The organism is Pseudomonas sp. ArH3a (genome assembly GCF_022648765.1).
GTDB lineage: Bacteria > Pseudomonadota > Gammaproteobacteria > Pseudomonadales > Pseudomonadaceae > Aquipseudomonas.
In genome coordinates this window covers 2092343-2149330 of record NZ_CP080330.1, presented here as the reverse complement: position 1 = coordinate 2149330, position 56988 = coordinate 2092343, and the positions used below count along the sequence as shown (strand labels likewise).

At 58.9% G+C, this 56988-nt stretch carries 57 protein-coding genes (2 of these 57 only partly in view); 35 read left to right on the top strand and 22 right to left on the bottom strand.

Going from position 1 to position 56988, the window contains the following annotated elements; translation table 11 throughout:
- The 11 genes from K0P33_RS09725 to K0P33_RS09675 all read left to right on the top strand — a co-directional run.
- Nucleotides 1-51, top strand: partial view of a baseplate J/gp47 family protein gene (locus K0P33_RS09725; protein WP_242155011.1) — the final stretch only. 861 nt of this gene lie to the left of the window's left edge; the window shows 51 of its 912 coding nt (coding positions 862-912); the start codon falls outside the window, past its left edge; its stop codon occupies nt 49-51.
- A complete protein-coding gene (locus K0P33_RS09720; RefSeq protein ID WP_242155010.1) occupies nt 51-668 on the top strand; it encodes a phage tail protein I in 618 nt (205 codons plus the stop codon). The genes K0P33_RS09725 and K0P33_RS09720 overlap by 1 nt, the downstream gene beginning before the upstream one ends.
- Nucleotides 665-2788, top strand: a complete 2124-nt coding sequence (locus K0P33_RS09715) for a phage tail protein (protein WP_242155009.1) — start codon at nt 665-667, stop codon at nt 2786-2788. The genes K0P33_RS09720 and K0P33_RS09715 overlap by 4 nt, the downstream gene beginning before the upstream one ends.
- Nucleotides 2789-2791: 3 nt before the next feature.
- The gene (locus K0P33_RS09710) at nt 2792-3463 is read left to right on the top strand and encodes a phage tail assembly chaperone (protein ID WP_242155008.1); all 672 of its coding nucleotides are present in this window, start codon (nt 2792-2794) and stop codon (nt 3461-3463) included.
- Between the two features lie 108 nt (nt 3464-3571).
- Nucleotides 3572-4741 carry a phage tail sheath protein gene (locus K0P33_RS09705; protein WP_242155007.1) on the top strand — a complete coding sequence of 390 codons (1170 nt, stop codon included), beginning with the start codon at nt 3572-3574 and terminating at the stop codon, nt 4739-4741.
- Nucleotides 4742-4798: 57 nt separating this feature from the next.
- On the top strand, nt 4799-5314 hold the full coding sequence (locus K0P33_RS09700; protein ID WP_242155006.1) for a phage major tail tube protein: 516 nt from the start codon (nt 4799-4801) through the stop codon (nt 5312-5314).
- 49 nt (nt 5315-5363) lie between these two features.
- Nucleotides 5364-5699 carry a phage tail assembly protein gene (locus K0P33_RS09695; protein WP_242155005.1) on the top strand — a complete coding sequence of 112 codons (336 nt, stop codon included), beginning with the start codon at nt 5364-5366 and terminating at the stop codon, nt 5697-5699.
- 8 nt (nt 5700-5707) lie between these two features.
- On the top strand, nt 5708-5827 hold the full coding sequence (locus K0P33_RS09690; RefSeq protein WP_017477242.1) for a GpE family phage tail protein: 120 nt from the start codon (nt 5708-5710) through the stop codon (nt 5825-5827).
- Entirely contained in the window at nt 5817-8798 is a 2982-nt protein-coding gene (locus tag K0P33_RS09685) for a phage tail tape measure protein (protein ID WP_242155004.1), read from the top strand. Before K0P33_RS09690 ends, K0P33_RS09685 begins: the two co-directional genes overlap by 11 nt.
- Before the next feature lie 5 nt (nt 8799-8803).
- Entirely contained in the window at nt 8804-9244 is a 441-nt protein-coding gene (locus tag K0P33_RS09680) for a phage tail protein (RefSeq protein WP_242155003.1), read from the top strand.
- A complete protein-coding gene (locus K0P33_RS09675) occupies nt 9241-10509 on the top strand; it encodes a phage late control D family protein (RefSeq protein ID WP_242155002.1) in 1269 nt (422 codons plus the stop codon). The genes K0P33_RS09680 and K0P33_RS09675 overlap by 4 nt, the downstream gene beginning before the upstream one ends.
- Before the next feature lie 50 nt (nt 10510-10559).
- Here the strand turns inward: K0P33_RS09675 and K0P33_RS09670 are convergent, their stop codons facing one another.
- The 3 genes from K0P33_RS09670 to K0P33_RS09660 form a co-directional block, all read right to left on the bottom strand.
- Nucleotides 10560-10721 (bottom strand): hypothetical protein, encoded by a 162-nt coding sequence (locus tag K0P33_RS09670; RefSeq protein ID WP_242155001.1) that lies wholly within the window; start codon nt 10719-10721, stop codon nt 10560-10562.
- Nucleotides 10722-10852: 131 nt separating this feature from the next.
- Nucleotides 10853-11200, bottom strand: coding sequence for a DUF2511 domain-containing protein (locus K0P33_RS09665; RefSeq protein ID WP_242155000.1), 348 nt, complete (start codon nt 11198-11200; stop codon nt 10853-10855).
- Nucleotides 11201-11213: 13 nt separating this feature from the next.
- Nucleotides 11214-11531 (bottom strand): helix-turn-helix transcriptional regulator, encoded by a 318-nt coding sequence (locus tag K0P33_RS09660; RefSeq protein WP_242154999.1) that lies wholly within the window; start codon nt 11529-11531, stop codon nt 11214-11216.
- Between the two features lie 86 nt (nt 11532-11617).
- Between K0P33_RS09660 and K0P33_RS09655 the strand changes: the two genes are divergently transcribed.
- The 10 genes from K0P33_RS09655 (at nt 11618) to K0P33_RS09610 (ending at nt 17242) form a co-directional block, all read left to right on the top strand.
- Nucleotides 11618-11830 (top strand): DNA-binding protein, encoded by a 213-nt coding sequence (locus tag K0P33_RS09655; protein WP_092231667.1) that lies wholly within the window; start codon nt 11618-11620, stop codon nt 11828-11830.
- A 29-nt stretch (nt 11831-11859) separates the two neighbouring features.
- Nucleotides 11860-12333 carry a YmfL family putative regulatory protein gene (locus K0P33_RS09650; RefSeq protein ID WP_201142774.1) on the top strand — a complete coding sequence of 158 codons (474 nt, stop codon included), beginning with the start codon at nt 11860-11862 and terminating at the stop codon, nt 12331-12333.
- Nucleotides 12330-12617, top strand: a complete 288-nt coding sequence (locus K0P33_RS09645) for an ogr/Delta-like zinc finger family protein (RefSeq protein ID WP_242154998.1) — start codon at nt 12330-12332, stop codon at nt 12615-12617. Before K0P33_RS09650 ends, K0P33_RS09645 begins: the two co-directional genes overlap by 4 nt.
- Complete coding sequence (locus K0P33_RS09640; protein WP_242154997.1) at nt 12617-12988, top strand: hypothetical protein; 372 nt, start codon at nt 12617-12619, stop codon at nt 12986-12988. Before K0P33_RS09645 ends, K0P33_RS09640 begins: the two co-directional genes overlap by 1 nt.
- A gap of 75 nt (nt 12989-13063) precedes the next feature.
- The gene (locus tag K0P33_RS09635; RefSeq protein WP_242154996.1) at nt 13064-13297 is read left to right on the top strand and encodes a hypothetical protein; all 234 of its coding nucleotides are present in this window, start codon (nt 13064-13066) and stop codon (nt 13295-13297) included.
- A 12-nt stretch (nt 13298-13309) separates the two neighbouring features.
- Nucleotides 13310-16027: a toprim domain-containing protein gene (locus tag K0P33_RS09630; protein ID WP_242156024.1), complete on the top strand. Its 2718-nt coding sequence runs from the start codon at nt 13310-13312 to the stop codon at nt 16025-16027.
- Nucleotides 16028-16070: 43 nt separating this feature from the next.
- Entirely contained in the window at nt 16071-16382 is a 312-nt protein-coding gene (locus K0P33_RS09625) for a hypothetical protein (RefSeq protein ID WP_242154995.1), read from the top strand.
- A 58-nt stretch (nt 16383-16440) separates the two neighbouring features.
- Nucleotides 16441-16701, top strand: a complete 261-nt coding sequence (locus K0P33_RS09620) for a hypothetical protein (RefSeq protein WP_242154994.1) — start codon at nt 16441-16443, stop codon at nt 16699-16701.
- A gap of 3 nt (nt 16702-16704) precedes the next feature.
- The gene (locus K0P33_RS09615) at nt 16705-16956 is read left to right on the top strand and encodes a hypothetical protein (protein WP_242154993.1); all 252 of its coding nucleotides are present in this window, start codon (nt 16705-16707) and stop codon (nt 16954-16956) included.
- Nucleotides 16957-16966: 10 nt separating this feature from the next.
- The gene (locus K0P33_RS09610; protein ID WP_242154992.1) at nt 16967-17242 is read left to right on the top strand and encodes a pyocin activator PrtN family protein; all 276 of its coding nucleotides are present in this window, start codon (nt 16967-16969) and stop codon (nt 17240-17242) included.
- Here the strand turns inward: K0P33_RS09610 and K0P33_RS09605 are convergent.
- Complete coding sequence (locus tag K0P33_RS09605) at nt 17217-18368, bottom strand: site-specific integrase (RefSeq protein ID WP_242154991.1); 1152 nt, start codon at nt 18366-18368, stop codon at nt 17217-17219. The genes K0P33_RS09610 and K0P33_RS09605 overlap by 26 nt on opposite strands.
- A gap of 103 nt (nt 18369-18471) precedes the next feature.
- Between K0P33_RS09605 and dusA the strand changes: the two genes are divergently transcribed.
- Both dusA and tal read left to right on the top strand, forming a co-directional pair.
- Nucleotides 18472-19482, top strand: coding sequence for a tRNA dihydrouridine(20/20a) synthase DusA (gene dusA / locus K0P33_RS09600; RefSeq protein WP_242154990.1), 1011 nt, complete (start codon nt 18472-18474; stop codon nt 19480-19482).
- Nucleotides 19483-19848: 366 nt separating this feature from the next.
- A complete protein-coding gene (gene tal / locus K0P33_RS09595; RefSeq protein WP_094953088.1) occupies nt 19849-20775 on the top strand; it encodes a transaldolase in 927 nt (308 codons plus the stop codon).
- 205 nt (nt 20776-20980) lie between these two features.
- Here tal and rssC read toward each other — a convergent pair whose 3' ends face one another.
- Both rssC and rssB read right to left on the bottom strand, forming a co-directional pair.
- Complete coding sequence (rssC, locus tag K0P33_RS09590) at nt 20981-21463, bottom strand: anti-sigma factor antagonist RssC (protein WP_003172602.1); 483 nt, start codon at nt 21461-21463, stop codon at nt 20981-20983.
- Nucleotides 21463-22644: a two-component system response regulator RssB gene (gene rssB, locus K0P33_RS09585; RefSeq protein WP_094953087.1), complete on the bottom strand. Its 1182-nt coding sequence runs from the start codon at nt 22642-22644 to the stop codon at nt 21463-21465. The genes rssC and rssB overlap by 1 nt, the downstream gene beginning before the upstream one ends.
- A 276-nt stretch (nt 22645-22920) precedes the next feature.
- Between rssB and K0P33_RS09580 the strand changes: the two genes are divergently transcribed.
- Nucleotides 22921-23217 carry a PilZ domain-containing protein gene (locus K0P33_RS09580; protein WP_094953085.1) on the top strand — a complete coding sequence of 99 codons (297 nt, stop codon included), beginning with the start codon at nt 22921-22923 and terminating at the stop codon, nt 23215-23217.
- Nucleotides 23218-23278: 61 nt separating this feature from the next.
- On the opposite strand, the gene K0P33_RS09575 is transcribed toward K0P33_RS09580, so the two are convergent.
- A complete protein-coding gene (locus K0P33_RS09575; protein WP_094953084.1) occupies nt 23279-23968 on the bottom strand; it encodes a VacJ family lipoprotein in 690 nt (229 codons plus the stop codon).
- Nucleotides 23969-24164: 196 nt separating this feature from the next.
- Here K0P33_RS09575 and K0P33_RS09570 point away from each other — a divergent pair, with 196 nt between their 5' ends.
- Both K0P33_RS09570 and K0P33_RS09565 read left to right on the top strand, forming a co-directional pair.
- A complete protein-coding gene (locus K0P33_RS09570) occupies nt 24165-24773 on the top strand; it encodes an HAD family phosphatase (RefSeq protein WP_242154989.1) in 609 nt (202 codons plus the stop codon).
- 110 nt (nt 24774-24883) lie between these two features.
- A complete protein-coding gene (locus K0P33_RS09565; protein ID WP_094953082.1) occupies nt 24884-25150 on the top strand; it encodes a DUF4404 family protein in 267 nt (88 codons plus the stop codon).
- 134 nt (nt 25151-25284) lie between these two features.
- Here K0P33_RS09565 and queF read toward each other — a convergent pair whose 3' ends face one another.
- From queF to K0P33_RS09540, 5 genes are all read right to left on the bottom strand, one after another.
- Complete coding sequence (gene queF, locus K0P33_RS09560) at nt 25285-26115, bottom strand: NADPH-dependent 7-cyano-7-deazaguanine reductase QueF (protein ID WP_242154988.1); 831 nt, start codon at nt 26113-26115, stop codon at nt 25285-25287.
- A 66-nt stretch (nt 26116-26181) separates the two neighbouring features.
- Nucleotides 26182-26718 (bottom strand): cupredoxin family protein, encoded by a 537-nt coding sequence (locus K0P33_RS09555; protein ID WP_094953080.1) that lies wholly within the window; start codon nt 26716-26718, stop codon nt 26182-26184.
- A gap of 121 nt (nt 26719-26839) precedes the next feature.
- A complete protein-coding gene (locus K0P33_RS09550; protein ID WP_242154987.1) occupies nt 26840-28084 on the bottom strand; it encodes a lipoprotein-releasing ABC transporter permease subunit in 1245 nt (414 codons plus the stop codon).
- Between the two features lie 60 nt (nt 28085-28144).
- Nucleotides 28145-28828: a lipoprotein-releasing ABC transporter ATP-binding protein LolD gene (lolD, locus tag K0P33_RS09545; protein ID WP_176462998.1), complete on the bottom strand. Its 684-nt coding sequence runs from the start codon at nt 28826-28828 to the stop codon at nt 28145-28147.
- Nucleotides 28829-28835: 7 nt separating this feature from the next.
- Entirely contained in the window at nt 28836-30086 is a 1251-nt protein-coding gene (locus K0P33_RS09540; RefSeq protein ID WP_094953077.1) for a lipoprotein-releasing ABC transporter permease subunit, read from the bottom strand.
- A gap of 94 nt (nt 30087-30180) precedes the next feature.
- Here K0P33_RS09540 and K0P33_RS09535 point away from each other — a divergent pair, with 94 nt between their 5' ends.
- Nucleotides 30181-30765 carry a PilZ domain-containing protein gene (locus tag K0P33_RS09535; protein WP_242154986.1) on the top strand — a complete coding sequence of 195 codons (585 nt, stop codon included), beginning with the start codon at nt 30181-30183 and terminating at the stop codon, nt 30763-30765.
- Nucleotides 30766-30809: 44 nt separating this feature from the next.
- Entirely contained in the window at nt 30810-31532 is a 723-nt protein-coding gene (locus K0P33_RS09530) for a glycerophosphodiester phosphodiesterase (protein ID WP_242154985.1), read from the top strand.
- Nucleotides 31533-31574: 42 nt separating this feature from the next.
- Here the strand turns inward: K0P33_RS09530 and sthA are convergent, their stop codons facing one another.
- Nucleotides 31575-32969 (bottom strand): Si-specific NAD(P)(+) transhydrogenase, encoded by a 1395-nt coding sequence (sthA, locus tag K0P33_RS09525; RefSeq protein WP_083359549.1) that lies wholly within the window; start codon nt 32967-32969, stop codon nt 31575-31577.
- 234 nt (nt 32970-33203) lie between these two features.
- On the opposite strand from sthA, the gene K0P33_RS09520 reads away from it, so the two are divergent.
- Together K0P33_RS09520 and K0P33_RS09515 are read left to right on the top strand one after the other, a co-directional pair.
- Nucleotides 33204-33746 (top strand): chalcone isomerase family protein, encoded by a 543-nt coding sequence (locus tag K0P33_RS09520; protein ID WP_242154984.1) that lies wholly within the window; start codon nt 33204-33206, stop codon nt 33744-33746.
- A 256-nt stretch (nt 33747-34002) separates the two neighbouring features.
- Entirely contained in the window at nt 34003-35301 is a 1299-nt protein-coding gene (locus tag K0P33_RS09515; protein WP_242154983.1) for an MFS transporter, read from the top strand.
- 1215 nt (nt 35302-36516) lie between these two features.
- On the opposite strand, the gene K0P33_RS09510 is transcribed toward K0P33_RS09515, so the two are convergent.
- The gene (locus tag K0P33_RS09510; RefSeq protein ID WP_017137429.1) at nt 36517-37980 is read right to left on the bottom strand and encodes a glyceraldehyde-3-phosphate dehydrogenase; all 1464 of its coding nucleotides are present in this window, start codon (nt 37978-37980) and stop codon (nt 36517-36519) included.
- 340 nt (nt 37981-38320) lie between these two features.
- On the opposite strand from K0P33_RS09510, the gene mfd reads away from it, so the two are divergent.
- From mfd to K0P33_RS09495, 3 genes are read left to right on the top strand one after another with little or no spacing between them, the layout of a single operon-like run.
- Nucleotides 38321-41770, top strand: a complete 3450-nt coding sequence (mfd, locus tag K0P33_RS09505) for a transcription-repair coupling factor (RefSeq protein ID WP_094951156.1) — start codon at nt 38321-38323, stop codon at nt 41768-41770.
- An 11-nt stretch (nt 41771-41781) separates the two neighbouring features.
- A complete protein-coding gene (locus K0P33_RS09500; protein ID WP_242154982.1) occupies nt 41782-42351 on the top strand; it encodes a CsiV family protein in 570 nt (189 codons plus the stop codon).
- Between the two features lie 9 nt (nt 42352-42360).
- Nucleotides 42361-45051: a DEAD/DEAH box helicase gene (locus tag K0P33_RS09495; protein ID WP_242154981.1), complete on the top strand. Its 2691-nt coding sequence runs from the start codon at nt 42361-42363 to the stop codon at nt 45049-45051.
- Nucleotides 45052-45162: 111 nt separating this feature from the next.
- Here K0P33_RS09495 and K0P33_RS09490 read toward each other — a convergent pair whose 3' ends face one another.
- The 3 genes from K0P33_RS09490 to K0P33_RS09480 form a co-directional block, all read right to left on the bottom strand.
- Nucleotides 45163-48468, bottom strand: a complete 3306-nt coding sequence (locus K0P33_RS09490) for a DEAD/DEAH box helicase (protein WP_242154980.1) — start codon at nt 48466-48468, stop codon at nt 45163-45165.
- Between the two features lie 124 nt (nt 48469-48592).
- Nucleotides 48593-49603 carry a beta-N-acetylhexosaminidase gene (nagZ, locus tag K0P33_RS09485; protein ID WP_242154979.1) on the bottom strand — a complete coding sequence of 337 codons (1011 nt, stop codon included), beginning with the start codon at nt 49601-49603 and terminating at the stop codon, nt 48593-48595.
- 143 nt (nt 49604-49746) lie between these two features.
- Nucleotides 49747-50454 (bottom strand): TetR/AcrR family transcriptional regulator, encoded by a 708-nt coding sequence (locus tag K0P33_RS09480; RefSeq protein WP_094951161.1) that lies wholly within the window; start codon nt 50452-50454, stop codon nt 49747-49749.
- A gap of 263 nt (nt 50455-50717) precedes the next feature.
- Here K0P33_RS09480 and lexA point away from each other — a divergent pair, with 263 nt between their 5' ends.
- Both lexA and sulA read left to right on the top strand, forming a co-directional pair.
- Entirely contained in the window at nt 50718-51326 is a 609-nt protein-coding gene (lexA, locus tag K0P33_RS09475; RefSeq protein ID WP_003172575.1) for a transcriptional repressor LexA, read from the top strand.
- A 10-nt stretch (nt 51327-51336) separates the two neighbouring features.
- Entirely contained in the window at nt 51337-51810 is a 474-nt protein-coding gene (gene sulA / locus K0P33_RS09470; RefSeq protein WP_048725723.1) for an SOS-induced cell division inhibitor SulA, read from the top strand.
- A 235-nt stretch (nt 51811-52045) separates the two neighbouring features.
- Here the strand turns inward: sulA and K0P33_RS09465 are convergent, their stop codons facing one another.
- The 5 genes from K0P33_RS09465 to fadA all read right to left on the bottom strand — a co-directional run.
- Complete coding sequence (locus K0P33_RS09465; protein WP_053255041.1) at nt 52046-52279, bottom strand: hypothetical protein; 234 nt, start codon at nt 52277-52279, stop codon at nt 52046-52048.
- A 227-nt stretch (nt 52280-52506) separates the two neighbouring features.
- Nucleotides 52507-53028, bottom strand: a complete 522-nt coding sequence (locus K0P33_RS09460) for a DUF6586 family protein (RefSeq protein ID WP_242154978.1) — start codon at nt 53026-53028, stop codon at nt 52507-52509.
- Nucleotides 53029-53155: 127 nt separating this feature from the next.
- Nucleotides 53156-55777: a type I DNA topoisomerase gene (gene topA, locus K0P33_RS09455; RefSeq protein WP_094951163.1), complete on the bottom strand. Its 2622-nt coding sequence runs from the start codon at nt 55775-55777 to the stop codon at nt 53156-53158.
- A 114-nt stretch (nt 55778-55891) separates the two neighbouring features.
- Nucleotides 55892-56128, bottom strand: a complete 237-nt coding sequence (locus tag K0P33_RS09450) for a DUF1653 domain-containing protein (protein ID WP_017137419.1) — start codon at nt 56126-56128, stop codon at nt 55892-55894.
- Nucleotides 56129-56224: 96 nt separating this feature from the next.
- Nucleotides 56225-56988 carry the 3' portion of an acetyl-CoA C-acyltransferase FadA gene (gene fadA, locus K0P33_RS09445; protein WP_026136849.1) on the bottom strand. The gene runs 412 nt beyond the window's last position, so 764 of the gene's 1176 nt are visible here — the last part of the coding sequence; the start codon falls outside the window, past its right edge — the gene reads right to left on this strand; its stop codon occupies nt 56225-56227.

Here is a 56988-nt window from a genome sequence, read left to right as displayed (position 1 = left end):
GAACAAGCGCCCTACTGCACTGGCGTTACCGTTACGCGGGGTGCCGAGTAATGAGCGCCCAGCAACTGCTGCCAGGCAACTCCACGCAGCTTGAGCGCCAGGCCGCGCAAGCACTCGCGCAGATTCAGCGGGTACCGATCCCACTGCGGCAACTAAGCAACCCAGACACCTGCCCGTTACCGGTGCTGCCCTACCTGGCCTGGGCCTTCTCCGTTGACCGGTGGGATAGCAACTGGAGCGAAGCCACCAAGCGCGCAGCCTGCCGCTCATCCCGGTACATCCACGCCCACAAAGGCACCATCGGTGCCCTGCGCCGGGTGGTCGAGCCGCTGGGCTACCTGATCGAGGTGATGGAGTGGTGGCAAACCATGCCCGAGGGAGTGCCCGCTACCTTCGCCTTGAAGGTCGGCGTGCTGGACACCGGTATCACCGAAGAAATGTACCAGGAGCTGACATGGCTGATCGATGACGCCAAGCCACTCACCCGTCACCTCACAGGCCTGGCCATCAGCCTGGAAACCACCGGCAACGTGTTTATCGGGGCCTGCGTGTACGAAGGCGACGAACTCAGCGTTTACCCACCCATGCAGCGCGACATTGACGTCAGCGGTGTGATTGGCGTCGGTGGCCGCGAACATCATATCGACACGATGGACATTTACTCATGACCGACCAAAACAGCCAGTTCTTCGCAATCCTCACCGACATCGGCCGAGCCAAGCAGGCCAATGCTAATGCCCTTGGTACGCCATGGACGTTTGCCCAAATGGGCGTGGGCGATGCCAACGACACCAACCCCGTTCCCAATAGCGCACAAACCAAACTGATCAACGAGCGCCGACGGGCGCCGTTGAATCAGCTGAAGGTCGATCCCACTAACGCCAATGTGATCATCGCTGAACAGGTCATCCCCGATAGTGTCGGCGGCTGGTGGGTGCGTGAACTCGCCCTGTATGACAAAGACGGTGACATGGTCGCAGTTGCCAACTGCGCCCCCACATACAAGCCACTGATTGCCCAAGGTTCAGGTCGCACCCAGGTCATTCGAATCAACCTGATCGTTAGCAACACGGCGAACATCGAGTTGAAGATTGATCCAAGCGTGGTGCTGGCAACACGCGAGTACGTGGACGTTTCTGTTATTGAGGCCCTGGCCAAGCTTGACCACAAGCAGTCTGTTCGTGTGGTAGCGACTCAGAACATTGTGTTGGCCGGTGCGCAGCAAATCGGGGCTATTGCAGTTGTTGCAGGCGATAGAGTCGGGGTAGTCGGCCAAACGGCGGCCAAGGACAATGGCATTTGGGTTGTGGCCAGCGGGCCATGGGCACGTTCGTTTGATGCGAATTCGAGCGCCAAGGTGACGCCGGGGCTTTCTTTTGTGGTTGAAGAAGGCGAGATACACGGCGGGTCGGGGTGGCAGCTTGTTACGACTGCACCTATCGTCCTGGGCACCACTAATCTGGTTTTTGAGAAGGTCACTGGAAGAACTGGAGTGGCGGATGGCACCTATCGCAGTGTGACCGTGAACAAGTATGGCCGCGTGACTGAGGGTTCAAACCCGGAAACACTGGCAGATAGCGGCATCACTGACGGTGTAACAAAGACCGCACTTGCTAATGCAATCAGCGGGGTGGTGGCAAAAACTGGCGCCACGCTGACGGGTTCGCTGATTTTAAACAGTGGTCAGGAGGACTCCCCGGAGTTCGGCTGGAAGACTCCAAGCTCTGAAGCATCTTTCGATATATACAATAAAAACTTAAGAGTTTTTGCTCGGTGTGATGGAGTTGATTCGACCCCAATTCTTTTTAACTTGCCGAACAGATCAGCCTTTGTGTTTGGTAGTGTTATTTGGAATGCAGGAAATTTTAACCCCGATACGAAAGCAGACAAAACAAATACCTACCCAAAGGGCGAAACCTACTCCCGGGCCGAATCTGATCAGCAGACTGGCTACAGGGTTCTTCGCGACCGCATCACAGTTGCAGGGCTTAGTGGTGGCGATTTAAATGCGCCGTACATGCAGCGTGATAGTGATGGCGCTTTTTGTATGTTGCAAACTCGCTTGGGATATACGCCAGTCCAGCAGGGTGGCGGTATTGGGCAGAGCACTAACAAGATTTATCTTGGTCACACGCCTAACGGGGTAAAGCTTACGGTTGATACCTCGGACATGGGCCTTATTTGGTGCGCAAATAATTTCACCCCTGATGCTTGCCTTAAACTTGGTCAGAATGTTCCATCTGGGTCAAACCCTTCATTTATGTCAAACGGGTTTCCGGCTATTGCCTCTATCGCATCAGGGGCGGGTGCATTTCAAGTCAACGGTGGCGATGCTGCGTCTTCGGCGGTTATGAGCTTTCATCGCCCAGGTAGTTTCGGGGTGATGTTCGGGCTGGATGTTGACAGTCAATTAAAGATTGGCGGTTGGTCGATGGGGAATGTTGCCCATACGATCTGGCATGCGGGTAACAGGCCAAAAAGCACTGCACTACTTGCGCCAAATGGCTGGAGTAAAAACCCTGACACGGGGGAAATAATCCAGTGGCTTGAGTACACGCAAGGGGACCACCCGTCGACAGTACTAATTAATATTACGTGGCCGTTTCAGTTCCCTAACCAGTTTCTCAACGCGAAAATCACTTTAAAAATGCCAAACGGTCAGACCGGGTGTGCTTCGGTAGCGTCATATTTTGGCGCTACTACTACAGGTTGCACGATTCGATTAGAGGAGTTTGCCGCAGTACTTCAAACGGGGATGGTGGTAGTCGTAGAGGCCAGGGGGTTCTAACAAATGAAGATATTTTATAGTTCAAAACAAAATACGTTTTTCAATGAGGTTTTTCACGGCACTCGTACTATCGAAGTGCCAGACCCAAGCTGGACGCGGCCAAACATATTAGTGCCAGATCCGGATTGGACGCGGCCAAATATCCAGGTGGCGAACCCTTTGTGGAGTCCAGATGATGAGTCAGTCCCTGAAACTCACTTGGCCCCTGATATGGATGCGGTAGCCCCCTTGATTGAAGTGCCGGATATGAAAGCAGAGATTCCTTTTATCGTGGTGCCTAATCCAGGGTGCTTGCTTCCGCCTGAGGCAGAACTTGTCGATGTTTCTCAGAAGGAACACGGCGAGATCTACCGCGTGCTCGCAATGGGTGGCTCAGTCCTCGTACCTGACAAAAAAGGGCGCCCGAGTATTGCGCCTGCGCCTGGGCCTACGGTGGATGAGCTGAAAAACCGCGAGCGAGCCATTCGCGACAGGGTGTTACTGCTCACGGACCCGTTGATCTCGCGGCACCGTGATGAGGTGGAGGCCGAGCGACCTACGACCCTCACAGCCGAGCAGTACAAGCAGTTGCAAGGCTACCGGCAAGACCTGCGTAACTGGCCTGAATCAGAGCACTTCCCGGCGGCTGAATACAGACCGGATGAACCGGTTTGGCTTGCAGATCATCTCGGGTAATCAGCGCACACCTGTACATCGTCCTCTTACAACCCGCCGCGCTCGCCCAACCGGCGCGCGCGCGGCAGCCTGTGCACTGTCATTCCATCACAGCGCAGGCAACCACCCATGGCCGATTATCTCCACGGCGTGCGGGTTCTCGAACTCAACGACGGCACCCGCCCCATTCGCACCATCCCCACCGCTGTCATCGGCCTGGTTTGCACGGCTGACGATGCGGACCCACTTATGTTCCCGTTCGATACGCCCGTCCTACTGACCAGCGTTCAGGCCGCCATCGGCAAAGCCGGCGTCAAAGGCACCCTGGCGACTAGCCTGCAAGCCATTGCGGACCAGACCAAGCCCTACACCATCGTGGTGCGGGTCAAGGAAGGCGAAGACGAAGCCACCACCACCAGCGCCCTGATCGGCACCACCACTGCTGACGGCAAGTACACCGGCATGAAAGCCCTGCTCGCTGCCAAGGCCCGCGTGGGTATGACGCCGCGCATCCTTGGTGTGCCAGGCCTCGATAGTTTGCCGGTAGCCACTGCCCTGGTATCGGTTGCCAAGGATCTACGCGCCTTTGCCTACGTCAGTGCGTTCGGCTGCAAAACCAAGGAAGAAGTGGTCGCCTACCGCGAGAACTTCGGCGCCCGCGAAGTCATGGTGATCTGGCCGGAGTTCCAAAACTGGGACACCGTCACCAACAAGACCGTCACCGCGTCGGCCATTGCTCGTGCATTGGGCCTGCGGGCCAAGATCGACCAAGAGACTGGATGGCAGAAAACGTTGTCCAACGTTGCGGTCAACGGCGTGACCGGCATCAGTGCTGACGTGTTCTGGGATCTACAAAACCCGGCCACCGACGCCAACTATCTCAACAGCAACGAAGTCACCACCCTCATCAATGAAAATGGCTTCCGTTTCTGGGGTAGTCGCACCTGTAGCGACGACCCGCTATTCGCGTTCGAAAACTACACCCGAACCTCACAGATCCTCGCCGACACCATGGCCGAAGCCCATATGTGGGCCATGGACAAGGACATGCACGCGTCCCTGGTCAAAGACCTTATCGCCGGCATCAACGCCAAGTTCCGCGAACTGGTCGCCAAGGGCTACCTAATCGGTGGCAGTTGCTGGTACCCGGAAGACATCAACGACAAAGACACCCTCAAGGCCGGCATGTTGACACTCGACTACGACTACACGCCCGTGCCGCCCCTAGAAAACCTCACGCTGCGTCAGCGCATCACCGACCGTTACCTGATGCAGTTCGCCGCCGCCGTTAACGCTTAAACCGGGCCTCCCCGTGAGGGGAGTCAACCCTGTGCCATAACCCCGGAGAAAACCGCTATGGCCCTTCCTCGCAAACTGAAAAACATGATGCTGTTCAACGACGGCAGCAACTACAGAGGCATAGTCAAGACCATCACCTTGCCGGCCTTGGGCCGCAAGATGGAGTCCTATCGCGCTGCTGGTATGAATGGCCCGGTTAAGGCTGACCTGGGCATGTCCGACGACGGTATCCAGCTGGAATGGAAACTCGGCGGGCTCGATCTCATCGTGCTCAAGCAATTCGGCGCGGTCAATGCATCGGGCGTTGCTCTGCGCTTCGCAGGTTCGTACGAGCAGGACGACACCGGAGAGACAAGCGCAGTGGAAATCTCCGTGCGCGGCCGTCACGAAACCATCGAAATGGGTGACGCCACACCTGGTGAAGACACCGAGCACTCCGTCACCACCACCTGCACGTACTACAAGCTGACCGTCGACAACGAAGAAATCATCGAAATCGACCTGCTCAACTTCATCGAGAAGGTCGGCGGCGTCGACATGCTGGAAAAACAGCGCAACGCCCTGGGCATCTGATAGCCCACCCGCGACATGACACCCTTGACCATCACCAGGAGCTTTACCCATGAAAGCCTCAGCTACCGAACAACCTGACGTTCAACCACTGGCCGAAGACAACACCGTCATCCTCGATACGCCAATCCGCCGTGGCACCACCACCATTGACAGCATCACGCTGCGCAAGCCCAACTCGGGTGAGCTGCGGGGCGTGAGCCTGTCCGATCTGTTGCAGATGGACGTCAACAGCCTGGTCAAAGTGGTACCGCGCATTAGCAGTCCTACCCTCACCGCCGTCGAAGTCACGTCAATGGACCCCGCCGATCTGTTCGCGCTCGGCACCAAGGTGTCTGGTTTTTTGCTACAGAAATCGATGAAGACGGACACATCCCTCGTTGCGTAGAGGACGCCATGGCCGACTTGGCCGTGGTTTTTCACTGGGCACCGGCTGACATGGATCAGTTGGGCCTGCAAGAACTGATGGACTGGCGCGAGCGCGCCAGGGTGCGGAGTTCCACCGATGGCAAATGATCTGCGGCTACAGCTGATTCTGAACGCCATTGACCGCGTCACAGCCCCACTGCGCAGCATTCAGCGGCAATCCACCGTGGCTGCGCAAGCTCTCAAAGCGGCAAGGGATCGGTTGAAAGGCCTCAACGAGTCGCAGAAACAAATCAACGGTTTCCGCGAGCTAAAGCAGGGCTTGAGTTCGACCCGAACCGAGCTTCAAGCGGCTCAACAGCGCACCCAAGAACTGGGGCGCGCACTGTCACAAACGCAAAACCCAACCCGCGCCATGCAGCGGGACTTTGACCGTGCGCGCACTGCTCTACAACGACTAAAAGACCAAGAGACCGCCCAGACCCGTCAACTTCAAACAATGCGTCAGAGCCTTCAGGCTGCCGGGATCAGCACGCGCAATCTTGGACAGCACAGCGCACAGTTACGCGCTGATATGGCTCGGGCGAATGCTGAGATTGCAGAGCAACAGCGACGGCTTCAAGAACTGACACGGCGTCAGCGTGCTAGCGCGCAGGCGAGCGAACGTCTTAGCCGTAGTCAGCAAGCTGCTGGACGACTCGCCATGGGTGGGGCCGCAGGCCTGGGCGTAGGCTATGCAGCGAGCCGGCCCCTTGCTGCAGTAGTTAATTCATTCGCACCCAACGAGGATTCCGCTACACAGCTCAAGGTGTCGATGATGGATGACACTGGGAAGGTCTCGGAGGACTTCCAGAAAATCACCGACCTGGCCACCAAGCTGGGCGACCGCTTGCCAGGTACGACAGCCGACTTCCAGAACATGATGACCATGCTCAGACGCCAAGGCCTGAGTGCGCAAAGCATACTCGGCGGCACCGGCGAAGCGGCAGCGTACTTGGGCGTTCAACTGAAGATGCCAGTAACAGCTGCGGCCGAATTCGCTGCCAAGATGCAGGACGCTACCCGCACCTCCGAAAAGGACATGATGGGGCTGATGGACACCATTCAGCGTGGGTTTTATGCCGGCGTTGATCCAGACAACATGCTCCAGGGGTTCAGCAAGATCGCTCCGGTCATGGATACCATCAAGAAATCTGGGATCGAAGCAGCCAAGGAACTGGCGCCGCTGTTAATCATGATGGACCAGGCAGGGATGGAAGGTGGTTCAGCAGGTAACGCCTTCCGAAAAATCTTCCAGGCTGGGCTAAATCAAAGCAAAGTCGACAACGCTAATAAGCTCGCAGCCGGTTCAAGTAAAGGCGTATCGCTTAAGTTCACTGATGACCAAGGCAACTTTGCGGGACTTGAAAATCTGTACGCACAGGTCGAAAAGCTGAAAGTGCTGAACGATACCGACCGCACTGCCGTCATCAGCAAGCTTTTTGGTGATGACGCGGAAACTATGACAACCCTGAACACGATGATGAACAAGGGGTTGGCCGGCTATCAGGAAGTCCAGCAGAAGCTGCAAACCCAGGCCGACCTGCGAACCCGTGTCAACGAGCAACTCAGCACGCTAACCAACGTCATGGAGGCTGCCCAGGGCAGCTTTACCAACGCCATGGCAGAGTTTGGCGCGGCTGTAGCGCCAGAACTCAAGAGCCTGATCAACACCCTGGGCGAAGTCGCAAACAGCGTAGGCACATGGGCCAGAGAGAACCCAAAATTGGCCGGTGGTTTGGTCAAGGTGGTGGGCGCGATTACCGCACTTGCATTCGTGTTCGGTGCTCTAGCATTGACCATGGCTAGCATGCTCGGACCGTTCGCCGTGCTCCGCTACGGTATGACGATGTTCGGTCTACAGGGTGGCGTCGTCACCAAGATGCTCGGAAAACTGCTACCAACGCTGACCGGCTTGGCTCGTAACGCGTTCCCCATGTTGGCGCAAGGAGCCCGGTTATTCGCCACCACACTGATCAGTGCTATCAGCTCAATCGGCACAGGGATCCTCGCTACACCCATTGGCTGGTTGATGGCAGCAATTGCAGGACTGGTCGCTGCCGGGTTCCTTGTTTACAAATACTGGAAACCGATAAAGGGTTTCTTCATCGGTTTTTGGCAGGGGCTTTCCGCTGCACTGCAACCAGTGCTCACCGGATTCAATAAGTTCGGCGAACTACTGGGCAACCTGGCGAAAGCCGCCTATGCCATACCAGGTGTAGGCACTGCGTTAAGGCTGCTCGGCAGCATCGCACAACCTCTATTCAACATGATATCCAACGGCATCAGCGGGTTGATTGGGTGGTTCAGTGACCTACTGAAGCCGGTCGAGGACGTCGGCGGCGCCGCTCAGTCAATGGGGCAACGGTTCGGGGCAGCTATCGGCAACATGATCGTCACACTGGTTCAGAGCATCGTTTCACTCGCTACTGGCGCCGCCAATTTGTGGACAAGTATTAAGACCAGCTTTGATCAAGGCCTGTCTGGAATCCTTCAACTGATTGCTAACTTCAGCCCGCTCGGCTTGTTTTACCAGGCCTTCACCGGAGTCATGAGTTACTTCGGTGTGGAACTGCCGGGGAAATTCACTGAGTTCGGCGGCATGATCATCAACGGTTTGATCAATGGCCTCACCTCTGGAATCGGCGCCGTCAAAGACGCCATCGGCTCGATCGGAGACGCCAGCATCGGTTGGTTCAAGGAAAAGCTCGGCATCCACAGCCCGTCCCGGGTGTTTGCGGAGCTGGGCGGGTTCACCATGGCGGGGCTGACCCAGGGGCTGGAAGGCGGGCAGAAAGGCCCGCTGGACGCCCTGACCAGCGTGAGCAAACAGATGGCTGCCGCAAGCACCCTGGCTTTGGGCGCGACCGCTATGCCGGCGTTTGCCGTGGATAACACGCCGCCCATCAGCAGCGCGCCCGCAGCAGCCGTTTACGATAGCCACGACACCTACGAATTCACCATAACAGCAGGGCCTGGCACCGATATGCAAAGCCTGGAGAAGACCCTGCGAACCATGATGGCCCGTATCGAAAACGAAAAAAAAGCGCGTCAGCGCAGCAAACTTTCTGACCTGGAATAACCACCATGATGATGGCTCTCGGCATGTTCGTGTTCAGCCTCTCCACCGCCGCTTACCAGGAGCTGCAACGCCAAACCGATTGGCGCCATGCCAGCAACAACCGGTTCGGCGCAGCTCCTGCACGGCAGTTCGTCGGCCGTGGCGAGGACGCTATCACCCTCCCTGGCATCATCCTCCCCGAGCTGGCCGGTAGCGCTCTCAGCCTCGACGCTCTGCGCCTGATGGCGAACACTGGCAAGGCATGGCCCATGGTTGAAGGCAGTGGCCGTATCTACGGCCTGTGGGTGATCGAGAGTCTGAGCGAAAACAAAACCCTATTTTTCCGTGACGGCACGCCACGGCGTATTGAATTCACCCTGAGCCTGAAGCGCACCGATGATGACCGCATCGATCTGCTCGGCGCCGGTACCAGCATTGGCGTCAACATCCTGCGAGGCCTGCTGTGATCGAATCAGTAATCTCCAAGGTCACCGGCTACGTGCGCAGCACGGCCGAGCGGTACGTTCGTGACGCAGCCTACCCCGTGCCTGCTTTCAGACTCACGGTCGACGGGCTGGATATCGCACAACTAATCAGCCCGCGCCTCATGGGCCTGGAGCTGACCGACAACCGCGGCGTCGAGGCAGACCAACTCAGCATCACCCTTAGCGACCACGACGGCATGCTGGCTATCCCACCGAAGGGCGCGGTGTTGCGGTTGTGGCTGGGTTGGAGCGACACCGGACTGGTGGACAAGGGCACGTACACCGTCGACGAAACCGAGCACAGCGGCGCGCCGGACGTACTCAGCATTCGCGCTCGATCGGCAGACCTGCGCAAGGGCCTGAAGACCAAACGGGAACGTAGCTGGAGCAACACCACACTCGGCGACGTCCTGGGCGATATCGCCATCGGCAACGGTCTGACCGCAACCATCGCAGGCGCCCTCGACGGGTTGCCCATCCTGCAGCTCGACCAGGCCAACGAGTCCGACGCCAACCTGATCAGCCGCCTGGGCGAGGAGTTCGACGCGGTGGCCAGCGTGAAAGCGGGTTGTCTACTGTGCCTGCCGGCGGGTGGCGGCAAGACGGCCAGCGGCCTGGACCTACCGCACATCACCCTCACACGCGCCGACGGTGACCAACATCGCTACCTGCAAGCCGACCGCGATAGCTACGACGGGGTGCGCGCCTATTACTACGACGTGAACAGTGCAAAAAAACAGGAGGCTATTGCCGGCGGCGGCGACAACCTCAAGGATCTGCGACACACGTACAGCGACCAGCAGTCGGCCCTGCGTGCCGCCCGGGCGGAATTCCGGCGGCTGCAACGAGGCAGCGCCACGCTCAGCTACAACCTGGCCATGGGCCGGCCAGACCTGATCCCCGAGCTGACGTACACACTCCAGGGTGTGAAGGAGGAAATCGACGAAATCATCTGGTATGGCGGCAACGTGCAACACAGCCTGAGCGCAGACGGTGGATACACGGTGAGCCTGGAGCTGGAAAGCAAACTACCGGAGGATAACGTTGAGGACCTGGCGGAAGAGAACAAAGGTGATTACACGGGAATCATCGCGTACTACCGCGACGCAAAAACAGGGAAGGAAAAAACAATTATGGCGGGGGATCAGGCGAAGCCGAGGCGGTTGCGGTGGCTTTATGCTAGTGAAAAAACAGCCAAGCGGGCAGTGGATCGAGAGTGGAAGAAGATGCAGGCGGCCAGCGTATAAAGCCCGCTCTGAAACCAGAACAAAAAACCCGACATTGCCGGGTTCCTCAGTTATACCGCGCTTAATATCACATCAAAAAAACGCAAAATATCCTTTTGCTGTTGCAGACTCATTTGTCTGAACATCTGCAAAACCAGCTTTTCACGTTGACTCAGCGTTGCAAACTCAACGTTCTCCGACTGCTTGCCTTGCTCATTGTTGCTCACCAACATGTGTCACTCCCTTCAACACATCCGGGTGCCCGGCACCAACCTAGGTGCCAACCAAAGCACCCGAAGGAGCGAGCAATTTTCAGCGCGTGCGGGGTGTGTCACCGGCCTAAGAAGTACTTTTTGACAAAAGATCAGGGCTGCGGACATAGCTCCTGCGCGATCTGGACAATGTTGCTGTAGTCCATCTTTACAGTCTGCATAGTAGGGCTCGGCTTTGTAATGTCACGCCCATCAGCCCACCCGCGCGTCTTGGCGATGCTGCGAGCACTTCCATTTAGCGCGTAGACGGTCCCGTCAGAGGTTCTTGCCAATGCTTTGGGTGCTGGGCCGTCACACATAAGATCGACGCTGTCGACAGTGAACGGCCAAGCATCGCCGAAATCTTTACTCGAAACCGAGTGCACTTTGGCATCTGCAAGCACGCTTACAGAGAAAAACAGCAGACCGATACATGCCGAGACCTTGATTCCTTGGTTCATTCCTACATCCCTATTATTTTTGATTGAACGCACGCAGAAGCCTTTTCACGGCGCCTTTGTCGTCATCGTCCAGTGCCCTTACGTGTTCAACCATCTCAACTTCGTCAGCAGACAACGTTGGCTCTGCAACAGGTAGTCGCTGACCAATGACCACATAAAGAATGTCCACACCTCTCTCCGCCACAGCGGCGAGGTATTCCGCATCCGGGCTTCTGTCGCCCTTTTCGTAGTTGAACTGAGAGGTCTTTGCCACGCCCGCAATAGCGGCGAAATCCGCTTGATTGAAACCCAAGCGGACACGCTCCTCTCTCAGCCTTTCACCGATATTCAACAAAACGACCCCTTAATGAGTTGACTATTCAACGCATGTTGAATATTCTTCCCCTATCACCACACGAAACCACACGAAACGAGACTATGCCGAACGCATCCCCCATCGAGCAAGCATGCCAAGAGGCCCGTGATCGTCTCGCACGTCTCGGGATCTCGGCCAAAGACTGGGCTGAAAAAAATGAATTCAACCCTTCGACGGTCTACGCGGTTTTGAACGGACAGAAGAAATGTTTGCGTGGTGAGGCTCACCGCGCGGCCGTTCTGCTCGGAATCAAAGACGGCGTGATTACAAACTAGGGCCTCTGGCTCCAAGGGGAAACCAGAAGATGAAACGCCCAGTTCTAGCAACAAAGCGTCAGGTAATGAGCGCGGTGATCAACGATTACAAAGGTGGCCGCGAGTGCGCAGCTGCGCGCCTGGGGTACGAACTCAAGAAGTTCGACAACCACATCTACGAAAATGCCGGCAGCCGGCCTTTGACCGACGAGCAGATTCACTGCCTGGAGCAGGACGCGGGCACCACACACCTCCCGGAATACATCGCCGCACTGTACGGCGGCATGTTTGTCCCCCTGGCCAAGCCAGAGACTCTGGACAACATCGATCTCTACAACCGCTCGGTAAACGCTGCTGCCAAGCGCGGCGTGGTCGACCAGATCATAGCCAAGGCGCTGGACGATGGTGTCATTGAACCGGATGAAGCCGAGGCGATCCTTGCTGCTCATAACCGGTACATGTCGGCCCGTCATTCCGAAGTACTTGCCACGATCCTGTTGCACACAAAGGGGACCGTACAGTGAGTACTTACAAGCTGGTTTGCCCCCATTGCCATAGCCGCATGCGCATCCGCACCAGCGAAGGCCAACACATTTTCCTGCGCATCACCTACATGCAATGCACCAACGAAGCGTGCGGCTGGGCGGTGCGTGCTGAATTTCAGATGACCCACGAGCTTAGCCCCAGCGGCATGCCTAACCCGGCTGTGCGCCTCCCGGTTGCAGATGTGGTCATTCGTCGCCAGGCAATGAAAACCGCCAATGATCAACCCGATCTGCTGGACCAAATGGAAATGGAGCGTGCGTGATGAACCTTGATCAACAGACTCATGACTACCGCAGCAGCATGCAACACGCTGCTTTCGCTTACTTGCAACGCCATGAGGCAGAACACCTGGTGGATTCCGATCTGTTGTTCGATCGTTGTATTCGCCACCTGACCCTTGCATTGGAAGTGCCCGTATTCATGGCACCAAAACTTGTCCACAACGCCTGGACTGAGTTGCAGGTGATCAAGAAGCGCCGTTGGATCGGCATCGACTGGGCCAGTGGGGCTGACAGCACCCGTGTCCACCTGGTGGACGTTCTCGCGGATCAACGCTTCCCGGTTTCGGCTCGGTTTCTGCCACAAAAACTTCTCGACCAGCGCAGCACCGTACACAAGCCACACTCTCAGTAACCCTTCCTTTTAAACCCCGCCCTGCCCCATTCCCAATGGGTTTGGGTGAGCTTTGCCCGCAATCCGAGGTGGACCATGGAAATCGACATCGCCATCACCGCAAAACTGCCCCGCGACCAGGCCGAGGCACTGCTCCAGGACCTGCGCGCGCAGTACGCGTTGCTGTTCAACGAGCATTGGTATGACGACCGTTTCCGCATGATCCCCGAGGGTTTGCGGCACGGCTCGTTGCTGGTGGCTTTCCCTGGGTTGGCTGCACGAAAAAGCCTGATTGGCGCCCTTAAACACAGTCTCGACGAAGCGAAGTAAGCCACGATGGAAATGAAAGAAAGGCTGCGCGCCGACGTCATCCAACGCATTGAGCGGGACTACCAGCTCAAGCACATGCGCGGTACCGACTATATGCGTAAGGGTGTTTGCCCTGTCTGCGGCCAGAAGACCCTGTACACCTTCTACCATTCGCCCTGGACACTGATCTGCGGACGACCGGAAAAGTGCGACCACCGTGTTCACGTGAAAGACGTCTACGACGACTTGTTCAACGACTGGAGCAAGACTGCCCCGTCGACGCCGGATAACCCGCTTGCGACGGCGCGTGCCTACCTTGAGTTTGCGCGGGGCTTCAAGTTTGAGTTGATCGCCGGTTGGTTCACCCAGGACAACTACTGGGATGGCCGGCTAAACATCGGTAGCGCCACGGTGCGTTTCGCCTTGGAGAAAGGTGGCTACTGGGAGCGTTTGATAGATCGGCCAGACCGATTCGGCAAGATGAAAGCGCGCTTCCGCCCAACCGGTGAAGGCTTGACTGGATACAAAGGCGTCTGGTGGTGTCCGCCGAGCGTCGACCTGCTGGAAGTCGACGAGCTGTTCATCGTAGAGGGGATTTTCGACTCCATCGCACTGGTGCACAACGAAGTGCCAGCCGTGTCGATGATGTCCAGCGCCCCCTGCCCTATCGACTCACTCAAGGCCCTGGCCAAGCTGCGCCACGACGCCGACAGGCGCCTACCGGTACTTGTGTGGGCATTGGATAACGAGCCTGTCGCTAAGGCCAACATGCGCCGCTGGGCAAAGGAAGCACGCGACCTGGGCTTCACCTGCAAGGCGGCGGTGATCCCGCAACCCAATGGCAAAAAGGTTGACTGGAACGACCTGCACCTGCGGTGGAAGTCGATCGAGGGTGACGACAAGCGCGCCGAGCGGATTGAGCAGGATCTAGACGAAGCCCGCCACCACGGCGATTTACTGCTGGCTGACTCGGCTGAAGAAAAGGGTTTCCTCATCTACTTGCGCGACGAGCGCAAGGAATTCCACTTCACATTCCGCAAGCGCCTGTACTGGTTTCGCCTTGACCTTGATAAGTACGACCGCGCCATGAGCGATCTGGAGAGTTCAGAGCGTCATGACGACCAGCAGCTCAACGACGACCAACGCCGCAACAAGGCATTACGTCAGTCAGCCACTGTGTCCAACATCGCCAACTGCACCTTCCAGGCGCTGTACTACATGCGCAACGACTTGACCGATGAGGCCTGGTACTACTTCCGTATCGAGCGCCCGCAAGGGGCTGCCATCAAAAGCACTTTCACGGCCAAACAGCTCACGTCGGCGCCTGAGTTCGGGAATCGCCTGCTCAACGTCTCCAACGGCGGTTGGTTCGAGGGTAGCGCCCAACAACTGAAGCGGATTCTGGCGCCCCAGCTCGACTGCCTCAAAGCCGTCAACACCATCGAATGGATCGGCTACAGCCGCGACCATGGTGCCTATGTCTTCAACGACCTGGCCTTTCACGGCGGCAAAGTGCAGGTGCGCAACAAGGAAGACTTTTTTGACCTCGGCAAGCTGAGCATCAAGTCACAGAGCCAGTCGCCTGTGCTGCATATCAATACCGACCTCAACGCTTACAACGAGGGCTGGTTCGACATTTACTGGCGCTGCTTTGGCGTACAAGGCCTGGTGGTTTTGGCCTGGTGGCTGGGTGCATTGCACGCCGAGCAAATCCGCCAGATCCACAAGTCACTGATGTTCCTGGAGCTGGTGGGCGAAGCCGGCTCGGGCAAGACCACCTTGGTGGAACTGCTGTGGAAATCGGTCGGACGCACTGACTACGAAGGCTTCGACCCATCTAAAGCGACCGCCGCAAGCCGTGCGCGCAACTTCTCGCAGGTCAGCAACTTGCCGGTGGTGCTGATCGAGTCGGAGCGCGAGCAGAAGGAAGGCCAGCCCGTTAAACACTTCGACTGGGACGAACTGAAAACCGCCTACAACGGCCGCAGCGTTCGCTCCACCGGTGTGAAAAATAACGGTAACGACACCCACGAACCCCCGTTCCGCGCCGCCCTGCTGATCGCGCAGAACAACCCGGTGAACGCATCAGAACCAATCCTGCAGCGTATCTGCCACGTCCATCTGACACGCGAGCACCACACGCCGGAGACCAAGCAGTACGCCGAGCAGTTGGAACGCATGCCGATGGACAGCATCAGCGGCTTCCTGGTCAAGGCGCTGCAACGCGAAGCCGACACCATGCGCCTGATGGAGGAAAACACCTCCGGCTACGAACAGGAGCTTCTGGCCCTACCTGGCGTGCGTACCGTGCGTATTGCCAAGAACCACGCCCAGCTGCGCAGCCTGGTGGATGCACTGGCCGGTGTCGTGCCCCTCGGCGAGCACCGCAAAGCCCTTGCTCACGCGGAAATCAGCCGCATGGCCTTGGAACGGCAGCAGGCAATCAACGCCGACCACCCGACCGTCACTGAGTTTTGGGACCTGTACGACTTCCTGAATGGCATGGACGAAAAAGGGGCACTGAACCACGCCCGCCGTGATGGCCTGATCGCAGTGAACCTCAACGAATTCGTGGAGATGGCTGCCAACAAGCGGCAGCAGGTTCCCCCGCTGAGCGATCTGAAGCGCCTGCTCAAGACCAGCAAGTCACCCAAGTTTCTGGAGTCGAACAAGCCCGTTAACTCGGCGCGGTCACTCGACGCTTTCGACAAACCGAAAACCATTCGCTGCTGGGTATTCCAGAGCGTGTAGGGGCTGCAACCCCTCGATATCTAACACCCAAAGGAGAAGCACCATGCACATCCAAGTCATCACCGGTGACGGCCGCCAGGGCGAAACCAACCGTCTTCGGCACCTGAAAGAGCTGAAAGACTGGTTTAACGAGTCCGGGAAAATCGTTCACGCGGAAGCCTACGACGCGGCGGGTTTGGTCGCGATCCTGGAGGTTCGTGCGGTAAGCGACAAAGAAATTCTGGTGCTGGAGTGCAGCCGGGATCAGATCCAGGCGGTCCTGGAATGGCAGTCGGCAACGGATGAAGTTGTTGAGTTTGAAGATCTGCTGCTGCACCTAGTGCGGAAGCAAAACCCAACCGGCGAAAGCCAGTAAGAAGGTGGTGCCGAGGGGCTGCAACCCCTCGACACCGACCACCCAAAGGAGAAGCACCATGCAAGTGAATCAACCCCAAGGCGGCACCGCAGAGGCTACCACAACCCCGCTGGCTATCGGCGACAGGGTCAGCTACGTCGCAATGAGCGGTGGCGGTCGGGAATACCGTCTCAGCGCCCGAACCGGCGTGATCGAAGCGATCGATGGCTGTGTTGCTACCTTGCGTGCCGCAAACGGCCGCAGCATTACCCAACCACTCGACAAGCTGACACCCGACGGCCAGCCCAATGCGCTGACGCGCATGCTAATCGGAGGTTAGCGTATGACCGTATTCCTTTTACTCTATCTCTGCGCGGATGCGACCCGGACCGATTGCCAGGTGGTGAAGGTTGATAGCTGGAATGGCCCTCACGCCAACGAGCAATGCAGCGACGCCTTAACGGGCCTAACAGAAGCACTGACTGCAACCAACCGGGAACGGCATCGGTTCGTTTGCGAAATCCAGGGCAATGGAGCGAAACCCGCAGAACATAAGACTCAGCCGGCGCTCATTCATCAATCGTTTCGGATGTAAGGGGATCATCATGAAGACAGCCTTCATCCTGATGGCCCAATACGACGGCCAAGCGATTATCTCGCTGGAGTTGGTCTGCCGGGATTACTTCACGCACCTGACGCCGGACATGTTCCAGCGCAAGGTGATGAGTGGTCAGATCAAGCTACCGATCACCCGCCTGGAAAAAAGCCAGAAGTCTGCCAAAGGCATCCACCTGACTGACCTGGCGGCTTATCTCGACCTGCAGCGCGCCGCTGCGGTTAAAGAGCACAACCAGCTCAACGGGTTAAAACACGTCGTTTGAGCCACTTCATTGATGCGGCGCCCAGTTGGACGGGCGCCCTCAATACCTTCTCGTGCCATTCCCAGCCTACATATCGGTCACCCTTGCCGCGCAAGTGGGTGTATCGCCGCATCGAGTTCCAATCCCGGTGGCCGGAAACACTCGCCACGCGCGGAATATCCCAGTCCATTTCAAACAGGCGGCTGATACCTTCATGGCGTAGGTCGTGGAAGTGCAGATCAGCAATCTCCAGGAACTTGCACGCTTTCGCCCAGGATGTGGAGATCGAGTCAGGGCTGTAGGGAAATATGTCTTCGCCGGCCTTGGGCATGGACTGGAGGATCTGCCACGCCTCGTCCGGCAGATAACACCAAACATCGTTGCCGATCTTCTGACCGGGGTTTTTCATGTCGCGCACCAGCACACGCTGACCAGGCTCGTCGACGTCCGCCCAGCGAATACGGGTTATTTCATCTAGCCGACGAGTGGAGAACAGCGCAAAGCCAACGACTTTCAGCATATTGGTGACAGTCGGGCGCCTCGCCTGCATGGCCTGATAGTGCGTCAGCACCTTTCCCAGCTCGTCCAACGTCGGCCGGCGGTCACGTTCGCGGCTTTTCAGGTTGTAGCCCAGCTTCCTCAGTACCCGCCGAGCGCCGCCCATCGCGAGCGGATCGACCTGGTAGCCCCACGCATCTTTGGCAATCGCCAGAACAGCCCCGAGGTGCGCCAGGTCATTACCGGCTGTTTGAGGCTGAACCCCGCCGCCCTCCTTGCTCATTCGCCAAAGAGCAAAGTCGACGAGGGTCTGGGTGGTGATGTCTGTATCGGTCAACTGGCCTAGGTATGTCTCGCCGATGGCTGTCAGCGTCGCGCGCTTGGTCTTGCCTAATGGTCGGGCTTTTTCGACCTCGACCAGGTACCGAGCATTCATCTCTTTGACCGTGGCGCCTTTGCGGCTCGCCCGCTCGATCGCACCTGGCTCATCCAGCTCCGTTTCGCGCTTACGCGCCCAAGCCTGGGCGGCCTGTTTTCGGGCGAAGGTCTGGCTCTCTTGGTAGACTTGCACTCCGTCGCGTTTGATGCGGATTTGAGCCGTGTAGCTCACAGTCCCATCCGCCAGTTTTCTTGCCCTGATAGTCGCCATATCGAAAGTGGTACGCGTCAGTTTTTAGGTGGTACATCGTACCACCGAGCCTTCAAAAACGCCTGAAAACGCCCTAAAACACGCCCAGAACACGTTGAGTAAAATGCTAGATAAACAAAGCTTTAGCCCAGCAGAATCAAGCCCCGCACTGTCTCGGCGCTTTAGCGTTGCCCCCATGATGGATTGGACCGACCGCCACTGCCGGTTCTTCCTGCGCCTGCTCTCCAAGCACGCCCTGCTCTACACCGAGATGGTCACCACGGGCGCGATCCTGCACGGCGACCACGACCGCTTCCTGCGCCACAACGAAGCCGAGCACCCGCTTGCGCTGCAGTTGGGTGGCAGTGTCCCCGCTGACCTAGCTGCCTGCGCGCGTATGGCTGAGGCTGCCGGTTACGATGAAGTGAACTTGAACGTTGGCTGCCCGAGTGACCGGGTGCAGAACAATATGATCGGCGCGATCCTGATGGCGCACCCTGCATTGGTGGCGGATTGCGTGAAGGCGATGCGCGATGCGGTGTCGATTCCGGTGACGGTGAAGCATCGTATCGGGATCAATGGGCGCGACAGTTATGCCGAGTTGTGTGATTTCGTCGGGACGGTGAGGGATGCCGGGTGCACCAGTTTTACGGTGCATGCGCGGATTGCGATTCTTGAGGGGTTGTCGCCGAAGGAGAATCGCGACATTCCGCCGTTGCGCTATGACGTGGCGGCGCAGTTGAAGCAGGATTTCCCGGAGTTGGAGATTGTGCTGAACGGTGGGATTAAGACGCTTGCGCAGTGCCAGGAGCATTTGCAGGTGTTTGATGGGGTGATGTTGGGGCGGGAGGCTTATCACAATCCGTATTTGCTGGCGGAGGTGGATCAGCGGTTGTTTGGGAGTTCGGCGCCGGTGGTTAGTCGGGCGGAAGCGTTGGCGCAGTTGCGGCCTTATATTGCGGAGCATTTGGCCAGTGGTGGGTCGATGCATCACATTACGCGGCATGTGTTGGGGTTGGGGACTGGGTTTCCGGGGGCTCGGAAATTTCGGCAGATGTTGTCCGTGGATATTCATAAGGCGAGTGATCCGTTGGCGTTGTTGGATCAGGCTGGGGAGTTGTTGGAGGGGCGGTGATTTAGCCGGTTGGGTGTCAGTTGGTTTATTGGGTGGCTGGGGTTGGCGGTTCCCCCAACTGATCGTTCCCATGCTCTGCGTGGGAATGCAGGGCGTGACGCTCCGCGTCACTATTGCGCTGGACTTGAGCCGTGCGCTGGTAGCGGGACGCGGAGCGTCCCAGGAGGCGTTACCACGCGGAGCGTGGGAACGATCGATATAAGGGGAACCTGTCGGCGGTTTTGGTCTCCTATTTAGCACCACGGCCGGTGATTCAAACGGCTGTTTTCAGGTTGTTGCCCTCGCAAACGATCGAACGCATTTGCGCCCTTGAGCGCCTGCCGGCGCTCGGGTAATGTCATCAGACCCACAGGACAGAGCACGCCCATGACTTCCAAGCTGGAACAACTCAAGCAATTCACCACCGTTGTAGCCGATACCGGCGATTTTTCTACCCTCGCCAAGCTCAAGCCGCAAGACGCCACCACTAACCCTTCCCTGCTGCTCAAGGCTGCTTCGATCCCAGGCTATGCCAAGCTGCTGGATGAGGCTGTGAAGGACTGCAATGGTGACGTGGGCCTGGCCAGCGACCGTTTTGCGGTGGCGGTCGGTCAAGAGATCCTTAAAGTCGTACCGGGCCGTATTTCCACTGAGGTGGATGCGCGTCTGTCGTTCGACGAAGCGGCCATTCTCAAGCGTGCGCACCGTCTGATCGACTTGTACGACAAAGCCGGCGTTGGCCGTGACCGTGTGCTGATCAAGATCGCCTCCACCTGGGAAGGCATCCGCGCGGCGGAGAAGCTGGAAAAAGAAGGTATTCAAACCAACCTGACCCTGCTGTTCTCGTTCGCCCAGGCTGTGGCCTGTGCCGAGGCTGGGGTGTTCCTGATTTCGCCGTTCGTGGGCCGTATCTACGATTGGTACAAAAAGGCCAACGGCAACGACTACACCGGTTCCGATGATCCAGGCGTGCAGTCGGTAACGCGCATCTACAACTACTACAAGGCCAATGGCTACAAGACCGTGGTGATGGGTGCGAGCTTCCGTAACCTCAACCAGATTGAAGAGTTGGCCGGATGTGATCGCCTGACCATCAGCCCGGACCTGCTGGAGAAGCTGGCGGCGGATGAAGGCAAGCTGGAGCGCAAGTTGGCGCCAGGCCATGCCGGTGAAGCGCGGGTGCATTTGACTGAAGCGCAGTTCCGTTGGGAATCCAACGAGGATGCGATGGCGACTGAGAAGCTGGCGGAGGGGATTCGTCAGTTTGCTCGGGACCAGGAGAAGCTTGAAGCGTTGTTGACTGCCAAGCTGTAAGGCAGTCGGCGACAAAAAGGGCGGCACCCTCGCGGGTGCCGCCCTTTTTTGTGCCTTTCGCTGGTCTCAAGCCGACCTCAGTACAACTGTGGGAGCTGGCTTGCCTGCGATAGCGGTGGGTCAGAAATGAATAGGTGGCTGACACACCGCTATCGCAGGCAAGCCAGCTCCCACATTTGACTGTGTTGTTCTCAGCAGCGGGGGCTTAGTGGCGCTCTAGGGCGTTCACAAGGTCATGGAACGCTTCGCGGTTGGACTCGTTCAAGCCCATCAGGATCTTGTGCGCTTCCAGCACCTTGACCCGTACCACTTCTTCGGACTGGTCTTGCGAAGGCAGGTCGGTCAGGCATTCCGGGCAGGGGATCGGGCGGTCAACGATGTTGAACACTTGATCAAAGCCCATGGACTGCAGCAGACGGGTGATGTCTTCGTGGGTGGTGACCACAGTCGGCAACAGTCCGACCTTCTGCCGAGACAGAATGGACAACTTGGCCAACAGGCCCAGGGTGGTGCTGTCGATGCTGCGGGTTTCGGTCAGATCGATCACGATCGCCGAGAAATTCAGGGCTGTGAAAATCCGCTCAATCGTTGCATCCAGCGCCGAACACAAGGTCAGGCGCACTTCACCGACAAACTTCAGGACGAAGGTCCCATCTTGCTCGGCGAATTGGATTCTTCCGGTACTCATCAAAGATTCCTGCTCAACACCAATAGGGCGATATCATCCGGCATCTCCCCTAGCGTGGCCAATCCAAAAACCTGCCGCAGGCCATCCAGGCTGCCGCCCGCCGACTTGACCTTTTGGGGCAAGGCGGCTTCTTTCTCTTTGAGTGTAGGCTCTGGAAGAAGGTCCAGGATACCGTCGGACATCAGCGTGAGGCTGAAGGTCGGCGGCAGTTCCAGGATGTGGTCTTCGTAGGTGGCTTCATTGAACAAGCCCACCGGCAGACCACGCCCTTCCAGGTAACGCACACTGTCTGGAGTGTATAAAACCGGCATCGGCAGGTGACCGCCGATGCTGTAGGTCAAAAGACCCGTTTCTTCATCAATTACGCCGCCGACCATCGTCACGTGCTTGCCCAGCTTACAGCTGATCAGGCCTCGGTTGATGTGGCCCAGCACCTCGGAGGGGGTGAACTCCGGCAAGGTGCCATTGCGCTTGGATTCGAACAGCAGCCGTGTGGTCATGAACTTCAACAACACGGTGACAAAAGCAGATGAAGCACCGTGGCCGGAGACGTCGGCCAGGTAGAACGCGACACGCCGCTCGTCGACGCGGAAATAGTCGACAAAATCACCCGACAGGTACAACGACGGGATGATCTGGTGAGCGAACTTGAACTCATCGATGGTCCAGGGGCTGACCGGCAGCATGTTCATCTGCACCTGGCGACCGGCGTTCTGGTCTTCCTGGAGCAGGTTGAGGCTGGCTTCGAGTTCGCGGTTGGCGGTTTCGAGCTTTTCGCGGTAGCGCTGGTTTTCCAGCAGTAGGCGGGCACGGTCCAGTGCGCGGCGCACCGAGTGCTCCAGCACGGCCAGGTCTTCCAGGGGTTTGATCAGGTAATCGGCGGCGCCCAGGCGCAAGGCCTCGACGGCGTCGTTCATCACGCCGGCACCGGACACGACAATCACCGGCGTCTGCGGGGCAAGCTCAGTCACCTGGCGGATCAGTTCGAGGCCGCCCATCTGGGGCATGCGCAGATCGCAGATCACAAGGTCGGGCTTGTCGCGCCCGAATACCTGGAGACCCTGTTGGCCATTGCTGGCCTGCAGGACGCTGAAGCCACTGTCTTCCAAATAGGCCGCGAGGCTCGCGCGCACTACTTCGTCGTCATCGATTATCAGCAGCGTGGCACTGGTTTTTTGCATGTGGGCAAACGGCGCCAGAATTAGGTTGGCGTAGGTGGCTCGACAATGGCCGGGCGCACTTACTGGATTCGCTTTCTAGCCACTCTGTCCTACAAAGCATTGGGATTTTGCCCATGCACAAAGGTAAAGCAGAGGTGCCCTTCTAAGGCGCAGACGGTACTCCCATCCGTCAGGGGTTTCAAGCTCATGCCGATGGTCGCCAAGCGTCTTTACACCGCAAATCACTGGGAGTTATAAGAACACCCACGACCACAACACAAAGTAAGGATGGAACCCGTGAGCGAACACGAGCGCGACTACGCCGAAAAACGCGATTTCATCCGCATGCGAGTGGATGCCGATGTGTCGTTGATCCACGCAGGGCAGGAGATTGCCGGGGTCTGCGTGGACCTTTCCAGCTCTGGCATGCAGGTCCAGGCGCCGCGCCAGTTTCAGGTGGGCGACCAACTGACCGTGCGGATCGATTCAGATCACGCCGCTCTCAAGGGCCTGGAAGCAGATACCGAAGTGGTATGGACCAAGGCCACAGATACAGATCAGCAATTGGGCCTCAAGATCTTGAAAATGCGATGAAACCGCGCACAAAAAAAGGCGACCACTTGGGTCGCCTTTTTTCGTTTCAAAACGTCACAGCTTAAAAGTCGTCGACGACCTTGCCGTCTTTGACCTTGAACTCACGGTTCTGCAAGTAAGCGTTACGGATGAAGGTGTACTTGTCACCGGTGATCAACTTCTCGCTGTCGAGCAGGCTGGCACGGGTATCGACAATGTTCAGGCCGAAGGTGCTGTTACGCCAGCCGATGTCGTTCATGTAGCGGTACGGCTGGGTGTAGCTGTCGACGTATTTGGACGGCGCATCACGCAAGGTGCTTGGGCCCAGCAGCGGCAGCATCACGTAAGGACCGCTGCCGACGCCCCAGTAACCGAGGGTCTGGCCGAAGTCTTCATCGCTGCGCTGCAGCCCCATTTTGGTGCCGACATCAATAAAGCCCAGCACGCCGAAGGTGGTGTTCATCAGCAGGCGGGCAGTGTCCACACCGGCGGCGTGCGGCTTGAGCTGCAGCACGTTGTTGGCCAGATTGCCAACATCGCCGATGTTGCGGAAGAAGTTGTGCACGCCGTCTTGCACAAATTGCGGGGTGACAAACTGATAACCCTGGGCAATTGGCTTGAGCGCGTAGGTATCAACGGTGTCGTTGAAGGTGAAGATCGGGCGGTTGACGCTTTCCCACGGGTCGTCTTCCGACGCAGCCTGGGCCGCGAACGGGGCCAACAGGACAGTGGCACACACAGATAGCTGAGCGAAGTAGTGGCTCCAGCGCATAGCTTTTGCTCCTTGAATGGTCTGTCATGGGCGCTATGCCCTGAATAAGGATGTCAGTATATGACGGAAGTGCTGGTTTAGGCAGCTGCGAGGAAACGACATACGAAAAATGCACAAAACTCCTACAATCACCCCTCAGTGTCATGCGCTTGTCATCCCGCCTCGATAGCGTCATCGCTATTTCAGGGATGTAGAAATGCCTCACGCCGAGATTGCCGTCGCCAATGCCCCTTCTTTGACTGCCGTACTCTTTGGCCTGAGTGGCTGCCTGGTGGATTTTGGTTCCCAGGCGCGCACCGATTCGCCCGCCCCGGACTCCCACGCCACGCCGGGCGCGCTGAAGAGCCTGCGCAGCCTCAAGGACCAGGGCGTGCCCTGCGCCTGGCTGGACGAACTGCCCCCCTCGGTCACCACCCCGCTGGCTGCCGCACTGCCCGACTGGATCAAGGCGGCCTCGCCCTCCTCCATCCGCTGGCCGGCGCCGCATGCGTGCTGGCAGGCCTTGATGGAACTGAATATCGAACGCCTGGAAGGCTGCGTACTGGTCAGCGGCGAGCCGCGCTTGCTGCAAGCGGGCCTGAATGCCGGGTTGTGGACCATTGGCCTGGCGTCCTGCGGCTCGCTGTGTGGCCTGGGGCCCGAGCAATGGCAGGCGCTGACCGAGCAACAACGCGAGTACAAGCGCGGCAAGGCCACGGTGGCGCTGTATGGGTTGGGCGTGCACTCGGTGATCGATCACCTCGGTGAACTCGGCACCTGCCTGGCCGACATCAGCCTGCGCCAGCTCAAAGGCGAGAAGCCCTGATCGAGATCATGCACTAAGGGCGCCGGTGGATTAATCTACAGGTCAGCCCGTAGACCTTTCGCGACGTGCCGCGGTCTATGCCAGTGCCTATCGATAAAAGGAAGAACGCCATGCCTGCCCGCGAAAAACTGCAAGAACAGGTCACCATCCTGCGCGAGCAATTGAACCAGGAGCCACCGCTGCCACCCGAAAAGCGTGAGGCGCTGGAAGAATTGATTGCGAAGTTTGAAGTGCAACTTGAGTTGGAACCCGCCACCCAATCCCCGAGTATCGCTGACGATGTGAATCGCGCAGTGGAAGGCTTCGAACTGGATCACCCAGGTATTGCGGGGACGCTGCGCAATATCGTGATCACCTTGGGCAATATCGGGATCTAACCCCAGCCCAAGCCAAACGCAGAACCAAAATGTGGGCGCGGGCTTGCCTGCGATAGCGGTGTATCAGTCACCTATGGATGACTGAAAATTGCTATCGCAGGCAAGCCAGCTCCCACATTTGTTTTGCGTGAAGGCTACTGACGGGCCAGTCGCAGGTTTTGGAACTGCACATCTTCCGTGCTGCGGTACGGGTTGATATCCAACCCGCCCCGGCGCACATAGCGCGCATACACCGTCAGTTTCTGCGGCTTGAGCAAGCGCTGCAGGTCGAGAAAAATCCGCTCCACACACTGTTCATGGAAGTCGGAGTGCTGGCGAAAGCTCACCAGGTACTCCAGCAGGCTGGCGTGATCCAGTGCCGAACCCCGGTATTCCACCGCCACGCTGCCCCAATCGGGCTGACTGGTGACCGGGCAGTTGGATTTGAGCAAGTGGCTGTGCACGCTCTCCTCGACAATGCGCGAGTCATCGCAGCGCAGCAGTTCCGGGCGCGGGTGTTCGTAGTTGCTGACGCTGATGTCCAACTCGTCAATGCACACGCCCGGCAGTGCCTGCACACCTTCGGCTTCAACCTCGGCCAAACGGCGGATGCGCACGCTCACCGGCTTGCCGGCGGCGGCGCTTAGGTCGGTGCGCAAGGTCGCTTCCAGGCTTGCCGTATCGGCAAACGCGGTCTGGTTCAACGAGTTGAGGTAGAGCTTGAAGGACTTGGACTCGATGATATTCGGCGAGTCGGCCGGGATGCTGAACTCACCGATAGCCACCACCGGCTTGCCCGACGGCAGCAGCCAGGACAATTCGAAGCAGTTCCAGAAATCCACGCCTTTATACGGCAGTGTTTCGGCGCTCAGGCCCAGCTCGGCCCACTTGGCGGCGCGAGGGATCGGGAACAGCAACGATGGGGTGTAGGTGCTGATGTATTCACTGGACTTGCCCAGCGGCGAATGTTCGGCTGCGGGATGCATGGCGGAAACCTGGCTAAATAAACCGCGCCAGTCTACCAGCCTTTGCTCCCGCCCTTAAGAAACGCCTCACTCAACGGTCAGTTTGCCGACCATGCCGGCCTGATAATGCCCAGGGAGGTTGCAGGCAAACTCCAGACCCGTGGCTTTGGTGAAGGTCCAGGTCAGCTCGGCAGTCTTGCCGGGTTCGACCAACACGCTGTTGGGATCGTCATGCTTCATGCCACTCATGTCGCCATGGCGCATATCATCCTGATGCATGGCGCTGTGGTCCATCTTGCCCATGCCGGTGGCGGTGAGCATGCCGCTGGCCTGCATCTTTAACATTTCCTTCTGGTGTTCGGCATGCATCGCCGCGTCGCCCAGGTTGAATTCGTGGAGCAACTGGCCTTTGTTGACCAGTACAAAGCGCACGGTCTCACCGGCTTTTACGTCGATCGACTTGGGCGAAAAGGAAATGTCCTGCAGCAACACTTCCACGGTGCGCGTGGCTTTGTCGGCAGACGCCGGCTGGCCAAAGGCGAAGGTGTGGGCCGTGTCAGCCACAGCAGCGAAACTCAACGCCAACAGGCAGCCCGCCAATATCAGAGGTGTACGCAACGCCATCTCAATTCTCCAAACGTGTGTGAACAGCTTCGCCAGCACTCTAAGATGGCGCCGCTACCAGCCAGCTGACTGCTAGATTACAACGTTGATCGTTCCCACGCTGAGCGTGGGAACGAGCACGTCAGGAATACCTGAGCGCATGCGCCGGCTCAATCTTCGCCGCCCGATACGCCGGGTAAACAGTCGCCAAAAAGCTCAACACAAACCCAGCCGTGCAAATCAGCAGCACATCGCCGCCTTGCAGTTCCGAAGGCAGGTTGCTGACGAAGTACACATCCGAACTGAAGATATGCTGCCCGCTCACGCGCTCCAGCCAGCCCACCAGTTCACTCACGTTCAGCGCCGCAATCACGCCCAGTACGCCGCCGATCAAGGTGCCGACAATACCAATCACCGTGCCCTGCACCATGAAGATCGCCATGATCTGGCGTGGCGTGGCGCCGATGGTGCGCAAGATCGCGATGTCTGCGCCCTTGTCGTTCACCACCATGATCAAGGTGGCGATGATGTTGAACGCGGCAACGGCGACGATCATCAGCAACAGCAGGCCGATCATGGTCTTTTCCATCTTCATCGCGCTGAACAGGCTGCCCTGGGTGTGGGTCCAGTCATCGGGCTTGTAGGCTGCGCCAAGGCTGGCGGCGATGTCCGCCGAGACTTTGGGCGCTGCATACAGGTCTTTCACCGCCAGGCGCACGCTTTGCACCTGGTTGGGCTGCCAATGCTGTATCTCGGCAGCGTCAGCCATGTTGATCAAGGCCATGGAGCCGTCCAGCTCAGCGCCGACCTTGAAGATACCGACCACGTTCAACCGCTGCATGCGCGGGGTGATGCCACCCGGGGCAGTGCTGATTTCCGGGACGATCAGGGTCAGCTTGTCGCCCACGCTCAGGCGGAAGCGCCGAGCGGTGATGTCGCCGATGACCACGCCAAATTCGCCGGCCTTCAGGTCTTCCAGTTTCCCGCGCACGATATGCTGGGCCACGATCGAGACCTTGCCTTCCTGGGCCGGGTCGACGCCGCTGATTTCGATCGGCTGCATCGCGCCCTTGTAGGAAAACATGCCGTCCATCTGTGTGAACGGCACTGCGGCGGTGACTTCAGGGTTCTTCATCGCCGCAGCCGCCACGGGCTGCCAGTCATCAATCGGGTTCACGCCGACGATGGTGGCGTGGGGCACCATGCCGAGGATGCGTGAGCTCATTTCACGCTGGAAGCCGTTCATCACCGACAACACCACGATCATCGCCAGCACGCCGAGGGCGAGGCCGATCATCGAGGTCATCGAGATAAACGAAACAAAACGGTTGCGGCGCTTGGCGCGGGTATAGCGCGTGCCGATGAAAATCGATAACGGTCTGAACATTCGCGGGCACCGTTTAAAAAAATGAAAAAGCCCAGCGCCAGGCGCCGGGCTTGAAACGGGTCAGATGGCGACCAAATGACCTTCCTGCAGGTGCAGCACACGGTCCATCTGGCGGGCCATGCTCATGTCATGGGTCACCACCAGGAACGCGGTGCGCATCTGGGTGCTCAGTTCCAGCATCAAGTCCTTGATGCCCTGGGCGGTGTGGGCGTCGAGGTTGCCGGTTGGCTCATCGAGCATCACCAGCCCTGGGTTGTTCACCAGGGCGCGGGCGATTGCCACACGCTGGCGCTCACCGCCGGACAGTTCGGCCGGCTTGTGCTCCAGGCGATGCCCGAGGCCAACGCGCTCCAGCAGGGCTGTGGCACGCTGGCGCGCTTGCGGGATCGCGGTCTTGCCGATCAGCAGCGGCATGCACACGTTTTCCAGCGCGGTGAATTCCGCCAGCAGGTGGTGGAACTGGTACACAAAGCCCAACGAACGGTTGCGCAGTTGGCCACGCGCTTTCTCACCCAGGGCCGACAGTTCTTCGCCGGCCAACCACACGCTGCCCTGGGACGGCGTATCAAGGCCGCCCAACAGGTTGAGCAAGGTACTTTTGCCGGAACCGGAACTGCCGACGATCGCCACGCGCTCGCCCGGGTGCAGTTCCAGCTGCAGGTTGGACAACACCACCACCGATTCCGGACCTTCCTCGTAGGATTTGCCCAGGTTGCGGCAGCTCAGGATTGCTTTTTCACTCATGCCCGATTCACTCATAACGTAAGGCCTGTGCTGGCTGGGTACGTGCCGCGCGCCAGGCTGGATACAGGGTGGCAAGAAAACTCAGGACCAACGCAGCGCCGCCCACCATCAACACGTCCTGGGCCTGAACCTGGGACGGTAAGTAGTCGATGAAGTAGACGTCGGCATTAAGAAACTTATGGCCGAGGACTTTTTCCAGCGCGGCGATGGCGGCGCTGACGTTCAGTGCCGCCAAGATGCCGACCGCGGTGCCGATCAAGGTGCCGACCACGCCGATCACGGTGCCCTGCACCATGAAGATCGCCATGATCTGCCCCGGCGTGGCGCCAAGGGTGCGCAGGATGGCGATGTCGCCCTTCTTGTCGTTCACCACCATCACCAAGGTGGAGATGATGTTGAACGCCGCCACGGCGACGATCAGCAGCAACAACAGGCCGATCATGGCTTTTTCCATGCGGATGGCCTGGTAGAGGTTGCCGTGAGTGCGGGTCCAGTCGCGGGCGTAGTACTGGGATTCACCCAAATGCTGGGCGATTTCCCAGGCGCCGCGCGGTGCCTCGAACAGGTCGTTGAATTTGAGGCGCAGGCCCTGCACCTGATCCGGCTTCCAGCGATGCAGGCGCGCCAGATCGGTGAGATTGGTCAGGCCAAGGTAGCCGTCGATCTCGCCGGCGCCGACGTGGAAGGTGCCGACCACGGTGAAGCGCTTCATACGTGGGAACATGCCGGCCGGGGTCACGGTGACTTCCGGGGCGACGAAGGTCAGCTTGTCGCCGATGCCCACGCCGAGCTTGGCCGCGGCCTTGTCGCCGATCACGATGCCGAAGCTTCCGGGCGCCAACTCGTCGAGTTTGCCCTGCAACATGAACTTGTCGATGATCGACACGTTACGTTCCTGAGCCGGATCGATGCCATTGAGCAGGATTTTCTGCACCTTGCCGTCGTTGGTCAGCAACCCCTGCATCTGGGTAAACGGCGCAACGGCCACTACCTTGGGGTTCTGCTTGACCTTGTCGGCAAGGCTAGGCCAGTCGCTGATGGGCGAATCGCCCTCGATGGTCGCGTGGGGCACCATGCCCAGCACGCGGGTGCGCATCTCATGATCGAAGCCGTTCATCACCGACAGCACCACAATCATCACGACCACGCCCAAGGCGAGCCCGATCATCGAGGTCAGGGAAATGAACGACACAAAATGATTGCGACGCTTTGCACGGGTATAACGCGTGCCGATAAATACGAAGAGAGGTCTGAACATGTCGGGGCTTGTTCGGAGGAAAAGAAGACGTCCCGGTGGCGGGGTCAGGTAAGCAGCTTTACACTCAGACCATTACCGCTACTTTGGGTTCGCCATGTCGACATTAGATGAAGAAGAACGCCGCGAATACTACCGTATCGACGACATGATCGCACTTCAAATCAGCGCACTGTCTGCCCCGGAAGCGGCGAGCAAGGAAGTGTTGCTGGATGATTCGCCGCTATTCAACCTGCTCAGCGAATTGCACCTCAGCGAATTCGAAGCCCAGCACCTGCTGCGCCAGATCAACGAGAAGGATCGCAGCCTGGCCGCCTTCCTCAAAGTCCAGAACAAACGCATGGACCTGCTCAGCCAGATCATGGCGCGCGGCCTGCTGGATGAGGTGGGCGCGCCGCAGCCGGTGATCATTTCCGAAGGCGGCATCGACTTCCAGCACCCCACGCCCTTGGCGCCTGGCGCGCACCTGGCGGTCAAGCTGGTATTGATGCCCCAGGCGCTCGGCCTGCTGCTGCGTGCCCGCGTCACCCATTGCGACGCCAAAGGCGACCGGTTTGACGTAGGCACGGAGTTCGAATCCATGACCGATGCCCAGCGCCAGCTGCTGGCGCGCTACATTCTGCAGAAACAAGCCCAGGAACGACGCTTGGCGCGGGAACAGAGCGACGCCCAAGACACCTGAATCTCGTATGACCCCGCCGGGCTATCCGGCGCAAAGGAGCAACTGTGACCCTGATTTATGGCCACCGCGGTGCCAAAGGCGAAGCACCGGAAAACACCCTGACCAGCTTTCAGGAGTGCCTCAAGCACGGTGTACGCCGCTGCGAACTGGACTTGCACCTGTCCATGGACGGCGAGTTGATGGTGATCCACGACCCGACCCTCAAACGCACCGCCGACCGGCGCGGCAAAGTCGTCGAGTATTCGGCGGCCGACCTTGTGAAGATGGACGCGCGCAAAGGCGGCCCTGGCTGGGTCAACCCGTGCCCGATCCCACGCTTGGAAGAACTGTTCGAAAAGTGCGACTTCGATCACTGGCAACTGGAAGTCAAAAGCGCCTCACGCACCCGCGCCGCGACTACCGTGCTGGCAATTCGTGAGATGGCCGTGCGTCATCGCCTGATGGACAAGGTCACGGTGACCTCAAGTTCGCGGGAAGTATTGAAAGCGGCGGTTGAACTCACCCCGGACCTGTCGCGAGGACTGGTCGCCGAATACGCCTGGCTCGACCCGCTGAAGGTCGCGCAAAACTACGGCTGTGAATACCTGGCGTTGAACTGGACGTTGTGCACCCCCGAGCGTCTGGAAAAAGCCCAGCGCCAGGGTTTGCACGTGTCCGTGTGGACGGTCAACGAACCTGCGCTGATGCGCAGGCTCGCCGACTTCGGCGTAGATAGCCTGATTACAGACTTTCCCGGTTTGGCCACTGCCACCCTCGAGAATTACTGAAATCGGTCTCCCCGGCCGGCTCAGGCCACCGGCCGGAGCCGCTCAAAAAAGCCGGTTGAGGCCATCGTAGGCCGCTACCCGATAGGCTTCTGCCATGGTCGGGTAGTTGAACGTGGTGTTCACAAAATACTTGAGGGTATTTTGCTCGCCCGGCTGGTTCATGATCGCCTGGCCAATGTGCACGATCTCCGAGGCCTGGTAGCCGAAGCAATGCACGCCGAGGACTTCCAGGGTTTCGCGGTGGAACAGGATCTTGAGCATGCCTTGCGGCTCGCCGGCGATCTGCGCACGCGCCATGCTCTTGAAGAACGCCTTGCCGACTTCATAAGGCACCTTGGCCTTGGTCAGTTCGTGTTCGTTCTTGCCGATCGAGCTGATCTCGGGAATGGTGTAGATCCCGGTCGGCACGTCGTTCACATAGCGCCAGCTGCCGTTGTCGACAATGCTGCCGGCCGCCGAACGGCCTTGGTCATGCGCGGCACTCGCTAGGCTTGGCCAGCCGATCACGTCACCGGCGCCATAGATATTGGTCACGCAGGTGCGGTAGTTCTCGTCCACTTCGATCTGGCCACGGCTGTTGACCTTGACCCCGACGTTTTCCATGCCCAGCTTGTCGGTGTTGCCGGTACGGCCGTTGCACCACAGCAAGGCGTCGGCCTTGATCTTCTTGCCGGACTTGAGGTGCAGGATCACGCCGTTGTCCAGGCCTTCGACCCGCTCGTACTCTTCGTTATGGCGCACGGTGATGTTGTTGTTGCTGAAGTGGTAGCTCAACGCCTGGGAAATTTCCGAGTCGAGGAAGCTCAGCAGCTGGTCGCGGTTATCCACCAGCTCCACCAGAACACCCAGGCCGCTGAAGATCGAGGCGTATTCACAGCCGATTACACCGGCGCCGTAGATGATCAGTTTGCGCGGGGTGTGGCCCAGGCTCAGGATGGTGTCGCTATCGTAGATACGCGGGTGGTGGAAATCGATGTCCGCCGGGCGATACGGCCGCGAACCGGTGGCGATGATGATGTGCTTGGCCACCAGCTTCTCGACCACGCCGTTGGCGCAGACCACTTCGACGGTTTGCTCATCGGCAAAGCTGCCGGTGCCGAAGAACAGGTCGACGCGGTTACGGGCGTAGTAGCCGGTACGCGAGGCGACTTGCTTGGAGATGACTTTTTCGGCGCTTTTCAACACGTCCGGGAACGAGAACCAGCGCGGCTCACCAATGGCCCGGAACATCGGGTTGGTGTTGAACTGCATGATCTGGCGCACCGAGTGACGCAAGGCCTTAGACGGGATGGTACCCAGGTGGGTGCAGTTACCGCCGACCTGGCGACGGCTATCGACCATCGCCACCTTGCGCCCAGCTTTGGCGGCGTTCATCGCCGCACCTTCTCCAGCCGGGCCGGAACCCAGTACCACCACGTCGTAGTTGTAGACAGCCATGCGTACTCCTCAGAACAGGCCAGGCGCACGGTTGGACGCCTGGCTAAATCATGCCGCGGCCAGCGGGCATGAAGGACAATTTGGCTCAAGTGTGTGAGCCGGGGCACAGTCTATATAAGGCTCAACGCCGCGAACATTAACCCTTGGTCGCGTCGTAGGCCAGCCTTGCCTTTACTACAGCAGTAGGAAACTGGCATTACACTGCTGACACGAACCTTTGCAGGACGAGCCATTATGCGGCATGTGCTTTTGTGTTTATTGCTGATTTTCTCTGTGACCGTGCAAGCCAGTGAAGCGGACCGGCTCAGGCAGGCGGCTTTCCCTGCGCAATCTCAGGACCTGGCCCGGAAAAACCAGGCCGTGCTGGTCTATCTCTGGGCGGATGTCTACGCGGCAGCGCTGTACGCCCCGGCCAACATCAGCGCAAAACAGGCCTGGGACCAGCAAAAGGACCTGCGCCTGGCGTTGTATTACTTTCGCGACATCGACCGTAACGATGTGATCAAGGCGGCCACCACCGCCCTGGAGCGCCAGCAAAGCAGCGCTACCCTCGCCCGTTTGAAGCCTGCGTTGGATCAACTGCATGCAAGTTTCCGCAACATCCGCAGCGGCGATCGCTATGCCTTGGACTTCCGCCCTGGGCGCGGGTTGAACCTGGAGATTAATGAGCAGGTGGTGTTCAGCAGTGGTGATGATGAATTGGCGAAAGCCTATCTGGGCATCTGGCTGGCGCCGAAAGGCCTGTCGGACAGCCTGCGCAAAAGCCTACTGAGTTAAACGCAAATCCCCTGTGAGAGCGGGCTTGCTCGCGAAGGCGGTGTGTCAGTCGGCTTATGAGTTACTGATACACCGCTTTCGCGAGCAAGCCCTCTCCCACATAGGCTTTCATTGCCATCAGCTCTTGCGGCATTTAGTCAGCTTGCTATCGGTTTCTGTTGCGGGTAGTGGCCAATACACATATGGTTACAAAACTGCAGCAAGGACGAGTGATGACCAAGGATCACCAATAAGACAGCCAAGATGAGTGCATGACATGTCCACTACAACGGGCAAAGGCAAGGCGATTTTTCGCGTTGTCAGCGGTAACTTCCTTGAGATGTTCGACTTCATGGTCTACGGCTTCTACGCCACGGCCATTGCCAAAACCTTCTTCCCCAGCGACAGCGCGTTTGCCTCGCTGATGCTGTCCCTGGCGACCTTCGGCGCCGGTTTTCTGATGCGGCCCTTGGGCGCGATCTTCCTCGGCGCCTACATCGACCGCCACGGCCGTAAGAAAGGCCTGGTCATCACCCTGGCCATGATGGCCGCCGGCACTATCCTCATCGCCTGCGTGCCCGGCTATGCCACGTTGGGCGTGGCTGCGCCGCTGATCGTGCTGTTCGGCCGCCTGCTTCAAGGCTTCTCCGCCGGCGTCGAACTGGGCGGTGTGTCGGTATACCTGGCGGAAATCGCCACGCCGGGGCGCAAAGGTTTTTTCGTCAGTTGGCAATCCGCCAGCCAACAGGCCGCCGTGGTGTTCGCCGGTTTACTCGGCGTAGGTTTGAACCACTGGCTCAGCCCCGAAGACATGGGTGACTGGGGCTGGCGCGTGCCGTTCTTGATCGGCTGCTTGATCGTGCCGGTGATCTTCGTGATTCGCCGCTCGCTGGAAGAAACGCCCGAGTTCCAGGCGCGTAAACACCGCCCTACCCTGCAGGAAATCATGCGCTCGATCGGCCAGAACTTTGGCATCGTCATCGCCGGCATGGCGCTGGTGGTGATGACCACCGTGTCGTTCTACCTGATCACCGCCTACACCCCGACCTTCGGCAAGGCCGAGCTGCACCTGTCCGACTTCGATGCGTTGCTGGTGACGGTGTGCGTGGGCATCTCCAACTTCATCTGGCTGCCGGTGATGGGCGCGGTGTCCGACAAGATCGGGCGCAAACCCTTGCTGCTTGGGGCGACGATTCTGGCGATTCTTACGGCGTATCCGGCGCTGTCGTGGCTGGTGGTCAACCCAAGCTTCAGCCATTTGCTGATTGTGCTGTTGTGGCTGTCGTTCCTGTATGGCTCGTATAACGGGGCGATGGTGGTGGCGTTGACGGAGATCATGCCGGTGGAGGTGCGCACTACCGGGTTCTCCCTGGCCTACAGCCTGGCGACGGCGACGTTTGGTGGGTTTACACCGGCGGCCTGTACCTATTTGATTCATGTGCTGGATAACAAGGCAGCGCCGGGGATTTGGCTCAGTGGGGCAGCGATTTTGGGTTTGATTGCCACACTGGTCCTGTTCAAGGGCAATCGGCATGAACTGAGGACTGCGCAGGCTTCAGTAGTCGGTGGCGCTTGATAGAGCGCTTTCGCGAGCATAGGTATCTACGCAACTTTTTGTGTTGCGCTAAGTTTTTGACGGGGTTTTTAGGTAGATATGAGTACATATCCGTTGCTGCGGTAACGGCGGCTATTGGTTCCGCCCTTACGGCGGGTCACTTTTGGAAAAGAGCCCCAAAAGTAACCAAAAGGGCTCTTGCCCCACCACTCGGTGCCTCGCCTAGGCTCGGCATGCCAGAACGAAGGCTTGAATCCGTGGGCCGCCGCCATGGGCCATCCTTGGCCCATCGCGGCTAACCCGGCGTCCTGCCGGGTTACCCACGGATTCAAGCCTGCGTTCGGCCATCGTGGTTAACGGGGCGCCTCAGATCAAGATCAAGATCAAAAGCAAGAGCACGGCGGCCTAGTAGCCGACCTGAGTGGTAGAAGCAAAAGCAGGGCAAAAGCACAGCAGCACACTCTCTGTCTGATGTACCGAGATCCAACTGTCGGAGCGGGCTTGCTCGCGAAGGCGGTGGGTCAGTTACACATGAGCTGGCTGACCCACCGCCTTCGCGAGCAAGCCCGCTCCCACAATTTTGACCGAGTTTAGCTGCCAGCACTGCAATGCTCTGCTTTTCTGTGGGAGCTGGCTTGCCTGCGATGGCATCAACTCGGTGTACTTGATAGACCGAGGTGTCTGCATCGCAGGCAAGCCAGCTCCCACATTAGATTGAGTTCAGCCACAAAGATCAGGTCGGCTAGCAGGCCGCCTCGATTTTGCTTTTGATTTAACCACTCAGGTCGGCTACTAGGCCGCCGTGCTCTTGCTTTTGATCTTGATCTTAGGCGCCCCGTTAAACCACGCTGGCCGAACGCAGGCTTTGGAGCGGGGGTAAACCGGCAGGACGCCGGTTTAGCCGCGATGGGCCAAGGATGGCCCATGGCGGCGGCCCCGCCCAAAGCCTGCGTGAGGGCACACCGAGCCTAGGCGAGGTGCCGAGTGGTGGGGCAAGAGCCCTTTGGTTACTTTTGGGGCTCTTTTCCAAAAGTGACCCGCTGTAAGAGCGGAACCCATAGCAGCCGTTACCCAAATAACGGATATGTACCCAGCCCCCCGCGACCACAAAAGAATTCAACCCATAAAAAGATGTGTAGATACCTATGCCGCGAAGAGGCCAACCCAAACACCACAAAACCCACACCCATAAAAAAGCCCCGAACCAGTCGGGGCTTTTTCATTTACCGCAAATGCTTAGCGCGGAAACGCAGGCGGGTTAACCCCAGCCATGTCTTCCATCACGCGAACCACCTGGCAGCTGTAGCCAAACTCGTTGTCGTACCAGACGTACAGCACAACGCGGTTGTCCTGGGTGATGGTTGCCTCAGCATCCACTACGCCAGCGTGGCGCGAGCCAACGAAGTCGGTGGAGACCACCTCCTGCGAGTTAACGAAGTCGATTTGCTTATGCAGATCGGAGTGCAGCGCCATGTAGCGCAGGTACTCGTTCATTTCTTCACGGGTGGCGGCTTTCTCAAGGTTCAGGTTGAGAATGGCCATCGACACGTTCGGCGTCGGCACGCGGATCGCGTTACCGGTCAGCTTGCCGGCCAGCTCAGGCAGGGCCTTGGCAGCAGCGGTGGCAGCACCGGTCTCGGTGATCACCATGTTCAACGCGGCGCTACGGCCACGGCGATCGCCTTTGTGGAAGTTGTCGATCAGGTTCTGGTCGTTGGTATACGAGTGAACGGTTTCAACGTGGCCGTTAACGATACCGAACTTGTCATTCACAGCCTTGAGCACCGGCACGATGGCGTTGGTGGTGCAGGAAGCGGCGGACACGATCTTGTCATCAGCGGTGATTTCGCCGTGGTTGATACCGTGAACGATGTTCTTCAGCTTGCCTTTGCCAGGCGCAGTCAGCACAACGCGGTCGATACCCGGGCAGGCCAAATGCTGGCCCAGGCCCTCGGCATCACGCCATACGCCGGTGTTATCCACCAACAGAGCGTCCTTGATGCCGTACTGGGTGTAATCCACCTCAGCCGGGTTCTTCGCGTAGATCACCTGGATCAGGTTACCGTTGGCGGTGATGGTGTTGTTTTCTTCGTCGATGACGATGGTGCCGTTGAACGGACCGTGTACCGAGTCGCGGCGCAGCAGGCTGGCACGCTTGGTCAGGTCGTTCTCGGCGCCTTTACGCACCACGATGGCACGCAGGCGCAGGCCGTCGCCGCCACCGGTTTTTTCGATCAGGATGCGTGCCAGCAGGCGGCCGATACGACCGAAGCCGTACAGCACAACATCGGTGCCTTTACGGGCAGCAGCGTTTTGCTGGCCAACTACATCGGCCATTTCTTCACGCACGAACTGCTCGGCGCTGCGGCCGGCACCTTCTTTGCGGAATTTGTAAGCCAACTTGCCCAGGTCTACCGAGGCCGCGCCGAGCTTGAGCTCGCTCATGGCTTTGAGCAGAGGGAATGTTTCGTGGACGGAGAGTTCGCTGTCGTCGGCAGAACGATGGCGAGCAAAGCGATGCGCCTTGAGAATCGCGATGACTGATTGGTTGATCAGGCTGCGGCCATAGATCGAGCTCACCACATTGTTATTGCGGTACAGCTGACCGATAAGCGGAATCATCGCTTCAGCGAGCGCTTCACGGTCGATCCATTCACCAAGACACTGGTCGGGCTTCTGAGTCACGGGAACCTTCCACATGTAGGGGCAGAAAAAAGGGGCTACATTATGTCGTCCGACCGCCCGTTGAGCAATGCGCCAACCACAACAAAAAGCCCTTGCAAAAAAATACCACCCCGCTACAGGCCAGGAAACACGCGGGTTCCAGAAGGCCACCAATGGCGTCGCGCCGCCAACTTGTCCGTAACCCTCCGAAATATCCGTGCTAAATGGCACTACATATTGAGTCAAAACACGCCATTGTTTGTCTTAGCCACTACATTTCCTACAAACCGTAATAGGCACAGTCAGCAACTGACAGGCGGCACCTAGGGCCGTTACAATTACCGACTTTGTCGCAACGCTTGGAGCTCAACCTTCCGTGCCCGTTCTGCGTCTACCGCTTCTCCCTGCCGCGGCAGGTAAACAGCACTGGGGCAACCTGCCCGGTGCCGCCCTGAGCCTGGCCATTGCCGAGGCTGCCAGCGCAGCCAAGCGCTTTACCCTGCTGCTCACCGCCGACAGCCAAAGCGCCGAGCGGCTGGAGCAGGAGCTGAGCTTCTTCGCCCCCGATTTGCCGGTGCTGCATTTTCCCGACTGGGAAACCCTGCCCTACGATCTGTTCTCGCCGCACCAGGACATCATTTCCCAGCGCATCGCCAGCCTGTACCGCTTGCCGGAACTGGCCCACGGCGTGCTGGTGGTGCCGATCACCACGGCCCTGCATCGCCTGGCGCCGACCAAGTTCCTGCTGGGCAGCAGCCTGGTGCTGGATATCGGCCAGAAGCTCGACGTGGAACAGATGCGCACGCGCCTGGAAGCCAGCGGCTACCGCTGCGTCGACACGGTGTACGAACACGGCGAGTTCGCCGTGCGCGGGGCGTTGATCGACCTGTTCCCGATGGGCAGCAAACTGCCGTACCGCATCGACCTGTTCGATGACGAAATCGAAACGCTGCGCACCTTCGACCCAGACAACCAACGCTCCATTGATAAAGTGGACTCGATCAAGCTGCTGCCGGCACGGGAATTCCCGCTGCAAAAAGACGCGGTCACGCGCTTCAAGGCACGCTTTCGTGAACGCTTCGACGTGGACTTCCGCCGCTGCCCGATCTTCCAGGACTTGAGCAGTGGGATTACACCGGCCGGTATCGAGTACTACCTGCCGCTGTTCTTCGACGAAACCTCCACGCTGTTCGACTACCTACCCCAGGACACCCAAGTGTTCTCGCTGCCGGGCATCGAGCAGGCAGCGGAAAACTTCTGGAACGACGTGCGCAACCGCTATGAAGAGCGCCGCGTCGACCCATCGCGGCCTCTGTTACCGCCTGCCGAGCTGTTCCTGCCGGTGGAAGACTGCTTCGCCCGCCTGAAAAACTGGCCGCGCGTGGTCGCCAGCCAACAGGACGTGGACGCCGGCAGCGGCCGCGAACGCTTCCCGGCAGGCACACTGCCGGACTTGGCGATCCAGGCCAAAGCCACGCAACCGCTGGAAGCGTTATCCAACTTCCTCGGCGACTTCCCTGGCCGCGTGCTGTTTACCGCCGAATCCGCCGGCCGCCGCGAAGTGCTGCTGGAGTTGCTGGAACGCCTGAAGCTGCGCCCGAAAACCGTCGACAGCTGGCCGGATTTTGTCGCCAGCAAAGAGCGCCTGGCGATCACCATTGCGCCGCTGGACGAAGGCTTGTTACTGGATGACCCGGCCTTGGCGTTGATCGCCGAGAGCCCGCTGTTCGGCCAACGCGTGATGCAGCGCCGTCGCCGTGAAAAACGCGCGGACGCCAACAACGACGCAGTGATCAAGAACCTGACCGAGCTGCGCGAAGGCGCGCCGGTGGTGCATATCGACCACGGCGTGGGCCGCTACTTGGGCCTGCAGACCCTGGAGATCGACAACCAGGCCGCCGAATTCCTCACCATGGAATACGCTGAGGGCGCCAAGCTCTACGTGCCGGTGGCCAGCCTGCACTTGATCGCACGCTACACCGGCAGCGACGACGCCCTGGCGCCGTTGCACCGCCTGGGCTCCGAGACCTGGCAGAAAGCCAAGCGCAAAGCCGCCGAGCAGGTGCGCGACGTCGCCGCCGAATTGCTCGACATCTATGCACGCCGCGCAGCCCGCGAGGGTTACGCCTTCGCTGACCCGAAAGCCGACTACGCCACGTTCAGCGCCGGCTTCGCCTTTGAAGAAACCCCGGACCAGCAAACCACCATTGAAGCGGTGCGCGCTGACATGCTCGCGCCCAAGCCGATGGACCGCCTGGTGTGCGGCGACGTGGGCTTCGGCAAAACCGAAGTGGCCATGCGCGCCGCCTTTATTGCCGTGCATGGCGGCAAGCAGGTAGCGATTCTGGTGCCGACCACCCTGCTCGCCCAGCAGCATTACAACAGCTTCCGCGACCGCTTCGCCGACTGGCCGGTGAGCGTGGAAGTGATGAGCCGCTTCAAGTCCGCCAAGGAAGTGAATGCCGCCGTCGCCGACTTGGCGGAAGGTAAAATCGACATTGTGATCGGTACCCACAAGCTGCTGTCGGACGATGTGAAGATCAAAAACCTGGGGCTGGTGATCATCGACGAAGAACACCGTTTCGGTGTGCGCCAGAAAGAACAGCTGAAAAACCTGCGCAGCGAAGTCGACATTCTTACCCTCACCGCCACGCCGATTCCGCGCACGCTGAACATGGCCGTGTCGGGCATGCGCGACCTGTCGATCATCGCCACGCCACCGGCACGGCGCTTGTCGGTGCGCACGTTCGTGATGGAGCAGAACAAAAGTACGGTCAAGGAAGCGCTGTTGCGTGAACTGCTGCGCGGCGGTCAGGTGTACTACCTGCACAACGACGTGAAAACCATCGAGAAATGCGCCGCCGACCTCGCCGAATTGGTGCCGGAAGCGCGCATTGCCATCGGCCATGGGCAGATGCGTGAACGCGAACTCGAACAGGTGATGAGCGATTTCTACCACAAGCGCTTCAACGTGCTGATCGCCTCGACCATCATCGAGACCGGCATCGACGTGCCGAGCGCCAACACCATCATCATCGAGCGTGCGGATAAGTTCGGCCTGGCGCAGTTGCACCAATTGCGCGGCCGGGTTGGGCGTAGTCACCACCAAGCCTATGCCTACTTGCTGACGCCACCGCGCCAGCAAATTACCGGCGACGCTGAAAAGCGCCTGGAAGCCATCGCCAACACCCAGGACCTCGGTGCCGGTTTTGTACTGGCCACCAACGACCTGGAAATCCGTGGCGCCGGCGAACTGCTCGGCGACGGCCAGAGCGGGCAGATCCAGGCCGTGGGCTTCACCCTTTATATGGAAATGCTCGAGCGCGCGGTAAAAGCCATCCGCAAAGGCGAACAACCGAACCTCGATCAACCCTTGGGTGGCGGCCCGGAAATCAACCTGCGCTTGCCGGCGTTGATTCCCGAAGACTACCTGCCGGATGTACATGCGCGGCTGATCCTGTACAAGCGCATTGCCTCGGCCACCGACGAAGAGGGCCTCAAGGACCTGCAAGTGGAGATGATCGACCGTTTCGGCCTGTTGCCGGAGCCGACCAAGAACCTGGTGCGTCTGACCCTGCTCAAATTGCAGGCCGAGCAGCTTGGAATAAAGAAAGTCGATGCCGGGCCGCAAGGCGGGCGTATCGAGTTCGAAGCGCAAACGCCGGTGGACCCACTGGTGCTGATCAAGCTGATTCAGGGCCAGCCCAACCGCTACAAGTTCGAAGGGGCTACGCTGTTCAAATTCATGGTGCCGATGGAACGTGCCGAAGAACGCTTTAATACATTAGAGGCGCTGTTTGAGCGCCTCATTCCGAAATCTGCTTGAAGGACGCCCCAATGCGCCTGTTCCGCATTTTGAGCTTGTTGTTGGTGGTCGTTGCTCCTTCGGCGTTTGCCGACAGCCCGTACCTGGTGGAAATGGTCCTGGTGCGCCAGAACGCCGAGCCGGTGATCACTAGCCGCGCCGCGCCGGAAAACTGGGACGCCGGGGCACCACGGCTGCCGGCGGACAAAATGAGCCCGCCACGGCTGGGCAACATCGTCGACAAACTCAGTGCCGACAACAGCTATACCGTGCTGCTGCACCGCGCCTGGGACCAAAACCTGGGCGAACAACCGGTGAAGCTGGCCATTACCGACGGCCAGGAGCAATTCGGCCAGTTCCCCATCGAAGGCACGCTGAACCTGCAACTGGGGCGCTTTACCGATATCGACGCAAACTTCTGGATCAACCAGTTCGACGCCAACGGCAGCGTCATTGCCAGCGAACACCTGAGCCAGCAAGACGTGCGCACCAAAAACAACCAGCTCAACTACCTCGACGGCGGCCACTTGGCGCTGCTGATCAAGATCACCTCGCTGACCGCCAAACCACCCAGCGCACCACCGCCCGACATTCAGGACTGATCCAGCGCCATGCCCCTGACGTCGTCGTTGACCAAACCCCTGGCCCCTTCGTGGGCCAATCGCTTTAAAGAGCAAAGCCTTGAGCGCGGGCGCCGCTACGCCCTGGAAAACCGCGTGCGCATCGTCGAGTCTGGCGACAGCACCATCATTGCCAGTTGCGAAGGCTCGGGCGGTAACGTTTACCGGCAAACCATCTCGCTGCGCGAATCCGCCAAAGGCATGCTGATTCTGGTGGACAGCCGCTGCACGTGCCCGGTGCACACCAACTGCAAACACATCGCGGCGGTGCTGCTCAAGGTCCAGGAAACCCTGGCCTACCCGGCGGCCGCCCAGGATGCCGAGCTGCTGGAAAAACTCCAGGCCGTGCTGGATAACCGCGTGGTGCTGCCGCAGGTGGTGATGGAGGATGTGCGACCGGTGCCGCGCCTGTGGCTGGCGAGTGTCGAGTTCAGCGCGTTTGAACCGCGCAATGGCAAAATGCAGCGCTACATCCAGCACCGCGCAGCGTTGTCGTTCAATTACCTGGGCAACTATGTCAGCGGGCAAAAAAACGCCGACATCGTCGTGCGCCAGGAGACCCAGAGCCTGCGCATCAAGCGCCATCCGGAGTTGGAACAGCCGTATCGCGAGCAACTGCGCCTGCTCGGCTTCAAGATCGCCACGCGCCAGAGCAAAGCGTTGCCGGAAAGCGCCGGTGAACTGTTCGAGATGGTCAATGACAGCGCCTGGCTGAACTTCACCCTCAACGCATCGCCGACCCTGCGCGTCGAGGGCTGGGAGCTGCAGATCGATGAGGATTTCGGTTTCGACTTGAGCACCGTCGATGACTGGTACGCCACCGTCGATGAAGGCCCGGAGCGCGACTGGTTTGACCTGGAATTGGGGATCATCGTCAACGGTGAGCGGCTGAGCCTGTTGCCGATCCTGTTGAACCTGATGCGTTCGCACACCGAGATCCTCAACCCGGAAAAACTCGCCCGGCGTCGCGATGACGAGCTGATTCTGGTGAACATCCCCGGCCTGCCCAACGGCCACGGCCCGCTGCAAGTGGCGCTGCCCTACGGTCGCTTGAAACCGGTACTGGCCACCCTTGGCGAGTTTTACCTGCAGGAACCCGGCAACACCACGTTGCGCCTGGCCAAGGCCGATGCGATTCGTCTCAACCCGCTGGAAGACCTGCCGCTGCAATGGGAAGGCGGCGAGAAGATCCGCAACTTCGCCCAGCGCCTGCGCGACATCAAGGGTTTCACCTGCGTGGCGCCCGAAGGCTTGAACGCAACCCTGCGCCCGTATCAGCTCGAAGGTTTGAGCTGGATGCAGTCGCTGCGCCAGCTTGATGTCGGCGGGATTCTCGCGGATGACATGGGCCTGGGCAAAACCCTGCAGACTCTGGCGCATATTCTCAGTGAAAAAATCGCCGGGCGCCTCGATCGGCCGTGCATGGTGGTGATGCCCACCAGCCTGATCCCTAACTGGCTCGACGAAGCGGCGCACTTCACCCCGCAGCTCAAGGTGCTGGCACTGTACGGCGCGACGCGTAAGAAACATTTCCAGAACTTGCAGGACTATGACCTGCTGCTGACCACCTACGCGCTGCTGCCCAAAGACATCGAGCAGCTCGCCGCCCTGCCCTTGCACGTGCTGATCCTCGATGAAGCGCAGTACATCAAGAACCCCAACAGCAAGGCCGCCCAGGCCGCGCGCGAGCTGAACGCGCGCCAGCGCCTGTGCCTGAGCGGCACACCGCTGGAAAACCACCTGGGCGAGTTGTGGTCGCTGTTCCACTTCCTGCTGCCAGGCTGGCTGGGCGACGTGAAAAGCTTTAACCGCGATTACCGCGTGCCCATCGAAAAACGCGCCAGCGATGTGCGATTGCAGCACCTTAACGGTCGGATCAAACCCTTTCTGCTGCGCCGCACCAAGGAACAAGTGGCGACGGAATTGCCGCCCAAGACTGAGATCATCCATTGGGTCGACCTCAACGAAGCCCAGCGCGATGTGTACGAAACCATGCGCCTGGCCATGGACAAGAAGGTGCGCGACGAGATCACCCGCAAGGGCGTGGCGCGCAGCCAGATCATCATTCTTGAAGCGCTGCTCAAGCTGCGCCAAGTGTGCTGCGACCTGCGCCTGGTCAACGATGCCACCCTGCCCGCCCGTGGCAGCAGCTCGGGCAAGCTCGACAGCCTGATGGAAATGCTCGAAGAACTGTTTGCCGAAGGGCGCCGGATTTTGCTGTTTTCCCAGTTCACCTCGATGCTGAGCCTGATCGAAGTCGAACTGAAAAAACGTGGCGTGGACTACGCGCTGCTGACCGGCCAGACCCGCGACCGACGTACCCCGGTGAAAGACTTCCAGAGCGGCAAGCTGCAGATTTTTCTGATCAGTTTGAAGGCGGGCGGTGTGGGGTTGAACCTGACTGAGGCCGACACGGTGATCCACTATGACCCGTGGTGGAACCCGGCCACGGAGAACCAGGCGACCGACCGGGCTTATCGTATTGGTCAAGAGAAGCCAGTGTTCGTCTACAAGATGATTGCACGGGGTACGGTGGAGGAGAAAATCCAACACCTGCAGAAGGAAAAGTCAGACTTGGCAGCCGGTGTGCTGGATGGGCGTACGACAGGGGATTGGCAGTTGGGCAATGACGATATTGAGGCGTTGTTTGCGCCGTTGCCTAACAAACAAGAGAAGCGTTGACCTTCAGATCGCTATCGCGGGCAAGCCCGCTCCCACATTTAATCGCGTACATCGCTTGGAATGCGATCGAATGTGGGAGCGGGCTTGCTCGCGAAGGGCGCGCCACGGTTTTCAGCCTGGCAACGGCGCAAACAGCGCCTCGATATCCCGCTGCTCCAGCTTCCACCCGGCACTGGCGCCGCCTTCAAGAACCCCATCGGCCAACGCTGCTTTTTCCAACTGCAACGCCTGGATTTTCTCCTCCACGGTGCCGCGCGCAATCATCTTGTACACAAACACCGGCTTGTCCTGCCCAATGCGATAAGCCCGGTCGGTCGCCTGGTTCTCCACCGCTGGGTTCCACCATGGGTCGTAATGAATCACCGTGTCGGCCGCCGTCAGGTTCAAGCCCGTGCCACCGGCTTTCAGGCTGATCAGGAACAACGGCGTCTTGCCGTCCTGGAAGTCCTTCACCGGAGTGCGTCGGTCAAGGGTGTCACCGGTCAGTATCGAATACCCAATCTCACGCTGCTTCAACTCTTCTTCAATCAGCGCCAGCATCGAAGTGAATTGCGAGAACAGCAAAATCCGTCGCCCTTCACTGAGCAACTCCTCCACCATCTCCATCAAGCTACCCAGCTTGCCGGTGCCGGCCTTGGCCGCTTTAGAAACCGGGGCAGACTTTACCAGGCGTAAATCGCAACACACCTGGCGCAGTTTGAGCAACGCTTCAAGGATGATGATCTGGCTGCGGGCCACACCGTGGCGGCTGATTTCATCGCGCACCTTTTTATCCATGGCCACACGTACGGTTTCGTACACATCCCGTTGCGCATCATTCAACTCCACCCAATGAATAATTTCAGTCTTGGGCGGCAACTCAGTGGCGACCTGCTCCTTCTTGCGACGTAACAGAAAAGGTTTGATACGCGCTGTGAGGTGCTGCATACGATGTGCATTCGCGTGTTTTTCGATGGGCGTGCGGTAATCCCGGTTGAAGGTTTTACTGTCGCCCAGCCATCCCGGCAGCAGAAAATGAAACAGCGACCACAGTTCGCCCAAGTGGTTTTCCAGCGGCGTGCCTGAAAGACACAGACGTTGATCGGCCTCTAATTGCCGGGCAGCCTGGGCGGCCTTGCTGTTGGGGTTCTTGATGTTTTGCGCTTCGTCGAGGATCAGCATGCTCCAGCGTTTAGGCTGCAAGACGTCAAGATCGCGTGGCAACAACGCATACGTGGTGAGCACCAGATCGTAATCGCCCAAACGCGTGAAATCGTTCTGGCGTTGCGCGCCATGCAGGGCCAGCACCTTGAGCTGTGGGGTAAAACGCGCGGCTTCATCCAACCAGTTAGGGATCAGGCTGGTGGGCATCACCACCAGCGCAGGGGTTTGCAATCGGCCGGCCTGCTTTTCACAGAGTAGATGCGCCAAGGCTTGCAAGGTTTTGCCCAGCCCCATGTCATCGCCAAGAATCCCGCCGACGCCCAGCTCTCGCAGGGTTTGCATCCAATTCAGGCCTTCGAGCTGGTAGCCACGCAGTTCGGCATTCAAGCCCTGGGGAGCCGAGACTTGCACATGGGTCGATTCCTTGAGGCGCTTGGCGAAATGCCGCACGCGCTCACCACCCTGCCAGATCAGAGGAATACCGTCCAAATCACTGAGACGGGCTGCATCAGGGGCACTCAATCGCAGCTTGTCGCTGCCGGGGTCGCGTAGATACAGGGCACCTAACGTCGCCATCAGGGGTTTGATCCGACCATAAGGCAGAGCGACCTTAGTACGCTCGCGAGTCCCCAGGCTTACGAGCACGCGCTCCTCGTCAGCGCGTTCAATCATGTAATCGGCGTCGAGCAGTTTGGGCTGACGAGCCATTAATTCCAGCACAATGGGTAGCAGGCTGTAGCGCTGGCCATTGACCTCGATCCCCAGCTCAAGATCAAACCACTCGTGGCCGGGAGATTCTTCGATATCGGCGTACCAATGGTCCACATCTTCCACATGGTAGTAAAAACCAGGCTGGATGCTGATATCCCACCCAGCCTTTTGAAGGGCTGGCAGATGATCCTCAATGAAGTTCAACCAGTCGTTATCGGTAGCCAGATCAAACATCTCGCCGGCGTTTTGCGCCAACGCGTGTGTTTTGCGAGTGACCTTGGCAAAACCGAGTTTGGTCAAGACTTTGCGCAAGGCTTTTTCGGCCGCAGGTTTACGCTGGATACGCTGGGTTTCGGTACCGCTCAGCAACCGTATCTCAGCGCCGCCCTTGTCGCTGGCCAGGCTATCGCCATAGCGATAAGCCAACGCGGCACGGTGTTCAAACGTCGGCATTGGCCTGCGAAACTCTGCGCTATAAGCATAGGTTTCGTCGCTGCCCAATGACAGGCACGCCTGGGGCTCGAGCGTATCGACCACTCGCTCGGTCAACGCACGCGGCGGCGGGATCGCGGCGCCCACGGCACTGATGCGATGACTGAATAACGCGACCTGGTTTTCCGGAATCTCGGGCAAGCTGGACAGGTGAATAGCCAGGCGATCATCCATCTCATACTCAAGCGGCCCCAGCTCCATGTTATCCAAGTTCAAATAATGAAGCGGCTTGAGTGGTAAGACCTCGTGCAACAGTAGATCGTCGCTTAGCCATTGCGGTCGATAGCTACCGTCTGGCTGCACGGCCCAATTGAAGCGGGCGACACGCGTGGGACCTGGGTTGAGCGCCAATTGGGCATCAAAGTCCACGAATAACCGCTCGGTTTTGAGCGCCAGTTTTAGAATTTCGGCGCCGTCCTCGCCCTCCAGCGCAAAACTGCTGCCGTAGCGACCGTACGCTCGCCCAAGCATAAGAAGCCGACAGATGCGCTTGTCCACATCGAGCATATAACCGGGCGCACGCGCCAGGGTTTCATCGAGCGAGTACAGCGCCTTGATTTCGCTATAGCCGCCCTTTTTCAGGGTGCGTGCCCGGAAGACCGCCAGCGACCAACGGCTTGAGTAGGCGTCGGGACTGAGCTGGTACAGCAAACAGGTGTTGCTGCTTTTGGGTAACGACTCAATCTCTGGCGTCGCGGCGGGCATGTTGTTAAGCCATTGCTCGATCTGCGGGCTGAGGCGATCACTAGGTGCCTTGGGCTCATCCAGCTCGTCCGCCAGTGCAAGGACTCTGAATAAAACGGCGGCGGCGTGTTTGCAGTCCACCCCGACCGGGCAAGAACACACGCAATCGATATCAGCCCAATGCGGGTCGTCCTTGGCGACCAGAGAGATCACCAACGAATAGATACTACCGCCAGAACCTCTGCACCTTGCGAGCAGTCGCTGTGTCCCGACCTCCAAGACTTGGACGCGGTCTTCGGCCACATAGTCAAAACCACGATCAAGTGTGCGAGGGGTGAAATTCTCTTGCCAGTCCAGACCAGCAAGACGCGTCAATAGGCTATTCATGGGGACTCAATTTACGCCAAGCGTGGCCAAAATAAAGACGGTTACTTCCTGCCTACGAGTACGAATAAGCGGCAACTGAATTCCGATATTTCCGACGTTTTTTGCTCTTAACAAACACGTCTTGTCACTCGATCAACTGAGCATCCCGCAACGCAGTAAGCGCTGTCAGCCAACGCGGATCCTGCTTGTAGTCCGTCGAAGCAATCGCCTGCCCACGCATCCGCGCAATCCGCGCCGAAGGGGTGACCTTCATGCGCTGTGCCGCGCTCAGTGCCAGCTCAGCAGCCGCACGATCGTTACACACCAACCCCATGTCGCAACCGGCCGTCAGCGCCGCTTCAATCCGGCTGGCCGCATCCCCAACCACATGCGCCCCGGCCATGGACAGGTCATCGCTGAAAATCACCCCATCAAACTGCAACTCGCCACGCAGAATGTCCTGCAACCAGCGGCGCGAGAAACCAGCCGGCTGGGCATCAACCTGCGGGTAGATGACGTGCGCAGGCATTACGGCGGCCAATTGCTTGCTCAGGCGTGCGAAAGGCACCAGGTCATTGGCGCGAATCTGTTCCAGGCTGCGTTCATCATTGGGAATCGCGACGTGGGAATCCGCCTCGGCCCACCCGTGGCCTGGGAAGTGTTTGCCGGTGGCAGCCATGCCGGCGCTGTTCATGCCGCGCATGAATGCACCGGCGAGCACAGCGGCGCGCTCGGGGTCGCCTTCAAAGGAACGGGTGCCGACCACGGCACTGCGCTGGTAGTCCAGGTCCAGTACCGGAGCGAAGCTCAGATCAAGGCCGACCGCCAGCACTTCTGTGGCCATGATCCAGCCGCACTGCTCGGCCAGGTATTCGGCATTCGGGTTATCTGCCAACGCGCGCATGGCCGGCAGGCGCACAAAACCTTGGCGCAGACGTTGCACGCGACCGCCTTCCTGGTCGACGGCCAGCAGCAAGTCGGGACGCACCGCACGAATCGCCGCGCTCAACTCGCGCACCTGGCGTGGGTGCTCGATATTGCGCGCAAAAATGATCAGGCCGCCCACTTCAGGCTGACGCAACAGGTGGCGATCCTCGGCCGTCAGCCAGGTACCGGCAACGTCGACCATTAAAGAACCTTGCAGGGCTGCAGTCATAAACCTTCCTTAAATAACGCACACAACCCGTTGCCCTCACGTGGCGCGATAAGCGCAGCGAGCACAACGGGTTGCGAGTAAATAGCTGAAATCGGCATGGCAGCTAGCTTAGCGGATGCAAGCGGCCGCGCACACCCGGGCGATCATGCCTTGGCAGTGGCCGGCGTGGATTTGCTGCGGGGGCGCAATTGCGCAGCAGCCATGGCTTGGTCGGTGACGCCGGTTTCGGCGCGCATGCCGGCGGCAAGGAACGGCACCATCAGGCGCATCACCTGCTCTATCGAGGTGTTGACGCCGAAATCGGTCTCGGCAATCGCACGCAAGGCTTTGATGCCGGACATGCTGAACGCGGCAGCACCGAGCATGAAGTGCACGCGCCAGAACAGTTCGATCGGTGGAATACGCGGCGCAGCTTCGTTGACCAGCAACATGTAGCGACGGAAAACTTTGCCGTACATGTCTTCCAGGTAACGCCGCAAGTGACCCTGGCTCTGGCTGAAGGCCAGGCCCAGCAAACGCATGAAGATCGACAGGTCATTGCCGCTACGCGGTTGAACCACCAGCGCTTGCTCAACCAAGATTTCCAGCAATTCTTCCAGGCTCGGCTTGTTATCAGGCTTGGTCTGGCGGCGCTCCAACTCACGGTCGAGGCTGGCGCAGAACGGCCCCAGAAAGCGCGAGAACACCGCCTGGATCAGGGCTTTTTTCGAGCCGAAATGGTAATTCACTGCGGCGAGGTTGACCCCAGCCTTGCTGGTGATCAGCCGCAATGAAGTTTCAGCAAATCCTTTTTCCGCGAACAATTGCTCGGCAGCATCGAGAATGCGTTCAACGGTTTCCGACTGGGCCATGGCTACTCCGCCTGACAAACACTTGTTTGAAACATACGTTTCAGGGTGTGTCTTGTCAAGCCTGCGAGTCCGTTTTCCGGCCGGGCAGTCATCTATTTCATCGCTATTTAATCACATCCTTCTCGCTCTGTAGGCAGCGCTGTCTCTGCCTTGTAGGACGGGTGGCGAATGACCGTCCAGCGGAGTGCTAAAAAAGGATGATTGCCAAGCGCAGTTCACTGTATATAATCCCAGTCACTGTATAAAAAGACAGAGCGATCAACATGCTAAAACTGACGCCACGCCAAGCTGAGATTCTGGCTTTTATCAAGCGCTGCCTCGATGACAACGGCTACCCGCCGACCCGAGCGGAAATTGCGCTGGAGCTGGGGTTCAAATCCCCCAACGCCGCTGAAGAACACCTCAAGGCCCTCGCCCGCAAAGGCGCGATCGAGATGACCCCAGGTGCGTCACGCGGTATTCGCATCCCTGGCTTCGAAGCCAAGGCCGACGAGTCGACCCTGCCGATCATCGGTCGCGTCGCCGCCGGTGCGCCGATCCTGGCGCAGCAGCACGTCGAGGAGTCCTGCAACATCAACCCGACCTTCTTCCATCCGCGTGCCGACTACCTGTTGCGCGTACACGGCATGAGCATGAAGGACGTGGGCATTTTCGACGGTGACCTGCTGGCCGTCCATACCACTCGTGAAGCCCGTAATGGCCAGATCGTCGTCGCGCGTATCGGCGATGAAGTCACCGTAAAACGCTTCAAGCGCGAAGGCAGCAAGGTCTGGCTATTGGCCGAGAACCCTGAGTTCGCCCCGATTGAAGTGAACCTGAAAGATCAGGACCTGGTGATCGAAGGCTTGAGCGTCGGCGTCATTCGCCGCTAAAGGAGGCACCATGCAGCTCGTGCACACCCCACAACACACACAACTGTCGCTGTTCGAGGCCTTTATGGCCCAACCCCTTGCGCCCATCCTCAAGGAAACGGTCGAGGCCCCGTGGGGCTCCGAACCTGAGGCGTTCAGTGAACTGTCGTTGCGCGGTGCAGCCGGGAGCTGCCTGAGCCTACTGGCGCCGATCCTTCGCGAACTGAGCGAGGAGCAGGACGCGCGCTGGCTGACGCTGATCGCCCCGCCCGCCAGCCTGACCCAGGCCTGGCTGCGGGACGCCGGCCTCAATCGCGAGCGCATTCTGTTGCTGCAGCCGCGCGGCATGCAAAGTGCCCAGCAGTTGACCTGCGAAGCCTTGCGCCTGGGCCGTAGCCATACGGTGGTGAGTTGGTTGAACCCGTTGAATGCTACAGCCAAGCAACAACTGATCAGCGCCGCACGTACGGGCGATGCGCAGAGCTTGAATATTCGGTTGGGGTAATAGGATGTGCGCAGGCTAGCCCTGTGGAGGGGCTTTTGTGGCCTGCATGCTTGTTGTGGCGAGCGGGCTCGCCCCGCGCTGGGCTGCGAAGCGGCCCAAAACCAAGCACCGTGGAATACCTGATGTACCGCGTCAAACCTATTTGGGGCCGCTTCGCAGCCCAACGCGGGGCAAGCCCGCTCGCCACAGAAGCCCGCCTGCTGCAGCAACAAGCCCGCTCACTATTATCACAAACTCAGTGAAGAACCCGCGGCCCGTCGTCCTTCTCCGGCTCGCCTTCTGCCAGGCGACCGGCCATCTGCACACCGACGCTCAACATGGCTTTTGCTACTTCCACGTGCTGGCCTTGCAGGAACGCTTTTGCGTCTTCGGAAAAATCCAAAATTACTAGAGAACCCTCGTCCTCAGCCCGGCGCAGCTCAATTCGGCCGTCAGGCAGTTCAACAATTTCCAGAAAGGACGTTGGCATAAAAGTCTGTTCTCCACGAAAGGCCGGGATTATATCAGTCATCCACTCAGCCTCGGTGAGGATCTGAACAGGTTTCTTTACGGCTTGATGAATGGTGCTCTCGGGAACACGCCTATCAATGTGGGAGCTGGCTTGCCTGCGATAGCGGTGTATCAGCCAATGACCCGCAAACTGACCCACCGCTATCGCAGGCAAGCCAGCTCCCACATTTGCTTAGTGCAAACCTCTCAGCACTCGTTCAAGCCTTCGCGAAACCGCAGCGCCATCTTCTTCAGCTCCTGACGCCAGCCCTCCAGCTCTTCGCGGCTCAATGGCTTGGGCTCATCTTCTTCCAGGGCAACGGCCACGATCAGCGGCTGTGTCACATCCCCCTTGGGCACATGAGGAACGCGTGGCGGCTGGAACATGTCGGCATGCGCCTTGAGCAGGCGGGCAATCCAACTGTCAGGGCTCTGGGCCATTTCCACCAGCTCGGCCAGCTCAGGAATCGCCATGCTTTCCAGCACGCCGCGGTTCACGATCATCTCTGCACGGGGCGCACCGGCCTGGGGCAAGCGGTAGAACCCGGCAATTTCATGGCACAGGCCCAGCAGGGCACCGTACAGGTGGAACAACGCCGCCTCACGCCCGGCCTGGACCAGCGCGATGGCATTCATCTCCTTCCCTTCCTCGGCACGGCCAAGGGCCTCCAGGGACAAACCCGCGAAGTAAATTTTCTGATTGGTACGGGTATAGAGTTCGTTGGCCATAACGGCAGTCTCCACAACGAAATAAGCATGGTGCTGGCTGAACAGTGTCACGGATCAGCCAAGTTTCCTGCAAGCGCAAAAAAAGGCCGCCTTTGCGGGCGACCTTTATGTTTTGCAGGCTCGTCGATCAAGCGCCCTGGCGCTTGTCCTCGACCTTCCACTTGCCACCGTCGTAGAACGCTTTCCAGCCGGTAGGCTTACCGTCCACTTCGGTCTGCACGTACTGCTCCTTGGTTTTGCGGCTGTAGCGGATCACGGACGGGCGACCGTCGGGATCCTTCTTCGGCGCTTCACACAGGAAGTGGTACTTCGGATCGATCTCGTCTTTGTGCGGCACGATTTCCATGACCAATGGCGCACGGGTCTCGCGGTTTTTCGGGAACTGGCTGGCAGCCAGGAACAAGCCCGAAGCGCCGTCACGCAGGATGTAGGTGTCGTTGACCTTCTCGCACTTGAGTTCGGGCATCTTCACCGGGTCCATCTTCGGCGGCGCCGCGTCACCGCTTTTCAGCAGTTTGCGGGTGTTCTTGCACGTCGGGTTGGTGCAACCGAAGAACTTGCCGAAACGGCCGGTCTTGAGCTGCATCTCGCTGCCGCACTTGTCGCATTCCAGGCTCGGGCCTTCGTAGCCCTTGATGCGGTAGCTGCCCTCTTCGATCTCGTAGCCGTCGCAATCCGGGTTGTTACCGCAGATGTGCAACTTGTGCTTCTCGTCGAGCAGGTAAGCGTCCATCGCCGTGCTGCAGATCGGGCAACGGTGCTTGCCACGCAATACCAGCGACTCGGATTCACCCTCGTCGTCAGCAGCGATTTCATCACCCGGCACCAGGTTAACGGTGGCCTTGCAGCGCTCTTTCGGCGGCAGGCTGTAGCCCGAGCAACCGAGGAACACGCCGGTGGACGCAGTACGAATCTGCATCGGACGGCCACAGGTCAGGCACGGGATGTCAGTCATCACCGGCTGGTTAGCACGCATGCCGCTCTCAGGGCTTTCGGCTACTTCCAGCTTCTTCTTGAAGTCGCCGTAGAACTCATCCAGTACGTTTTTCCAGTCGCGTTCGCCCTGGGCCACGTCATCGAGGTTCTCTTCCATGCCGGCGGTGAAGCCGTAGTCCATCAGGTTGGAGAAGCTCTCGGACAGGCGCTCGGTAACGATGTCGCCCATTTTTTCCGAGTAGAAACGACGGTTGTGCAGCGCAACGTAGCCACGGTCCTGGATGGTCGAGATGATCGCAGCGTACGTCGAAGGACGACCGATACCGCGTTTTTCCATCTCTTTTACCAGGCTGGCTTCCGAATAACGCGCCGGCGGCTTGGTGAAGTGCTGGGACGGGTCGAGCTTGATCAGCTTCAACGTGTCGCCCTGGGCCATGTCCGGCAGTACATCGTCGTCGCCTGGCTTGGCGATTTGCGGCATCACGCGGGTGTAGCCGTCGAACTTGAGGATACGGCCCTTGGCACGCAGCTCGAAGTCGCCTGCGCCCACACTGACGGTGGTGGACAGGTATTGCGCCGGCAGCATCTGGCAGGCCAGGAACTGGCGCCAGATCAGCTCGTAGAGGCGCTCAGCGTCGCGCTCCATGCCCGTCAGCTTGCTTGGCTCAGTGTTGGCGTCGGAAGGACGAATCGCTTCGTGAGCCTCCTGTGCGCCTTCTTTGCTGCTGTAGACGTTTGGCTTCTCCGGCAGGTACTTCTTGCCGAACTCGGTTTCAATATAGGTACGCGCCATCGCCACCGCGTCTTGCGACAGGTTGGTGGAGTCAGTACGCATATAAGTGATGTAGCCGGCTTCGTACAAACGCTGGGCCATCATCATGGTTTTCTTCACACCGAAGCCCAGGCGGTTACTCGCAGCCTGTTGCAGGGTGGAGGTGATGAACGGCGCCGACGGCTTGCTGCTGGTCGGTTTGTCTTCACGCTTGACGATGCTGTAGCTGGAAGCCTTGAGCTTTTCCAGCGCGGCCATGGCCTGGGCTTCGTTCAGCGGCTTGAAAGCCTCGCCTTTCTCACGGGCCACGTCAAAGCGCACGTTGGCGCCCTTGGCAGTGCCGAGGTCAGCGTGGACTTCCCAATACTCTTCGGGGTTGAACGCACGAATCTCGCGCTCACGCTCCACCACCAGCTTTACCGCAACCGATTGCACACGGCCGGCGGACAGGCCACGGGCGATTTTCGCCCACAGCAGCGGCGAAACCATGTAGCCCACGACGCGGTCGAGGAAACGCCGTGCCTGCTGGGCGTTGACGCGGTCGATGTCCAGTTCGCCGGGCTTGGAGAAGGCTTCCTGGATGGCTTTCTTGGTGATTTCGTTGAACACCACACGCTTGTAGCGGCTGTCATCACCGCCGATGGCTTCCCGCAGGTGCCAGGCAATGGCTTCCCCTTCGCGGTCCAAGTCCGTCGCGAGATAGATGGTGTCAGCATCCTTGGCGAGCCGGCGCAGCTCTTCAATGACCTTTTCCTTGCCAGGAAGGATCTCGTACTTGGCCTTCCAGCCATGTTCCGGGTCCACACCCATGCGCGAGACCAGCTGCTTACGCGCTTTCTCTTTAGGGGTGAGCACCGGACCTTCGCCCGCGGCGGCCTTGCCGCGCTTGGCGGCAGGCTCCTTGCTGGCGCTAGCCGAACCGCTGGTGGGCAGGTCTCGGATATGGCCGATACTCGACTTCACCACGTACTCGTTACCCAAGTACTTGTTGATGGTCTTGGCCTTAGCCGGGGATTCCACAATGACCAGCGATTTGCCCATGGATCGGAAAATTCCTGAATTCGAGAAGTGAAAGGCAGTTGGCGCCTGTCGCGGCAACGCTATATATAGTGGCAACAAGGTGAGGTCAAGCGCAGCATTCTGCGCGGCCTGCCGTTATTGCCCTGAAAAAAGACTGGGTTCGACCTGGACCAAAGCAAAGCGCGGGACCTGCTCGCCGTCAACTTCGACGGTCTCCAGGAACATGCTCAACGGGCGTACCCAAAAGCCGTAATCGCCATACAGTGCTTGGTAAAACACCACTTCTTCTTCGGTCTCGGAGTGCCGTGCCACGTTAAAAACGCGGTACTGCGGCCCCTTATAATGTTGGTAGAGCCCTGGTTCGACTTTCATGCTCTGGCCCTCTTACAAAATTTATTAAAAAAAATATTAAAAATTCCAAAAAACAAAAACCGGGGCACTGGGCCCCGGCTTCCGTCAACCTAACGCTTAGACGCGTTCGAAGACGGTGGAAATGCCTTGGCCGAGACCAATGCACATGGTTGCAACCCCAAGGTTGCCGCCATTTTGCTTCATCACGTTAAGCAAAGTGCCGGAAATACGCGCACCGGAGCAACCGAATGGGTGGCCCAGGGCAATCGCACCGCCGTGCAGGTTAACCTTCTCGTTCATCTTGTCGAGTACTTTCAAATCTTTCAGCACTGGCAAGGCCTGTGCGGCGAAAGCTTCGTTGAGCTCGAAGAAGTCGATATCGGAGATGGTCAGGCCCGCGCGCTTCAAGGCTTTTTGTGTGGCCGGTACTGGACCATAGCCCATGATCGCCGGGTCCACACCCGCCACTGCCATCGAACGGATCACCGCCAGCGGCTGGATACCCAGGTCCTGGGCACGCTGCGCCGACATCACGATCATGCACGAAGCACCGTCAGTGATTTGCGACGAAGTACCGGCAGTCACGGTACCGCCCTTTGGATTGAAGGCAGGTTTGAGGGCCGCCAGGCTTTCCAGGGTGGTGTCCGGACGAATGGTTTCGTCGTAGTCGAACAGTTTCAGGAAACCGTTCTCGTCGTAGCCGTTCATCGGGATGATTTCATCCTTGAACTTGCCTTCCACAGTCGCCTTGTGGGCGAGCTGGTGGGAACGCACACCGAATGCGTCCTGGGCTTCACGGGTAATGCCGTGCATTTTGCCGAGCATTTCTGCGGTGAGGCCCATCATGCCCGAGGCTTTTGCCGCGTACAGCGACATGTGCG

Coding starts and splice junctions, on each gene's coding strand:
- K0P33_RS09625 (WP_242154995.1), top strand. CDS start 16,071: ATGCACATCCAAGTCATCACCGGTGACGGCCGCCAGGGCGAAACCAAC.
- K0P33_RS09690 (WP_017477242.1), top strand. CDS start 5,708: ATGGCCGACTTGGCCGTGGTTTTTCACTGGGCACCGGCTGACATGGAT.
- K0P33_RS09450 (WP_017137419.1), bottom strand. CDS start 56,128: ATGAAAGTCGAACCAGGGCTCTACCAACATTATAAGGGGCCGCAGTAC.
- K0P33_RS09615 (WP_242154993.1), top strand. CDS start 16,705: ATGACCGTATTCCTTTTACTCTATCTCTGCGCGGATGCGACCCGGACC.
- K0P33_RS09680 (WP_242155003.1), top strand. CDS start 8,804: ATGATGATGGCTCTCGGCATGTTCGTGTTCAGCCTCTCCACCGCCGCT.
- K0P33_RS09500 (WP_242154982.1), top strand. CDS start 41,782: ATGCGCCTGTTCCGCATTTTGAGCTTGTTGTTGGTGGTCGTTGCTCCT.
- K0P33_RS09635 (WP_242154996.1), top strand. CDS start 13,064: ATGGAAATCGACATCGCCATCACCGCAAAACTGCCCCGCGACCAGGCC.
- K0P33_RS09705 (WP_242155007.1), top strand. CDS start 3,572: ATGGCCGATTATCTCCACGGCGTGCGGGTTCTCGAACTCAACGACGGC.
- K0P33_RS09520 (WP_242154984.1), top strand. CDS start 33,204: ATGCGGCATGTGCTTTTGTGTTTATTGCTGATTTTCTCTGTGACCGTG.
- K0P33_RS09510 (WP_017137429.1), bottom strand. CDS start 37,980: ATGTGGAAGGTTCCCGTGACTCAGAAGCCCGACCAGTGTCTTGGTGAA.
- K0P33_RS09610 (WP_242154992.1), top strand. CDS start 16,967: ATGAAGACAGCCTTCATCCTGATGGCCCAATACGACGGCCAAGCGATT.
- rssB (WP_094953087.1), bottom strand. CDS start 22,644: ATGCAAAAAACCAGTGCCACGCTGCTGATAATCGATGACGACGAAGTA.
- K0P33_RS09540 (WP_094953077.1), bottom strand. CDS start 30,086: ATGTTCAGACCTCTCTTCGTATTTATCGGCACGCGTTATACCCGTGCA.
- nagZ (WP_242154979.1), bottom strand. CDS start 49,603: ATGACTGCAGCCCTGCAAGGTTCTTTAATGGTCGACGTTGCCGGTACC.
- K0P33_RS09515 (WP_242154983.1), top strand. CDS start 34,003: ATGTCCACTACAACGGGCAAAGGCAAGGCGATTTTTCGCGTTGTCAGC.
- tal (WP_094953088.1), top strand. CDS start 19,849: ATGACTTCCAAGCTGGAACAACTCAAGCAATTCACCACCGTTGTAGCC.
- queF (WP_242154988.1), bottom strand. CDS start 26,115: ATGCATCCCGCAGCCGAACATTCGCCGCTGGGCAAGTCCAGTGAATAC.
- K0P33_RS09570 (WP_242154989.1), top strand. CDS start 24,165: ATGCCTCACGCCGAGATTGCCGTCGCCAATGCCCCTTCTTTGACTGCC.
- rssC (WP_003172602.1), bottom strand. CDS start 21,463: ATGAGTACCGGAAGAATCCAATTCGCCGAGCAAGATGGGACCTTCGTC.
- K0P33_RS09605 (WP_242154991.1), bottom strand. CDS start 18,368: ATGGCGACTATCAGGGCAAGAAAACTGGCGGATGGGACTGTGAGCTAC.
- K0P33_RS09700 (WP_242155006.1), top strand. CDS start 4,799: ATGGCCCTTCCTCGCAAACTGAAAAACATGATGCTGTTCAACGACGGC.
- K0P33_RS09555 (WP_094953080.1), bottom strand. CDS start 26,718: ATGGCGTTGCGTACACCTCTGATATTGGCGGGCTGCCTGTTGGCGTTG.
- dusA (WP_242154990.1), top strand. CDS start 18,472: ATGCTAGATAAACAAAGCTTTAGCCCAGCAGAATCAAGCCCCGCACTG.
- K0P33_RS09655 (WP_092231667.1), top strand. CDS start 11,618: ATGCCGAACGCATCCCCCATCGAGCAAGCATGCCAAGAGGCCCGTGAT.
- K0P33_RS09695 (WP_242155005.1), top strand. CDS start 5,364: ATGAAAGCCTCAGCTACCGAACAACCTGACGTTCAACCACTGGCCGAA.
- K0P33_RS09575 (WP_094953084.1), bottom strand. CDS start 23,968: ATGCGCTGGAGCCACTACTTCGCTCAGCTATCTGTGTGTGCCACTGTC.
- K0P33_RS09490 (WP_242154980.1), bottom strand. CDS start 48,468: ATGAATAGCCTATTGACGCGTCTTGCTGGTCTGGACTGGCAAGAGAAT.
- K0P33_RS09665 (WP_242155000.1), bottom strand. CDS start 11,200: ATGAACCAAGGAATCAAGGTCTCGGCATGTATCGGTCTGCTGTTTTTC.
- K0P33_RS09650 (WP_201142774.1), top strand. CDS start 11,860: ATGAAACGCCCAGTTCTAGCAACAAAGCGTCAGGTAATGAGCGCGGTG.
- K0P33_RS09620 (WP_242154994.1), top strand. CDS start 16,441: ATGCAAGTGAATCAACCCCAAGGCGGCACCGCAGAGGCTACCACAACC.
- K0P33_RS09640 (WP_242154997.1), top strand. CDS start 12,617: ATGAACCTTGATCAACAGACTCATGACTACCGCAGCAGCATGCAACAC.
- K0P33_RS09465 (WP_053255041.1), bottom strand. CDS start 52,279: ATGCCAACGTCCTTTCTGGAAATTGTTGAACTGCCTGACGGCCGAATT.
- K0P33_RS09720 (WP_242155010.1), top strand. CDS start 51: ATGAGCGCCCAGCAACTGCTGCCAGGCAACTCCACGCAGCTTGAGCGC.
- K0P33_RS09460 (WP_242154978.1), bottom strand. CDS start 53,028: ATGGCCAACGAACTCTATACCCGTACCAATCAGAAAATTTACTTCGCG.
- lexA (WP_003172575.1), top strand. CDS start 50,718: ATGCTAAAACTGACGCCACGCCAAGCTGAGATTCTGGCTTTTATCAAG.
- lolD (WP_176462998.1), bottom strand. CDS start 28,828: ATGAGTGAAAAAGCAATCCTGAGCTGCCGCAACCTGGGCAAATCCTAC.
- K0P33_RS09715 (WP_242155009.1), top strand. CDS start 665: ATGACCGACCAAAACAGCCAGTTCTTCGCAATCCTCACCGACATCGGC.
- K0P33_RS09535 (WP_242154986.1), top strand. CDS start 30,181: ATGTCGACATTAGATGAAGAAGAACGCCGCGAATACTACCGTATCGAC.
- K0P33_RS09670 (WP_242155001.1), bottom strand. CDS start 10,721: ATGTTGGTGAGCAACAATGAGCAAGGCAAGCAGTCGGAGAACGTTGAG.
- topA (WP_094951163.1), bottom strand. CDS start 55,777: ATGGGCAAATCGCTGGTCATTGTGGAATCCCCGGCTAAGGCCAAGACC.
- K0P33_RS09630 (WP_242156024.1), top strand. CDS start 13,310: ATGAAAGAAAGGCTGCGCGCCGACGTCATCCAACGCATTGAGCGGGAC.
- K0P33_RS09495 (WP_242154981.1), top strand. CDS start 42,361: ATGCCCCTGACGTCGTCGTTGACCAAACCCCTGGCCCCTTCGTGGGCC.
- sthA (WP_083359549.1), bottom strand. CDS start 32,969: ATGGCTGTCTACAACTACGACGTGGTGGTACTGGGTTCCGGCCCGGCT.
- K0P33_RS09565 (WP_094953082.1), top strand. CDS start 24,884: ATGCCTGCCCGCGAAAAACTGCAAGAACAGGTCACCATCCTGCGCGAG.
- K0P33_RS09710 (WP_242155008.1), top strand. CDS start 2,792: ATGAAGATATTTTATAGTTCAAAACAAAATACGTTTTTCAATGAGGTT.
- K0P33_RS09550 (WP_242154987.1), bottom strand. CDS start 28,084: ATGTTCAGACCGTTATCGATTTTCATCGGCACGCGCTATACCCGCGCC.
- K0P33_RS09685 (WP_242155004.1), top strand. CDS start 5,817: ATGGCAAATGATCTGCGGCTACAGCTGATTCTGAACGCCATTGACCGC.
- sulA (WP_048725723.1), top strand. CDS start 51,337: ATGCAGCTCGTGCACACCCCACAACACACACAACTGTCGCTGTTCGAG.
- K0P33_RS09480 (WP_094951161.1), bottom strand. CDS start 50,454: ATGGCCCAGTCGGAAACCGTTGAACGCATTCTCGATGCTGCCGAGCAA.